Source organism: Desulforegula conservatrix Mb1Pa (genome assembly GCF_000426225.1).
Taxonomy (GTDB): Bacteria; Desulfobacterota; Desulfobacteria; order Desulfobacterales; family Desulforegulaceae; genus Desulforegula; species Desulforegula conservatrix.
Genome location: NZ_AUEY01000004.1, coordinates 1 through 57,671, shown reverse-complemented (window position 1 = coordinate 57,671; position 57,671 = coordinate 1). Strand labels below are relative to the sequence as shown.

Sequence of the window (57,671 nt, the reverse complement as noted above, 5' to 3'; positions counted from 1 at the left end):
CGTTGGCGGCCAGACCAGATTCGCATGCGTGGACGGGCCAGAATTCGACGGCCATCTTGTGGATTTTGATGAAATCATGATGCGCCTGAAATCATATGACACAGAAGAGCGTAAAGCCATGGAAGATCATAAGTGCAGGCTGACCGGCAAACCTTAATTTACCGTAAATTTTGAAATCCCTTTCAGAGAGATCTTAAAATGACTGATAACAAGATTAAAGCGTCGAAACTTCCAAGAAATAAAATGCCTGAACAGAAACCAGAGGAAAGAAACAAAAATTTTCTTGAGGTTCCGCTTGGATATTCGCCTGAAACAGCCATTTCCGAGGCAAAGAGATGCCTCCAGTGCAAGAAACCGGGCTGTGTTGCGGGTTGTCCTGTAAATGTAGACATCCCCGCTTTCATAAATCTCATAGCTGAAGGTAATTTCAAGGCTTCCATAAGAAAGATTTGGGAAAGAAATGCCCTGCCAGCGGTCTGCGGAAGGGTCTGTCCCCAGGAAATCCAGTGCGAGGGTTCATGTATTCTTGCAAAAAAAGGTGAATCCGTCGCTATTGGCGCACTCGAGAGATTTGCAGCTGATACTGAAAGACTTACAGGTGTCCATGAAATGCCGCCTAAAGTAGCTTCCATAGGTAAAAAAGTCGCTGTTGTGGGTTCAGGGCCATCCGGACTTACTGTTGCTGGCGACCTTGTAATAAAAGGTTATGAGGTTACTGTTTTCGAAGCCTTTCACAAGGCTGGCGGAGTGCTTGTCTACGGTATTCCTGAATTCAGGCTGCCAAAGGATATAGTCGCGGATGAGATTAACTTCCTTGAAAGACTTGGAGTGAAAATCGAGACCAATATGGTCATAGGAAAGGTTGTATCTGTTGACGAGCTTTTTGCTTCTGGATTCGAGGCCGTCTATGTCGGGGTTGGGGCAGGTCTTCCAAGCTTTCTGAATATCCCTGGTGAAAACTATATCGGTGTATATTCAGCAAACGAATATCTGACCCGCGCCAATCTTATGAAGGCCTATCTTTATCCTGAATATGACACTCCCATCGCAAGGGGAAGGCATGTGGCTGTTTTTGGAGCAGGCAACGTTGCCATGGATTCCGCAAGAACTGCTTTAAGACTTGGAGCCGAAAAGGTTGAGATCATATACAGGCGCACAAGGGCTGAGATGCCGGCAAGGGCGGAAGAAATTCACCATGCCGAGGAAGAAGGCGTTGAGTACAGATTCCTGACCGCTCCTTTAAGATTTATTGGAAATGAGAATGGCCGTCTTGTTGGAGTTGAGTGTCTCAAAATGGAGCTTGGCGAGCCTGATTCATCCGGCAGGCCAAGACCTGTAGAAGTCAAGGGTTCGGAATACATAGTCCCATGCGATATGGCCATAATTGCAGTTGGCTCAGGAGCAAATCCCATCCTCACTTCTTCGGCCCCGGATATGAAGCTGACAAAAAGAAACTATATCATCGCAGATCCCGAAACCGGCAGGACAACCAAAAAAGGAGTCTGGGCCGGAGGAGATATTGTGACTGGTCAGGCTACAGTAATTCTTGCCATGGGCGCAGGCAGAAAGGCAGCCGATTCGATTGATGCTTATCTTTCAGGAAAGGATGATAGCTGGCCTGAAGAAAAATAAAAAATTTAGATCCGATTGAGGCTATCCAAAATCCGACATCATGAATTGTTGTTTTATGAGTTTAGATTTTTGATTTAAAGACGCCGGGCAATACTTTAAAAAACTTCAATCAAAAATAGAGAATTTTTGCCTCGACGGGGCGCTTTTTGAAAAAAGCTCAGCAAAAACTTATGGACAAATATTCAGGTTTGAGAAATCTCAAATTAAGAGTAGAGTCATAAGGGGATTGCGGTTTATTCTTTCAATGCATTGTCGAGATGTCCATAGGAGGCGCTGTATGAAACGAGAGTTCAATGTTATCATTGAGCGCGATGAAGATGGCTTTTTTGTCGCCTCAGTACCTGAATTAAAAGGTTGCCACACCCAGGCAAAAAACCTTGATACACTTATGAAGAGAGTTCGCGAAGCCATTGAACTATGTATTGAGGTTGAAGGCGATAATGTCAGATATACAGAGTTTGTTGGAGTTCAGAGGATATCAGTCGAGGCATGAGCAGGCTTCCAAGGATAACAGGCAAAAAGGTTATTTCTGCTTTGCGGAAAGCTGGATTTGAAGTTATTCGCATAAAAGGCAGTCATCATTTTCTTCAACATGAAGATGGTCGTTGTACAGTTGTCGCTGTTCATTCTGGTGAAACAATCGGAAGCGGGCTAATGATCAAAATACTAAACGATTGTGAAATGACCGTTGATGACTTTTTAACCTTCGTGTAATCTGGGGATATATAGGTTTTAAATCATCGGAGGATATTATGGATACCACAAGATTTGTTTGCTGGCAGGAAGCAGATTTCTGGCTGGGTTATTCTGAAGAATGTCCTGATTATATGACCCAGGGGGAATCACTGGAAGAATTAAAGGCAAATCTTGCAGATATTTACAAGACCCTGACATCAGTTATATATAGAGTTTCATAATCATTTCTTTTTTCCGTGCTTTCTTCCAATTCAATGGTTATTCTGTCTTTATTCAGGTTTATCAGCATCCTCTTGATTCAATTAATCTTATGACAGGCGGAGGTGTCTTATGATCATGCAGAAGCTTCCCCTTGAAATTCTACCCCAGCCAGATGATGAAACATGCGGCCCCACCTGCCTTCATGCAATATATAATTACTATGGCGACCAGATTTCAATAGATCAGGTCATTGACGAGGTTCGTTGCGTTGATACAGGCGGAACTCTGGCTGTACATCTTGGAAATCATGCTTTAAAACGTGGCTATAAGGCTGATATTTTTACAAATAATCTTCATATGTTTGATCCGACATGGTTTAAGGGAAAAGGCGTATCCCTGAAACAAAAGCTATTAGCACAGGCCAAGCACAAGAGGTCGGACAGATTCAAAAATGCGACGTCCGGGTATTTGTCGTTTCTTGAAAATGGCGGAGAAATACATTTTGCGCCAATTACCCGCAAGCTTATAAGGATGTATCTTCAGCATGAAAAACCGATTCTTGCTGGTCTCAGTGCGACATACCTCTATGACACGGCGCGTGAGGTTCCCGAAACTAATGAATACCATGATGTGAAAGGCGTTCCCAGCGGACATTTTGTGGTTTTGAGGGGGTATGACCTGCTCAGAAAAAAAGTTATGATTGCAGACCCCTATCACTCAAATCCTTTATTCAAAAAACATTATTATTCGGTTAATATAAACAGACTGATTCATGCAATTTTGCTCGGTATAGTAACTTTTGATTCCAATCTTCTGGTTATTGAACCGGCTGAAAGCAGTGTTTTGCAGGAGAACTGATGAACGTACTTCTGGTGGTTGATAATCCCAAAAACTGGCCACTCAATATACCCAATGTCGGCGTTGTTTCAGCGCGTGATTATCTTGAAAGCCGTCTTGGTGATCTTCCAAGAAGAACCAGGGTTTTTAATCTGTGCAAGTCATACAGATATCAGACAATGGGATATTATGTCTCGCTCATTGCAGCGGCAAGGGGGCATAAGGCTTTCCCGTCCATAACATCCATACTTGATCTGAAATCAAGATCAGTAATGCGCCTTGTAAGTGAGGAGATGGATGAAATAATTCAGAAAAGTTTCAAACAGATACAGTCGGAAACCTTTGAGCTGAGCATCTATTTCGGCAAAAATCTTGCCATGAAGTACGACAGGCTAAGCATGGAGCTTTTCAACCTGTTCAGATGTCCGTTTCTAAGGGCTTTTTTCTTTAAGAAAGATGGTAAATGGCATCTTAGAAATGTCAGCATGATTGCGGTCAGTGATATCCCTGAAAATCACTTTCCATATGTGATAGATTTTGCCGGAGCTTATCTCGAAGGGCATGAACAAAAGCAGAGGCGCAGGAAGAGCAGGGTGTATGATCTTGCAATTCTGATAGACCCAGATGAAAAAATGCCTCCGTCAGATGCAAAGGCTATTTCAAAATTTGAAAAAGCTGCCGAGTCATGCGGATTCAATACAGAAATCATCACAAAGAATGACTATCACAGGCTTCCAGTATTTGATGCCCTTTTTATCCGTGAAACGACCGCAGTTAATCATCATACCTTCAAATTTGCCCAGAGGGCAGAGGCAGAAGGGCTTTTTGTTATTGATGATCCCCAGTCCATCATAAGGTGCACGAACAAGGTCTATCTTGCAGAGCTTCTTGGTCAGCACAGAATCCCATCGCCTGATACAGTCATTATAAACAGGAAGAGCCTTGATAAGGTTGTTTCGAGGCTCAGCTTTCCATGCATAATCAAGCAGCCTGACAGTTCATTCTCCCAGGGCGTTGTAAAGGCAGAGGATTATGATGATTTCATGATTAAAGCCGGTCAGATGCTCCAGAAATCAGAACTCATAATAGCCCAGGCATTCATGCCTACAGCCTTTGACTGGCGCATTGGAACACTTGCCGGAGAGGTCATCTACGCCTGTAAGTATTATATGGCAGGCTCCCACTGGCAGATAGTCGAGTGGAAAAAAACATCGGTCGAAATGGGTAATACCGAAGCCCTGAAAATTGAAGATGTGCCTGACGCTGTAATAAAAATGGCTCTACGCGCTTCAAGGCTGATCGGCGAAGGTCTTTATGGAATCGACATCAAGACATTCGAGAGTAAAAATTATGTGATCGAGGTAAATGATAACCCAAGCATAGACAGCGGCATTGAAGATGATGTGATGAAGGAAGGACTTTATCTTAAAATAATGAACCATTTTATGGAGAGCGTGAGAAGGAAAAAGGCTGTGTAGTTTCGATTAGAAATTTTGCCTGCATTTGAAAACCTAAAGCCGCTTGGAAGACTCTTCCTTAGCGGCTTTAAATTTAGAATTACATATCAAATACATCCATTATCGTCAGCGTCGCCTCCATCAGCCTGACTATTTTTCCGCCAATCATTACATGAATGACCCCAGGCGGCTGGGGAGGCATTTTGACCATGATATATTGGGGAACAGGTTCTCTGTATACATATATATCAGGCGGCATAACATATCCGGGCCTTACCCTTGTATACCAGCCAGGAGGCGGGCCATGCTTTTTATGGTGTTTGTAATGATATTTTTTGTGATGATTGTGATCAGAATACATATATCCATCGTCATCATAATTATTATAATGACGTTCATAAGTCCTGTATTCCTGAACCCTTGAAGGCACCGGGCTGAAAATGTTCACATCGAGCCAAGGTTCTTTGTAGGAATGATATCCTGCGGGGGTATGGTTTATTCCTCCATGCTTGGAAACATAATATCCTGCTTGAACCCAGCTTGGGGCAATGAATAAAAAAATAAACATGCCCGATAAAAGTACGATTGCGTTTAAAATGCGATCCGTTTTCATTTCGGCCTCCGATAAGAGCCATGATGATAATGATTTTTTAATAAAATCAAGGAACATCATTGCTCGGTCTGTTCAACATTTCTTTATTTATGGATTCTAAAAGAAGTATAAATCTATAACAACGCAAGTCAATATTGATAAATAAGGAATAGACTTAATGCTTGGCCAGCTTTTGGGGCTAACTAAAGATGGTGCTGATCCACTGGATTAACCAGGTAAATAATTCAGAAATACTTGATCTGCCATCCATGAAGCTATAGTCTGTGGAAATTTTGCACTCAAAGGTCTTTGATGAAAGGCTACGCATCAACCTGATCTGAAAACGGAGAAAAAATGACTTATTCCATTTTTGAAGCTGTTGGTATTGAAATCGAATATATGATCGTTGACAAGGATTCCCTTTCTGTAAGGCCGCTTGCGGAAAAGCTTCTGACCCTGCCGGACGGAACAATTGAAAATGAGATTGAAATGGGCGTCATCAACTGGTCTAATGAACTTGTCTCACATGTGATAGAGTTCAAGCTCGCCTCTCCTGTTTCATCCTTTGACGGCCTTTCAGGTGAATTCCAAAAACAGGCTGATATAGTTAATAAAAAGCTTGAAAAATATTATGCCATGCTTCTTCCGGGCGGCATGCATCCTTTTATGAAGCCTGATACTGACACTGTTTTATGGCCCTATGGCGACAAAACCATTTATAACGCATACGACCGGATATTCGGATGCAAGGGGCATGGATGGTCGAATCTCCAGAGCGTGCATATTAACATGCCTTTTCAGGGCGATGAGGAATTTGCAAGGCTCCATTCCTCAATAAGGCTTGTGCTTCCGCTTATTCCCGCAATCAGCTCAAGTTCGCCGGTTATGGAAGGACGGCTGACCGGCTTTTCTGATACAAGGCTCAATGTTTACAGACACAACCAGGCAAAGATTCCTTCCATAGCAGGCATGATAATACCAGAACCTGTTTTTTCAGAATCAGAGTACAGGGATAAAATCCTATCCAGCATGTATAAAGATATTGCTCCTTATGATCCTGAGGAAATACTCCAGGATGAGTGGCTAAATTCCAGGGGGGCGATTGCCCGTTTTGAACGAAATGCCATAGAAATAAGACTCATAGACACCCAGGAATGTCCGAAAGCCGATATATCGATTTGCGCTTTTGTTTTTTACCTTGTGAAGGCAATTGCTGAAGAAAGGTACGCGCCTTTTTCCAAATATAAGAATTTTGCCACTGAAAGGCTGGCGGATATTCTTTTTAAATGCTTTGAAAAGGGCGGAGATGCTGAGATTAAAGATTCTGAATTCCTTGCTTTTTTTGGCATTGGCGGAGAAAAGGCAAGGGCAGGGGATGCCGTAAAAAGTATTTACGAAAAACTGTCATCTGACTGCTCCGAACTATCGCCTTTTAATGACAGTCTTGAAATTATTCTTGAAAGAAATTTGTCTTCAAGAATAGTTTCTTCCCTTGGTAAAGATTTCGGAGAAAAGGCTGTTCTTGATACCTGGTTCAGACTTTCCGAATCTCTTCGAAAAGGAGTTCTTTTTTCCTGATGCGGAATATGTATGCATATAAAAGTACGCCAACTGTACATCCGAGTATGTTGGCGATAAGGTCGTAACGATCTGCGCATCTTGATGGAACAAAGCACTGATGCAGTTCGTCTGACACTCCGTATAAAGAAACAGTCACGATGCTGATTGCGGCTGAAATAGCTGGAGATTTTAATTTGGGGATAGTTCGAACAGCTCTGAGTACAAGTATGCCGGCAACAAGGTAAGCGAAAAAATGGCATAACTTGTCGAAATTCCATTTGGTGGGGAATCCTTTGGGCAGAGGATGGGATGACTCGTAAAAAATCAATCCAAAATATAAAAGAACCGGAAGCCAGGCAAAGAGTTTTTGTTTTGTGTTGGATGTCATTATAGCTTTTTGTTTAGCCCTCAACTATCGTGATTTTCTGGTCCAGTATAGAAAGTTTTTTGCGGAGCTTTTTTACAAAAAAGCGACCCGCCGGAGGCATAGTAAAGGGTGCGCAAGCCTTGCGGCTTGAGCACCCCACATTTTTTATTCAGCAAAAATATCAAGATTCATTTTTCTGGACTTGATATGAGCCTTAACTTTTTCAAGGAAAGCATCAATCGGCATTCCCTGTTTAACTGTTCCGTCGAGGGTTCTGACGGCAACTGTTTTTTCGTCCTTTTCCTTGTTTCCGACAGTGAGAATCAGAGGAATCTGTGAAAGCTGTGCATCACGCACCTTTTTCTTGAGACTCTCATTTCTCTGGTCAATTTCTGTCTTGAGACTTTCCTTTTCAAGGATGTTTTTCAGCTCTGCCGCATAATCAGCAAGCTCTTCATTCATGGGAAGAAGAACAATCTGGACAGGAGCCAGCCATAGCGGGAATTTTCCTGCAAAATGTTCTGTCAGAATTCCAATGAATCTTTCGATTGATCCGAAAACAACCCTGTGTATCATGATTGGTCTGTGTTTTTCATTGTCAGAGCCTATGTAAGAAAGATCGAATCTTTCAGGCAGGGACATGTCGAGCTGAATTGTTCCGCACTGCCAGGTTCTGCCGATTGCATCCTTTATGTGGATGTCAATTTTAGGGCCGTAGAACGCACCGTCGCCTTCGTTGATCTTGTATGGCTGGCCATATTGATCAAGGGCGGACTGAAGGCCGTTTGTCGCAATTTCCCACTGCTCGTCGCTTCCAATGGACTTTTCTGGTCTTGTGGAAAGCTCAAGATGGAAGCTAAGGCCGAAAGTCGAATAAACTCTGTCTACAAGCCTGAGAACTCCAAGGATTTCATCCTGGATCTGATCAGGAGTCATGAAAATATGTGCGTCATCCTGATGGAAAGCCCTTACCCTGAAAAGCCCTGAAAGAACTCCGCTCAGCTCGTGCCTGTGAACAAGACCGATTTCTGCTGCTCTGTGGGGCAGATCTTTATAGGAATGATTTTTCATTCCGAAAAGAATCATCCCGCCAGGGCAGTTCATTGGCTTTATTGCGTATTCACGCTCATCCACGACAGATGTATACATGTTCTCGCGGTAATTTGCCCAGTGGCCGCTCTTTTCCCACAGGGTTTTCATGAGCATTACAGGAGTTTTTGTTTCAACATAACCTGCTGCCCTGTGTTCTTCTCTCCAGTATTCGAGAAGTGAATTCCAAAGAGCCATTCCTTTCGCGTGGAAAAAAGGCATGCCCGGAGCTTCATCATGGAAGCTGAAGAGATCAAGCGCAGGCCCGACTTTTCTGTGGTCACGCTTCTTTGCTTCCTCGATCATGGTCAGATATTCGTTCAGATCTTTTTTGTCGAAAAAAGCTGTGCCGTATATTCTCTGGAGCTGGGCATTATTCTGGTCAGCCCTCCAGTAAGCGCCTGAAACCCTCATAAGTTTTACCGCCTTGATGAATCCTGTGTGCGGAATATGGGGGCCACGGCAAAGGTCAGTAAAATCTCCCTGACTGTAAAACGATATTTTACCGTCTTCCAGACCTTCAAGGATTTCCACCTTGTATTTTTCGTTTTTATAATGCTCGAGTGCTTCTGCCTTGGCTATTTCAGCTCTTGTGAATGGAAGTTTGGCCTTTACAATTTTCTGGATCTCTTCCTCTATTTTAGGAAAAGCCTCTTCTGAAACAGGCGGCATGTCGATATCATAGTAGAATCCTTCTTCAACAACCGGCCCAATGGTCAGTTTTGCTTCCGGATAAACTTTAAGAACAGCCTGGGCCATTACATGGGCCGCACTGTGACGCATTATTTCGAGTGATTCAGGATCCTTGGTCGTCAGGAGCTTGACTTTTGAATCTTTTTCTATGATTTTTGAAAGGTCAACGAGCTCTTCATCGAGCACCATTGCCACGCAATCCCTTGCTAGGCCTTCAGATATGCTTTTTGCAACATCAAGGCCGGACGGAGGATTGTCATAAGTTCTAATACTGTTGTCAGGAAGTGTGATGCGAATCATTTTCAAACCCTTATTAATGAGTGGTAATTTTTTGCTTGAGCAAAAAAATTAGGGCATTATATGAAAAAAAACGAACGAATTACAGATTTTTCTTTATAAATACCCGGATATGTAAGAGAACCGATCTTGTGGGTCAAGTAAAAATGTGAAATTATAGCAAGTTTGAATTAACAGGGTATAAAAAGGACTTTTTCCGCAGGCTTTACGGATTTAAAAATATGAAACAGTTCAAAAGCAATTTCTTCTTCATAGAATCAGATCAGGGGGTTATAGAGCTCGCATCTCTGCTGTTAGGTAAAAAAAAGGTGGCGGTTGATCTTGAGGCTGATTCGATGTTCCACTTCAGGGAAAAAGTCTGTCTTATCCAGATAGGCGCTGATTCAGCTGTATACATAATAGATCCTCTTGTCACTTCTGATTTATCCGCTCTCAAGCCTGTTTTTGCAAATCCTGAAATCCAGAAAGTGTTCCACGGAGCAGATTATGATGTAAGATCTCTTTTCAGGGATTTCGGGATAACAATATCCAATCTGTTTGATACTGAAATAGCCAGCAGATTCCTTGGTTTCAGAGAAACAGGGCTTGATTCGGTAATACAAAAGCGTTTCGGTATAGATCTTGACAAGAGATTTCAGAAAAAGGACTGGTCCCAACGTCCTTTGTCGGATGAAATGGTTGAATATGCTGCATTTGATGTTGTTTTTCTTATCCAGCTCGCAGAAGAATTCCAGCAGAAACTTGCATCCCTTGGAAGGCTTTCCTGGGTGATGGAAGAGTGCAACAACCTCAGTATGGTCAGGCCCCAGGATAATGGAGACGAGCCTTTTTTCAAGAGATTTAAAGGCGCCGGAAGGCTTGATCGCAGAAGCCTTGCAATTCTTGAAGGACTCCTGAAATTCAGATTTGAAATGGCTGAAAAAAGGGACAGGCCACTTTTTAAAGTTCTTGGCAACGAGAGCCTGATGAGAATAGCCATAACCCGTCCTGACAACACAGACAAACTTTTCGAATCAAGGCTTCTTTCCATAAAACAGCTTCATATGTATGGCGATGATCTTATCAGGATTGTAAAGGAGGCAATGACCTTGCCAGACGAAATGCTTCCGAGGTATCCGAGATCAAGACCTGAACCATCTGTGCCAGGACTTCCCCAGAGAATAAGAAAGCTGAAGATCTGGAGGGATGAGGTTGCCGCAAATATTTCCATAGATCCTCCACTTTTAATGAAAAATGCTGTTATTTCGACAATAGCGGTCAAAATGCCGAGAAGCAGTGACGATCTTTGCTGTATTCCGGAGATGAAGGCCTGGCAGATAAAAACCATCGGGGCTGATCTTATTAAATTTTTGAACACCATAGATTAGGGCATAAGAAAAAGGCAGAAAATGGAAGAGAAAATATCCATAAAATCAGGAGAGCTTCTGCTTGAAGGGCTTTTTGATCCGTCAGGCATAAATGGGAAAGGCGTGATAATAACTCACCCTCATCCGCTGTATGGCGGGAATATGTATAATAATGTAGTTGAGACTCTGGTTTCGGTATTCAAGGACAGAGGATATTCAACCCTTAGATTTAATTTTAGGGGTGCAGGCTCGAGCCAGGGCCATCATACAGAAAGCGGAGACGGCGAGATGCAGGATGTTGCGGCGGCGGCAGCATTTATAGTTGAAAAAGGACTTAGCCCGGTATTTCTTGCAGGATACTCATACGGCAGCTGGGTAAGCCATTCAGCTGCTTGCAGAGGTTTTCTTGCTTCATTTCCTCTGGAAGGCATGCTTCTGGTGTCACCTCCTGTGGATTTCATAGGTTTTGATAAAAAATCGGTTAATCTGGAATTGAAAATAATTTCTGGTGGTTACGATAATCTTGGTAGGCCGTTTTCAGTTAAAAAAGTCATGAATGATTGGGCAAGAGCTGTTTATTTTGAGTCTATTGAAGAAGCGGATCATTTCTGGGTCGGCCACGAAGATGATCTGTATGAGAAGGCTCTGACCGCAATAAGCTGACCACATTATTCCCCAGTCAAATTTTAAACTATGGCAAACACCTTTGAAAAAGGCATTTGCCATTTTTTTTAGTCGGCTTTTTACCATTGTCATTATGGAGATACTATAATCCTCATGGCAAGATAAGGCACAAGATTGAAAATAAGAATGCATATCTTGTAAAAAGCCATCCCTGAATAATGAATCGAATCAAATCTGTCTTCAGGAATCCTGAACCATCTGCCGTGGATTTTCAGCATCCAGTTTCTCGCAAACACAAAAAACAGAAACCACCATGTCAAAAGACCTAAATTGATTAATGAACACCATGCTAAGATTGAGCGTGTAGTTTCAAAAGTCATTGGCATCTCCTTCTGTTTTTAAGAGTAAATGGCCAAGAGGTTTTGCATGAAATAGATAATTCTTTAAAGACTAATGGATATAGGTGGAGCTGGGGTGTTGATTTCGATGCTTGAAAGCTTTGGTTGTGTGGGGGGCTTTTAAAAAACCTCCCACATTTTCAATTCATCAGATTTTTATGATACGGAGTTTCAGAAACTGGCTAAATTAAATTTCTATTTCGTCGAATGGGCCATACCATGCATCTGTGAGTCTGCCCGTAACAATTTTTTCAACTTCTGATCTGCTTTTGATCCAGTTGACAACTTTTTCAAGTTTTTCCTCTGGTTTGTCTTTTGCGTTCCCAAGTTCGATGAAACCTTCAAAAACCTCATCGTCGCCACCGCCTCCGAGACAGCATTCGTTTGCTTCAATAGCTTCTGTAAGAAGAGCATTAAGGAATTCTTCCATATCAGTTCCAGCAGTTATCTTGAGTGCTATTGGAGCGCAAAATTCCTTGAATTCTCCCAGGCATTTTTTTCTTCTTATTCTCTTATTCATGGGTATGATCTCCTTATTTTTTTAATATTATTATGTCGTGATTTGATTACTGCTTAAGCTATCCATAAAAAAACATAGGCCTTTAAATTAACTTTATTCGATTACATCCTTTTAAGATTAAATAGTACCTTTTTATTTGAAATCATTCAGTTGGCTTTTAGGTTTTTTCTCCTAAAGAGATTAGCACGTAGCGGACAACAGATTATACATGATCTTTTGAAGCCGATAAAAATCAATATGTTTCAATTGCCAGTATCGAGTATATTGCCGGAAAGAACAGCTTTCATTGCGGCATCATCCGAGTCTTTATTTATTTCTTCAAGTACCTCCCACAGTTTTTCGAATTCAGGCAGGAGCTTCCATTCTGAATGTTTTGTGGAATGCTTTTCTCCGTTTTCCAGAAGCTTGTAGAAATATACGCTGCAACCCCTGTATTCCCTGTTTGCGCCACACCACAGGGTGAAATGGCCCGGAAGAATGCCGCCAACCTTCCATCCCCATTGCTTGAGGCAAAGATACTGGGTTATATTATGCCATGTTTCGCAGTATGCAGAAAAGTATTCTGCCCCTGACTTTTCTTCCATGATCTTAAGCGCCTCGGCATTTGCAAATATGATCATATGAGCGTCCAGGGTTTTCCTGTAATCAGGGTGAAGCGCCCCAAAACTGAACTCTATACTCAGGTTTTTGTCGTCTTTTGCATATATGTTGCCACCAATGACTCTGTCTTTTTCCTTGTCTTCTATTATGAGTATGCACTGGCTTTTTTCATGGCTGTCTTTTTCCCAGTTTTCTGCTACGGCAATCCTGTTTTCGTATTCCTCAGGAAAAAGCATCCATTCATAGCTTGAACCATAGATTTCAGGGTAGGCGAGTCTCCATAATTCAGCTGTTTTTTCAAAATTGGAAATACTTATGGCCCTTGCTCTGTATCTGCCTCCGCAATACTCCCTTATTCCTATGTCAGGCCATCGAACTTTTTTTTCAATTATCTCTCTTGTCTGGCATGTCTTACCCATTTCTGCAAAAGGAGTGCATTGTTCCATATTTAGTTTTCTCATGGGCGCATTTCCTTAAAGAACATCCCTAAAGAAAGATGTGGAGGTATATTTTGAAATGATGAGCCCTGAAAATAAATGGTTTTCAGAGCTTTTGGGAGTTTTAATTAATCAACTTTTATTCATCGTTGTCTTCATTTCCACCATCTGCATAAGCCTGATTTATTTCCACGAATTCATTCAGGTTTTTTGCAAATAGATCGGCAAGGACAGGATCAAAATGTTTGCCTTCCTGCGTTTTTATATATGATGCTGCTTCTTCATGGCTCCAAGCTGGCTTGTATATTCTTTTATGAGTCAGGGCATCAAAAACATCGGCAATGGCCGTAATTCTGCCATATATATGGGTTTCTTCGCCTTTGAGGCCTCTTGGATAACCTTTTCCGTCCCATCTTTCATGATGTTCGTGAGCTATTATTGCTGCTGCCTGCATGATTTCCCTGTCTGATTTTTTTAGAATTTCATAACCGATTACAGGGTGGGTTTTGATGATTTCAAATTCTTCAAAGGTCAGGGATTCGGCCTTTGACATGATTGAGTCTGGCATTCCTATTTTGCCTATATCGTGCATCGGTGCCGCCATTTTGACTATATCGGCTATTTTTTCTCCAAGTCCTGATTTGAGCGCAAGCAGTTTGGACATCTGGGCCACCCTCTGGACATGGTTGGCTGTCTCTTTTGATCTTGTTTCAACCACTTCTCCGAGGGTGTAGATGACTTCTTTCTGGGTTTTGACCACATCTCTTGCAAGATATATGTTGTCGAATGCTATTGACACATTGGACGCGAATATTCTGACCAGATTTTTTTCCATCTCTGTCAGATTCTCGCAGCCCGTAAGGTAAAGAAGATTGTGTGTGCCGCTTTGGCTTATCGAGTAGCCGATGTAGCAGTCATCTATGAAAAGATCCGATTTTTCCTTCATTACTATTTCAATGTATTTGTGGGCGTTTGGTGGGAGAACCGTATGTATGGGTTTCTGGATGAAATCCTCGTACTGGCCGGTGGCTGCCAGTATGCTAAGTTCTTCCTTGCCGCACGCGGCCGCAAAAACCGAACCCCTCATATACATTGCGTCGTCATTAAGCCTGAGTATGGCAAGCAACTGAGTCAGAACTCCGGCTGCAAATGTTTTCAAGGACTGATATCTGAAAAGCTGGGCAGAAGAGTTTAGTATGAGCTCAAGCCCTCTCCTGTTTTTTTCAATGGTCTGAAGATCGTTATATGATCTGAGGGCTGTTGTCACCGTCGTGAAAAGCTTTTGTGACGTGAGCTCTGTCTTGGCTTTATAATCATTAATGTCATAATTTGTTATGATGTCGTTTTCAGGAGCCTTGCCTGGTTGTCCTGTTCTCATTATTATGCGTATGATTCTGTTTTTCAGGTCTTCGCGAATATATTTGACTAATTTTAACCCTGCATCATCTGTTTCCATGACAACATCAAGGATGATTATTGCCGCATCTGGCTCATCCTTAAGGAGTATTTTTGCCCCTTCCGCAGAAAAGGCGCTTAAGAAGTCTATTCCCCTGTTAAGAAATGAATAGTCCCTGAGAACCATTTTTGTTATACTGTGAACCTCTGGCTCATCATCAACTATTAATATCTTCCAGTTGGCTCTGGAATAGACCTGAGCGGAGAGCCGTTCAGACTCGTCTGCAAAAATCAACTGGTCGTCCATTTTATCCGGAATGGTTTCAGATTTATCTGACGTGACGCTGTCAGTGGGTTGGTTGTTCATTTATGCTCCGCTTAATTATTTACAAGTCTGCAAAAAGTCCGGTTACCGTCATTCCGGCGAAGGCCGGAATCCAGAAGTATCTGAAAATACACAGATGCAGAGTCAATCCTGGCATGACGCTAAAAGCCCTTTTCTGACTTTTTTGCGAAGCCATCATTATTTGTGAATGTCATCATCCGTCTTTTATTGTCGGCTTCCGGCTTTTATGACAATTCAGGGCTTTTTGTGATTCTTTTGGGTTATTCGTCTTTGGTGGTTAGCTTTGGCTTATGTGCAGCAAATCTTAGCACAGGCCTTTTTAAAAACCAATCAGGCTTTTTATATCTCAGGTTTTGAAAAAAGGGAAAATATTATGAGAAATTCAGAAGGCAGACAGATAAAAAATACAGCCGGTTTCATCAGACTCATGTGTTTATTGTTGTTTTTGACTTTTTTTTGCGCTCCTGCACTCTGCATGGAAACAAAGCCAGCTGTCATCCAGGTTTATCTGAGGGATGGGCTTGTAATAGAATCAAGTGGCAGGCCTGCCGGGCCACCATCTGCCGCCGGTTTATCCTCGACTGTTTCAGAAAATATCAAGCTGAAGAGCATCAATATAGGGATGATCGGAGCAATCATGAACGGACGGTTCGTCCAGATAAACTGGGATGATGTACTGAAAGAAGCCGTGGAAATTGAGCTCATGAGTCCGGGGCTAAGTCCATATAAGAAGGGGCAGCTCAGGATTAAAAAAATTAGCGGTGAAACAAGCATTTTAACAGACGCCACTTTATTTAAATATGTGGGACACGATACTCCGGTTAAGGAATTTGTGGTCTACAGTTATGACGGCTTCAATAAATCCTGGCGTGAGGAGAATCTTGATGTCGCCAAGGTTAAAAAAATCTCCATTGTATCCAATATAATAACTCCTTCGGCACCGGTCGCTCATAAATCTCAGCCGAAGAAAGTGGCGTCTAATTCTAAAAGTTCCGTTGTCACGATTAAATTTGAACCTGAAATTGACGAAGTTGCTCCTGAATACCATAAAAAGCTTAAGGCTCTTGCTGATACTTTTAAGAAGGATAAGGGAAAAAGCCGCAAGATATATGTCACAGGTCACACTGATTTTGACAAGGACAAGGAACGGAGCATGGAGATCAGCAAAATCAGGGCCGAGGCTGTTAAGGATTATCTTGTAAAAAAAGCGGGCGTGCCTGAGTCAAAGATCAAGGTTTCTTACCTTGGTGACAAGAAACCTGTAGCCACAAACAAAACTCCGGATGGCAGAGCTAAAAATAGAAGGGTCGAAGTATTTATAAAATGATCTTCGGATTTTGCTTAATAATGACAAGATCGCAAAAAGTCCTATTACAGTCATTCCGGCGCAGGCCGGAATCCAGAAGAGGCTGAAATTAATGGATGCCGGATCAAGTCAGGCATGACGCTGACATCTTTTTTTTGACTTTTTGCAAAGCCAACAATTATTTACTGGGCCTAGGGTGAGCTTCGTGTTTAAAAAACTATCAATTCTGGCATTATGCTCCATGCTGTTCTCCTGCGGGAATCTGATCGCACTGAAGCCAGGAAACATGCTTTCTAATCAGGAAACAAAAGAATATAAAAACATCCCTTATATTGTTTCAAAAAATAGAGACAGCATTGCCATAGCAGGCTCTGTTAATTCACCTTGTTCGTCACTCATGCGCCTGAGGGTGGAGCTTCTTGTGGAAAATTTTAAGGATGCTCCATCTGATTTTCTTTTTCATGAGATTTCCGCAAGCTATAATGGCAGGCCATTAAAAGTGTACTCGTTTTCAGAACTGATTCAGGAGATTCAGATTTACAGGAATAATCAGGGCATAATTTTAGGGGGCAAACGCTTTGGTGGTGATGATGGCAGCGGAATACATAAGATGATGTATGATGACAGGAATTATCCTCCTGGCAATCTCAACTCGGAGTCAGGCAGATATTTTGAGGAGCCTTCTTCTGAATCAAAAGGGACAGATGAAAAGACCGAAAGCGGCTTTAAGCAATCTTCCATGTATTCTGATGATTTCGATTTCAGCAAGATTTACAGGGAATCTCTTCAGAACAGGATCCTTAAAAAAGGTCAGCCTTATACCGGTATTCTTGTGATTGAGCATCCTTCCATTGCTGATAATAATTCAGGGCCTGATGAAGGTCTTGGTAAAGGTTCTGATACAGTTTCTGGTACAGGTTCGGGTTCAGCAGCAGGGGATCTTATTCTTTCTGTTGCAGTAGGAAGAGAGATTCATAAATTCAATTTTAGTATTTCTAAACTGGAAAGGAAATAGAGCTGTAAATGTCTGCAAGCATATATCACAAACTGGCAAAGCATCTTGATAATCAGCCAGGAGGATATCCTTCAACTCCTGATGGTGTTGAAATACGAATTCTGAAGCTTCTTTTTACTCCTGACGAGGCAGAATTTGCGCTGCATTTGAATATGATTGCTGAAGAACCAACCACTCTCGCTGTCAGAGCAGGAATCAGTGCAGAAAAAGCTCAAAATCTGATTGAAAATATGACCACCAAGGGGCTTGTTTTTAAGATTAGAAAAGATGGAAAGCCAGACAGCTACATGGCTGGTCAGTTTATTGTTGGCATATGGGAATTGCAGGTCGGCAGACTGACTCCTGAGCTTGCAAGGGAGATGGAGGCATATATGCCCGTGGTTCTAAGTGCGGATGTCTGGCAAAAAACTCCCCAGATGAGGGTTATTCCGATAAATAAAAGCATTGATCCGGTGCTAAGAGTAATGACTTATGAAAATGCTGAGGCACTTGTTAAAACAAAGACCAGTTTTGTAATAACGCCTTGTATTTGCAGAAAAGAAAAAGCCCTGAAAGGTCATATTTGTGAGAAGCCCGTTGAAACCTGCATTACTTTCGGAAGTGACGAAGATTTTTTTCTGAAAACAGGGGCAGGCAGAAAGGCATCTCTTGATGAGGTTCTTGAGCTTCTGGCATTGGCTGATAAGGCTGGGCTTGTTCTTCAGCCCACAAACGGAAAAGACATCAGCTGGATTTGCTGCTGCTGCGGGTGTTGTTGCGCTCTTCTTCGCAATATTAAAAAAAGTCCTAATCCGGGTGAAATTATTGCGTCTCCTTTTTATGCAGTAGTTGATGCAGATCGTTGTACAGGCTGCGGAATATGTCTTAAACGTTGTCAGGTTGATGCCATATCTTTCAGCGGTGATCTTGCGGAAATTATGAAAAAAAGATGCATAGGCTGCGGTCTGTGTGTCACAACATGTCCATGGAAAGCGATTGTACTTAAGAGAAAAACCAAAATTGACCAGCCTGTTCTTCCGGACAGTTTTACAATGACTTATCTAAGGCTTGCAAAGAAACGAGGGAAAATAGATCCTCTTTCCCTGTCTTTAATGGCCGGTAAATCCATGAAAGACAGGTTCAAGGCCAGGAATAAGAACGATTAGTTCATTTCATAAGATAGTGGGATTTTACAGAACAACCCATACAGCCCTGTTTCTGATATTGTCCAGAACATTTAGGGAAACGCTGGAAGAAAACACTGCTGGCCCTGATTTTCTTCTGCCCAGTACGATTGTCCCATAGTGTCCCTTTTCAGCTTCGCATATGATAGCCTTGGCTACGTTTGCTGTACACCTCAAAGCTTTTATTTCAATCTGTTTTTCCGTTAATCCGGCCTCTTTGAACCTTTTTTTTGCAAGCCCATAGAAATTATCTAATTTCTTATTGTCTGCGGCGATGTCGATATTGCATGAATCGCATTCCTTGTCGTTGAAGTTTATTCCTGAAAAAGATCCGAAGGCAGGCATCACATGCATAAGTGTGATTTTTGCATCAGGGTTTCCGCTTAGAATAAAGCAGAGATGGTCTACGGCACGAAAAGAGTTGGTTGTGCCGTCAACCGCGAGGAGAAATTTTTCTGAATTTATTTCACCATCAACAACCCAGAGAGGTATGAGTTCCGAACTTTCAAGCAGGGACTTGGACAGGCTTCCCATTAAGGTCTCCTGTATTTTTGTCAGGCCTCTTCTTCCAATAATTATGGCATCATAGAGTTTCATATTTGCGTGGGCAATTATATCCTTGGCCACGCTGTGGGCTTTCATTGGCGAAAAGCACTCAATTTTGTCTCTGCTGACTCCGAATCTTGTGAATCTGTCCGTGCAATACTCAAATACGGTTATAGCATCCTCGCTGTGCTTTTCAGATTGTTTCTGTAATCTTTTTATGGCTTCAGGGTCTTTTTTTGCTTCTTCCATAAGAAAACTGGAAATGGTTGGCTGAATATGAATGAGGGAAAAAGACACGTCAATTTTTTTAGCTATCATTGCTGCGTATCTTAGGGCATTCACAGTATATACTGAAGGATCAACGGCTATCAGAATTTTCTTTTCCATAAGATATCCTTTGTCTGATGGCACTGGTTGAAAAATCCGGAGCTTGATTTCGTCTTTTTTATTATTATACAAACAAGTTGAAAAAAAGTCGAAGCTGTTTTTGGGCTTTAATGTCTTTTCTATTTCAGTATGGCCATCAGAAACACCATTACAAAAAGTCCTGCTGTTTCAAGTATTCCCATCACCATTATATAAAACCCGAAACCTTTTCCTGTCTCGCCCATAGCGTCTGCTGCAAGCGCTCCTGCCTTTCCTGTGTATACAGCGGATATGCCTATGGCGATTCCTCCAAGAAGTCCTGCCAGGAATCCTGTTATTGGAAGAATTTTATCAGCGGCTTTTATTATGGAATTCATCAGAATCATTCCGTAAATAATCTGTGAAAGCGGGATGCCCACAAAGGCAATCAGGATGAAGGGCGCGGGTTCACCCCTTAAAAAGCACTTCTTCATAGCGGCTATTGATGCCATGCCAGCAGCGCTTGCTCCCAAAACAGAGCCGACTGCCGGAAAGAAAAGCGCACAGACAAAGCCTATGCTTGGGAGAATTTCCATGTGTTCCTCCTTGGAAAATTATCTGAAAGGAGCATATTTTATGCCCGTCCATTCCATGTTTAGGTGGGTAGAATATTCCAGAAAATTAAGTCTGATACCGTGAACCAGAACAGCCATTACAGCCAGCGCAATATTGATGGCATGGCCTGAAATTAATATAAGTACAGCCGCAGTCGCTGGAATAAATGATTCGAAACCAACACTCAACGCAATGTTGTTGAATGCGACAGCCATTTCCTTTGAAGCAAGTCCGACTGCAAAGAGACGGATATATGAGACAGTGTCAGAAAAGCAGCCAATACCACTCAGAAGGGTCATCGGCATATTTTTCAGACCTCTTATCATTCCGCTTTTGAATCCGTCGCTGTTCTGCCCGGCAAATATCAAGACGCAGATTGATCCGAAAATAACCAGCGGTTTTATAAGTGGAGATACGGGACTGTTCAGAATCAGGAAGTCTATTATGAAAAAAACTCCGCCAAGCACGGCTATCCAGCCTGCTTCCGCAAAAATCAGAAGTGAAGGATAAGCCCTTGCCGCCCTCCATACATGGGCTGAAGCAAGTTGCAGAAAAGCTATGACCATGCAGATCCTTGGGATTGATATATCACTCTCGGGCGAAAAACCAAAAATTGAAGGAATGATGAAAGCTCTGAAAAAAGGAATTTCAGCTATCCTTTCAGACGCGAACCATATGCCTGAAATTGCCCCCCAGATGATTGCCGCAGTTGAAAGCAAATAAAGAAGGAGTATCGCATTTTGGGGCAATCGGTTCGTGAATCTGCTGAATAAAAATGTGGCTATGAGAATAATCACACCATAGCCAGCATCACCAACGAGTATCGCAAAAAAAATGGTGAAAAAAACAAGGAAAGACATGCTTGCGTCGTATTCGTGGTAAGCAGGGACTATCCCCACAAAATCCATTACAGGACTGAAAAGTCCGGATATTTTAGAATGTCTTACAAGTGTGGGCGCAGGATCTTTTTCATCAGGCGCTTCAGACATTATTGCCCATGCATGCTTTTCAGCCAGTTTTTTTAGTCTGTCTGCTTCTGATTCAGGACAAAAACCAGTAAGTATGGAGATTCTATCTTTTTCAATTATTCCTGCTTTTACAGTTTCAAACTCAAGTCTCTTCTGAAGGCTTAAAAGTTCGTCCTCCAGCGCCTTTTTTAATTTACCATATGATTCAAGCTTTATTTCAAGTTCAAGAAGCTTTTTTTCTTTCTCTTTAATAATACCGGCCACGGTTTCTACATTTCTCAGCGGCGGGAAAACTTCCTGGAAACCAAGATCTGAATCTATTGCCTGATTATAAAGAACAACCCCTGCAACTGTCATTCCTCCGTCATCAAAAGCATAAAAACTGAAAACATTGTCAGGGAATTGCGCCATATCTTTCTTGGGGCATCTGAAAAATCTGATATTTATTCCTTTATTTATAAGGTCATCAATCAGAGTCTTGTCAGACTTTCCCCATTTTTTTATGGAGTCCAGTTCCTTTTCAAGCGGTTTAAGATCTTCATGAATGATTTTGATATTGGAGGCTGTTGCAATAATGTTATTGGCAAGCCCAATTAAATCACCATTTTGAGTTGTTTGGTCATCGTTATCTTTGGTTTCAGGAAGCAGGCTTAAAGCTTTATCCAGAATTCCAGTGTTTTTTTTGAGCATTTCAATTTCAGGGGACTCTGGCTTTTTACCCGGAGATGGGTGAAATGATCCATATTCACGAAGTGCGCAAAGAGTCTCCTCCGTTTTTACGGAATCAAAAATCACGGTGATTTTTTTCATGGATACGATCATGTACGCCCCGCAACAAAGAATAGCGATTATTGCGCTGTTTTCGGGTTGTGTTTGTCTATCAAAAACCGAGTCTTATGAGGATCGCTTTTTGAAAAAAGCTCCGCAAAAACTTTTTAGGATTTTCGATTTTTGAAGCCTGATTTCATGAAATCTTTTTCTTTGCCATCCTTGCCCAGCCAGCTGCAACGGTCTGAAGATCACCGAGATAAATATTTATTTTGCTTATTGAATCAACTGTTTCAGGTATTTTTACTTTTTCAAACAGATTGACCCTCTGGCTTGTTATCCTTAGTTCCTCGGAAAGTAGTTTTTTCTGAGTTTCCAAAACTGAAATTCTGATTTTTAATTCCAGCAGTTCTTTAATGACAAGAACCGCGCTATCTACCCAGAGCGGAGTCTCAAAAAAATCATAGGATTCTGTTTCAATTTTCACATATTCCAGCACTGGAATATCTATGCCTGCAATATTGTCCAAGCCTGTTATGATTTCTTTCACGCTTACAAGTTTGCCAAGATCAGTTTGTTCACAGAATACTCCCTGCCACTGACTAACAGACTCATATATTGATTTTTCAGTTTTTCTGTTAAGTTCTATCTGTTCGTTGATGCGCGCCACTTCTTTCTGGAGAAGCTGCTTTTTTATGTAAAGGGTCGGCAGATACCTCCTGAATCTCTTCAGGCTGTCTTTCTGTTTTTTAAGCTCTATCTTTGTCAGCTTAATTCCGGCCATTTTATTTCCACAATCCATAAGTTTTTTGCGGAGCTTTTTTTCAAAAAAGCGACCCGCCGGAGGCTCTCATTACCCATGCATAGCTACGTCCGATGAATCAGGCCAGAATTTTGAGATAAGATCCGACCTCATCCCTGATTCGTCAGGAGAAAAGCATTCGCTAAGAATTTCCCATCCCCTGTCCAGGGCCTCGAAAAGAGAAATATTGACATCAAGATCCATGAGGCCTTCTTCAAAATCTCTGCCGTATTTCAGAAGTTTTTCGTCCCAGGATGACATTCTGAAGCCCATGGCTTTTTTTTCGAGGGTTGCCTGAAAATATGCGTAAAGCCTGATCATTGCGTCCATAAGGCTTCTGTGATCTTCCCTCGTGTCCTTGTTCACAAGCTGCCTGAGTCTGCTGAGTGAACCGAATGGCTCAATCTTGCCATTATTCAGATAATACTGACCTTCGGTTATATAACCTGTGTTGTCAGGAACAGGATGGGTGACGTCGTTGCCAGGCATTGTTGTTACAGAAAGTATTGTGATTGATCCTGCTTCTGTGAAATCCACGGCCTTTTCATATCTTTCCGCAAGCCTTGAGTAGAGATCTCCGGGATAGCCCCTGTTTGAAGGAACCTGATCCATGCTCACGGATATTTCCTTCAAAGCATCGCAGTAACTGGTCATGTCAGTCAGAAGCACAAGAACTCTTTTGTTGTCAAGTGCGAATTTTTCAGCAACAGCCAGACAAAGATCCGGAATATTCAGGCATTCGACAACAGGGTCCTGGGCTGTGTGCACGAACATTACGCTTCTGAATGCGGCGCCTCCTTTTTCAAGCCTGTTCCTGAAAAAAAGATAGTCATCGTACCTTAAACCCATGCCTCCGAGAATGATTATATCCACCTCGGCCTGGAGCGCGATTCTTGCGGTAAGCTCATTGTAAGGCTCGCCAGCGCTGGTGAAAATTGAGATCTTCTGGGATTCCACCAGGGAATTGAAAACATCTATCATCGGAATCCCTGTGTGGATCATCCTTGAAGGCACGACACGTTTTGCCGGATTTACGGACGGCCCCCTTGTTTCAACCTGATGATCCGAAAGAACCGGGCCTTTGTCCCTTGGCTCACCTTTGCCGTCGAATACTCTCCCGAGGAGATTTTCAGAAGCCGAAACCTTCAGAAAATGTCCGAGAAATCTGATTTCATCTCCTGTTGATACACCTCTGTTGCCTGCCGAAACCTGAAGATGGACAAGATCTCCGTCAATCTTGATGACTTCAGCAAGAGAGCTTCCTGATGGGGACGATATCAGCGCAAGCTCTCCGTAGCTGATTCCTGATGCCTGAACAGCTATGACGCTTCCTGTTATCTGAAGAATCTTATTATATACTTTCCTCATCGCTTTCTCTTTCAGCCCCGACATTTTCAAGCGCAGCACTTTCAGAACGGTAGCCTGCAAGTCCTGACGGTTTCCTGAAGCTCGCTTCCATATTGGTTTCTATTAATGCCTGTCTGAGATGTGGAGAGCTTTCTTTTAAAGAAGTGTCCGCAAATTCTGATAAAAGGGATTCTATGGCGTCTTTCTGTTTGTTAATATTTTTTGAATCCCAGTGCGAGCAGTTGTAGTCTATGAAAAGTTGTCTGAATCTGTAAAAAATGCTCCTTGCTTCTTCTTTGTCTTGGAATATGAATTCAGTATTCATGATCCTTGAAATAATCGAGAAGAATTCAATCTGGCGTTTTTCAGGAGTTGAGGCGTCAACCTCATCAAAGGCATTTTGCTGAAGATAAACAGCATCAAAAAGCTCTGCCTTCAGATAAATTATAAAATCATGGATAGACGTTCCTTCCTCTCCGATTACCTTCATCATCTGGTCTATCTCAGAAGCCCTTGCGAGAAAGGCTATTGTCTGTTTTCTTGCTTTTTCAGGAATTATTCCCTTGTATCTTGACCAGCTTTCAAGCGGAGAGATTGCAGGAAAGCGCCTCGCGTCGGCCCTTTCGCCTGAAAGGGCATGGAAGGCTCCCACAACCTTAAGGGTGGATCTTGTTACTGGTTCATCAAAATTGCCTCCTGCAGGGCTTATGGTTCCGCCAATTGTCACTGAACCTTTGCTTCCGTTACTTAGTTTTACTGCTCCGGCCCTTTCGTAAAATTCAGCAATGAGAGACTCAAGATAAGCTGGGAATGCCTCTTCTCCGGGGATTTCCTCAAGCCTGCCTGATCTCTCCCTGACTGCCTGTGCCCATCTTGAAGTGGAATCGGCAAGCATAAGTACATCAAGCCCCATCTGTCTGTAATACTCAGCTATTGTGACTGCCGTATAGACAGAGGATTCCCTTGCAGCAACAGGCATGGAGCTGGTGTTGCAGATTATGACTGTTCTTTCCATAAGGGATTTGCCAGTGTGGGGATCTATAAGTTCAGGGAATTCCTTTATGGTTTCCACAACTTCGTTGGCTCTTTCACCGCATGCGGCAATTATAACAATATCGATTTTGGCGTGCCTGCTTGTAAGCTGCTGGAGAACTGTCTTGCCTGCTCCGAAAGGCCCTGGAATGCAGTATGTCCCGCCTTTTGCCACAGGAAAAAGAGTGTCTATTATCCTGTTTCTCGTGATGAGCTGCTCGTCCGGGAAAAGTCTTTCTGCGTATGATCTGACAGCCTGCTTCACCGGCCATCTGAAACTCATTGTAAGAGGCCTTTCCTTTCCTTTTTCGTCTTTCAGCGTGGCGATAGTCGAATCAATGCTGATTTCAGAATTTTTGGATATTTCGGTGATTTCATGAATTCCGTTAAAGAAAAAAGGAACCATTATCTTATGCTCAAATATCCCTTCATGAACGAATCCGATATGATCGCCTGCACTGACTTTGTCGCCTTTTTTGCATAAAGGCGTGAAATCCCATTTTTTTGCATTATCCAGAGCCCTTAGCTCTATTCCTTTTTCAAGAAAAAAGCCTGTCAGCTCCGCGACAGCATTAAGAGGATTTTGAAGGCCGTCAAAAAGCGATCCAAGAAGTCCTGGCCCTAATTCGACTGACAGCAGCTCACCAGAAAATTCAACGGCATCTCCATTTTTAAGGCTTTTTGTGCTTTCAAACACCTGGAGTTCGGCAATATTGTTTTTTATTCTTATGACTTCTGATTTTAGGCGCAGGTTTTGTGTGATGGCATAGGCCACTTCGTTCTGGCGCACATCATGGTCAAACCGGACCTTTATGATATTGCCGTTTATGCCTGTTATCTCGCCTATGCTTTTTCCCATGGGCTAAATGCCGTGCCTCCGGCGGGTCGCTTTTTTGTAAAAAAGCTCCGCAAAAAACTTTATGTGTTTTTGATTGTTATTCTATGTTGAAAAAGCTTTGCTGTCTGGCTTAAATGACTCGAGCAGACTCTTGAATACTTGCCCGCCTTTTGCCTGATCAAAGGATTCGAGCCTTTCCATTATTTTTAGTTTCAAGGCATAAGAGATGATTTTTTCAAAGTCGAAATAATGCCCGAATTCCATTTTATCAAGATGGTTCCATCTCGCTTTTGCCAGAACCCTTTCAGCATCGAGCGGATTTTTTGCCTCCATGATCCGGTTTATAAGCCCCTGATGTTTATTGTCAATTTGGGGCAGGGGAGGTATAAGCCCCTTATCCCTTTTCGAAATTTGACTGGCACGCATGATGGCCAGCTCCTTTTTCAATCCCCTGTCCCAAATATTCCATTCATCGTAAAAACTGTGAAGCGGTTTGTCTTGGGATTCTCCAGTGATTATGCCCTGAAGAGCTTCAAGGTCTTTACGATTAAGATGATCAGAGCAGAGCTGTCTGAACTGTTTTGAATCAACAGGCGTCTTTTTTTCAAATAAAAGTGAAGGAAGAATAGAGATCAGATAATAGTATTGTCTGTTCATCATGCCTTCCTTAATGCGGGGTTTCGTAGGGTGCTCAAGCCGCAAGGCTTGCGCACCGAAATGGTTCGCAAACCCATCTGGTTTTAGTACCTTACATTTTTTCTTTTTAAACAGGATCAAGCAGTTCTTTTATTTCAGATGAAAGAAAGAACATCAGGATTTCAGCAATACTTTCATCACTGAAATCATGGTAAAAGTTCTCTCCTTTTTTTGATATGCGGAAGCCAGCCTTTAGGTCAGGAATCGGTATTATTTCAAGGCCAGACACCACTTTACCTGATTTTATTTCTTCTGAAATTGCCGAATAAAGAACCTCTTTTATTCTGTTGCTGTCTTCATCTGATATCTGGATTTTTATGTCTTCCCATGTGGCCGATTCTGACCATTTATCCGTAACTTTGAGGATCATGTCTTTCAGGAGGTTTTCGCATAGAACTTCTGCGCATTTTTTTCTGACAAGATTCTTAAACAGATTTTCAAGATATGACCGGATCATCAGGATGGAATCCCTGACTGCAAATTCAAGGGCTTTTCTGCTTATATTTTCTTTGTGGGCTATTTCTTTTTCAGCATCAGCCTTGAGTATTTCAGCCGCTATTTTTGCCCTTTTAATAATATTGTCGGCATCGGCACGCGCCTCGTCTTTTATGCGCAGGCCTTCTTTTTCCGCTGCTTCGATGCCGTCAGAGCGGATTTTTTCTATGATTATGTCGAGATTTGTTGTTTCAATTTCAGGTTTGCCCATTTTTCCTCGTTTATTGAGTCTGGAAATGGTCAATTGTAATTTGAAAGCTGAAAAAAAGTCAGAATGCGGAAGGACTTGCAGCGGTTTTTTTATTTAGCTGCTGAAAAAATAATAATGTATTTCTTTGTTAAAAACCAATGAAATATCAATTCTTGAATATTGCTTTGATTGTCTCAAAAGTTTTATTTGCCAAATCCTATTTGCCTATTAGTGCCACTATTTCTGCAACGCTTTTCAGGAACTGGCCGCTTCCTTGATTAATATAGATCCCAAATTGGGCAATAAGTGAATAGGCCAAGGCAAACTGTGCAACAGCAAATGCGGCAATCGAGAACTGGCAAATGCTGAAAACTCCTATTCCGAACTGGGCAAGAGTTATGACTCCGCATCCGAACTGGCCTATGGCTATTATGCCTTTTGCAACAACTGGAGTGCGATTTGGTCTGTATTTGAATGACACATGCAAAAGCGGAAGACCGAAAAATTTCAGCTTGGATTTGTATTCGTAACCCCAACCATCCCATTTGCTCTTTGAAGGGTAGGGGGCTCCGCATTTCGGACACGAAACAGCCTGTTCAGATATTTCATTGCCGCATTCCCTGCACGGTTTCATAGGCTCTTTTCCTCCATATTATTAGTTATTTGCAAAAAATCACAAAGCTCAAATGTATCAATTCATGATGTAAGGCAAATTCTCCTCTGCCTAATGTTGACAAGGTTGCAAAAAGTCCGATTACCGTCATTCCGGCTCAGACCGGAATCCAGAAATATTTGAAAATACTGGATGCCGGATCAACTCCGGCATGACGATAAAGCCATTTTTTGACTTTTTTCGAGTCGATCAATGCTTTTTATAATATGGAATTATTATCTGTTTTAAATTGAGCCACCAGATTCTTAAGCTCTTCAGCGAGTTTGCTGAGGTCACTTGCGCTTGTCTGCACCTGAATTCCCCCGCCTGCTATTTCGCCTATGCTGACGTTTACATGGGCAATATCTTCGGCAATGGAACGTGACACTATTGCGGTCTGGCCTACTCTGTCATTCGAATCTTTGACTCCTGCTGAAACGGTTGCGATATTTGCCGCGAGATCCCTTGTTACAGAAGATTGTTCTTCTATTGCCGCGGCAATTCCGGCAACAATATCTCCCACCTGGGTAATAACAGAAGAGATTTGTCCAATATTTCCTATGGCTGCTGAGGATGATGTCTGAATTCCTGTTATTCTGTCTTTTATATCAGATGTGGCAGTCGCAGTTTGTCTTGCCAGTTCTTTTATTTCGTTTGCCACAACCGCAAAACCCTTGCCTGCTTCTCCGGCTCTTGCCGCTTCAATTGTGGCATTAAGGGCAAGCAGATTGGTTTGTTCTGAAATATCGGATATCGCTTCCGTAACTTTGCCTATTTCCTGGGCAGCAAGTCCAAGTACTTTCATTGTATCAGATGCTGTTTTTGCCTGAACTGAAGCTTCTCCGCTGATGCTTCTCGCTTTTTCAGTGTTTGCGGCAATTTCTCCAATTGTGGCGCTCATTTCTTCTGTGGCACAAGCTACTGAGTTCAGGTTTGCCGTGGAGCGATCCATTATTCCTGCGACGGTGTCTGTGCTTGAGCTTGCTTCTTCTGCCGCAGCCGCAACTGATGTGGTCTTCTCTGATATTCCCCTGGTGTTTGATGTCATCTGGGTCGAAACAGCGGAAAGCTCTGTAGATGACGAAACCATGGTCTGAACGCCGCCGGTAATTTCACGTATTATTTTTTTCATGCTTTCATTAAGAAACTTGCTGGAGCCTGCTACATCACCTATTTCATCACCGCGTTGTAAATCAGATTCATCCGAAGGTTTTGAAAAATCACCCTTTGCCATTTCCTGAAGATGAACAGAAACCCTTTTTAAAGGAATGGCAATACTCCTGCTGATGGATATACTAAGAAAAATGGAAATGATTAGGCCAAGCATCATGGCCATAGCAATCTCGCTTCTAACCGATTTTTCTGAAGAATGTGCTGTCAAAGTACTCTCATTTGCAACTTGGTTATTTATTTCAAATATCTTGTCCAGAAGATTTTCAGATAACCTGAAGTCGGCATCCAGTTCCTTTAATGAAGAGGCCAACATTTTGTCGTAAATGGCCTGGTCTTTAGACTCCTGATATTTTTTGCTCATCTCAATAAAATCTTCTGAAGCCTTTTTCCATTTGGTCCATACAGGTACAAACTCTTTCCACAGTGTTGCCTCTTCTTCGGTCTGGGGCAATGGCTCATATATTTTCCAGCCTTTGTCCGCACTTTCAAAAGCCTTTTTGATATGGTCATACTGCCTTTCCGCGTGAGTCTTGGAATCGGCCTGGATCAGCAGAGTACGCTGGGCCGTCTTTATAGTAATCTGTGCATCATTCATAAGTGCCAGGCCATAAAGGCTGGGTATTCTTACATCGCCAATTTCATTGATGTTTTTATTCAGATTAAGAACTCCCATAAATCCAACAATACCTATAATCATAGCTATGGCGGTAACCAGCATAAATCCGACTGCTAATTTTTTGGCTATTTTCATGTTATTCAGTAAGTTCATGAGGTTATTCCTTCTGGGTAGAAAATTAAAAATCAGAACACTTTAAAAGCTTCAAAAAAGATGTTTTCGGCGGTTTTTTAGTACGCAGTGTTTTTATTTACCATTAATTAAGGATAATTGGTACTTTTCTTCTCCGGGTTATCAATAAAATCAAGGTTATGATAAATCAAATCCCAATAGCCAGACTTTCAAGAACCTTTGTCAGTTCACTTACCCTGAATGGTTTTATCAGGCACGCTGAAAATCCGAATGCCGACGGATTCGACATTATTGAATCACCAGAATATCCGCTTGCTGCCACAAGTTTTATTGATGGATCAATATCAAGAATTTCATCCACTGAGTCTTTGCCGCCTCTTCCTCCCGGAATGGTCAGGTCAAGTATTGCCGCTACAAAGGATTGATTCTCATTATGAGCCTGTCTTACAAGTTCAACCGCTTCGTCTCCGTTCGAGGCGCTCACTACGCTATAGCCAAGTCTGGACAGCATGGAGGATGTGACTTTGATTATGGATTCCTGATCGTCCATGACAAGAATTCTGCCACTACCTTTGTAAGCTGTTTTTGTCCCTGTTTCAGCAATTTCGGCCTGCCCCGAAGCTTCTGGCAGATATATATGGAAATTAGTGCCTTTGCTTTCTTCTGTTTCGACCTCTATTATTCCATCATGTCTTTTGATTATTGAATAGCAAGTGGCTAGTCCGAGTCCTGTGCCCTGTTTTTTTGTGGTGAAAAAAGGATCAAAAATATGCTGAAGGTTTTCCCTCGAAATTCCGGGGCCATTGTCAGTTATGGAGATTCTGACATAATTTACTCTGGGTAGTAATGCAGGAGCTTTATGAGGAGGGACTTTGGACAATACAACCTCAAGTTTGCCGCCAAGTGGCATTGCCTGTCTGGCATTTATGGCCATGTTATCTATTACCTGCCCCATCTGATTCTTATCGAAATCGCAGATGAATGGGCAATCAGGAATATCAAATGAAATGGATACATTGGAGCCTGTTAATGCGAACTGGAATGAATCCCTTACAAGCTTGCCTATATCACCGATTTTTCGTACAGGATCTCCTCCCTTGGCAAATGTCAACAGTTGTTGGGTCAGATCCTTTGCCCGTTCAAAAACTGTCATGGAATCTGTAATGCTTGTTTTGATATTTTCCAGGTCACCGTCATTTGCATATTCCAGAGCCATGTCTATGAATCCGAAAATTCCGCCGAGCAGATTATTGAAATCGTGGGCAATGCCACCTGCCAAAATATTCAGTGATTCAAGCTTTAAGGCGTTTTGAAGAGCATCTTCAATTTTTTGTTTCTCCGTCATATCCCTGAAAACAAGAACAACCCCGATTATTTTGCTGTTTTTATCAAGGATAGGCGCACCGCTGTCAGCAATAATCCTCTCGTCTCCATAGCGGCTTACAAGGACTGTGTGATTCTCAAGCTCTATGCTATTTCCGGTCGTGATAACTTTGTGCGCCGGGTTCTCGCATGCAATACGAGTTTTTTTATTTATGATTCTGAATACCTCGTCAAGCGGTTTGCCAACAGCGTCTTTAAGCATCCAGCCTGTTAACTCTTCAGCGACTTTATTCATAAGGGTTATTCTTCCATCAGTATCGGTTGTTATTACTCCATCACCGATGCTGCGGAGAGTAACCGCAAGTCTTTCCTTTTCTGCCAGAAGAGCTGCTTCGGCCTGCTTGAGTTCTGAGATGTCTATAAAAGTTACAACTACTTGCTGAAGTTCATTGTTTTCAAAAAAAGACGGATATGCGCTTACAAGTACCCATGCGATTTGTTGTGTTTGATTCTTTCTGATCCCGACAATATATCTTGTGAGAGGCTGCCCTGTCCTTATAACCATATTAACAGGGTATTCCTCCACAGGCATTATTGATCCATCGTCACGGAGAAACTTCCATTCAGGGTCAATGGCTTCCTTTCCAAGTATCTGATTTTCCGAGAGGCCAAGAATCTGGCTTGCAGCTGCATTACTGATGAGGATTCTGGTATCAGGAGCATGAACTACAATGCCGACCTGGAGATTCATAAGAAGGCCCCTGTACTGTTTTTCGCTTTCTTTGCGGGCGTTTTCTGCAATTTTTCTTGAGGATATATCGTCAATTACAGCTATGAAGAAGATTGGAGATTTTTTTTCATCTCTGACCAAAGAAACTGTCAGGTTAATCCATACATTTCCCCCTGTTTTTTTAATATATCTTTTTTCGAGTGTATAGGTGGATATGATTCCTTCCAAAGCTTTTTTGTAAAATTCAAGATCCGAATCAAGATCTTCCGGGTGAGTGATATCCTGGAAAGTCAGGTTTAAAAGCTCTTCCTTTGGATAGGAAACTATTTCGCACAGCTTGTTGTTCACTCTCAGCCATTTGCCATCGATGCCAACTATCGCCACCCCCACCGCCGCTTGTTCGAATATTCCCCTGAAACGATTCTCGCTTTGGTGCAGTTCAATATTCTGTTCTACAAGAGCCTTTGTTTTAGCTTTAACCCGAAGTCTTAGAATTATAACAAAAGCAAATAAAAAAATGATACCGCCAAAGAGAACAATAATGCCCATTATCACTTTGCGAGGAATATGAGATTGGCCGCCCTCTATCCATTCTCTGATTTTCAGGTTTAAAAATGAATGATCATCTACCTTCATCTCTTGAATATGGCGGTCAAGGGCTTCAAGTAAGACGGCATTTTTACCTTTAAGAACTGCATAGGATATACGCACTGGAGAAAACATGATTGAGGTGCGCTCGACCGGGTAGTTTACTTCAAGTGACATTCCAGCAATATTTGCGCAAATTCCAGCATCTGCCTCATGATTTTCAATGGCCTTAAAGACTTCCTTGTAATCAGATTTTTCTATCAGCTTTGCCTTGATACTGAACTGATCGAGCAGGCTTTTGAATCCTATCGTATAAATACTGCTTTTAAGCACAGCTATTGTTTGGTTTTTAAGATCAAAAATACTGTCTATTTTTATGTCTTTGGACTGGTAGATAAGACCCCAGTCGAGTATTAGAAAACCCTTGGGGTAGTCATAGATCTTTGCCCGTTCTTCGGAGTAACCTATACAGACCACAATATCTATTTCGCCGCTCTCAAGCCGCTTCAGGCAATCATTCCAGCTTCCGGGGATGTATATGATCTGCCAGCCTTCCTTTTCTGCAATATGATTCAGCACATCGACATATAATCCACTGGGTTCATGCCCTTCTTCAAAAAAAACCATGGGTTTGAAATTATAAACACCGGCCTTGACCAATGTTGAAGCTGGAAAGGCAGGCATGGCACAAATCAAAATCAGGGCTAAAAAGAGAATTGGGATAAGAAAAGATCGTTTGATGGAAAATCGAAGATGCATTTTATTTTCCCCTGTTATTAGCTCAGTGCTTTACGCGGATATGGTTTATGCCAGTTGAAACGGGGCTTTTTTTATATCTGGCCGGGAAAGTTGCATGGTTTAAGTGATCTTGGGTCTTTTCTGCTGAGGCTTTAAGTGTAGATTGAGGGAGAAAAGACTTTTTGTTTCGGCCTGTAACAGTAAAAAAAGAACGATGGTGCAATGCCTTTAGAAAAGATGAAGAAGAATGTTTTTAATATTTGCAGATTACCACAAATCCGATTGGAACCTCTAATCATTTTTGACGGTTTTTATTAAAAAAGGTTGATTTGGAGTTGGGGAACATCTGTAAAAACAAATTTTAGAATTTGAAAAGTTGAAAAGAATTTTTGAAATAATTGCTTGTTTAAACCGCTCTAATTTTAGGCATATCCCGTCTTTGCACGTACTATTGGGCTTACAAAAAGGTGCGTGGTAAAGCTCCACGCACCCTGCAAAAATATTAATATGGCAAAATCATACTGACTTGCCTTTGGCTCTCTGTCTGTTATCAACCTCGCATGAAACGCCTTCACCGCGCATCATGGGCAAAAAGCATTTATTGCAGGAAAGGCAGGTTGCTTTTTCTGTGTTTCCAGCCTGCCAGCGGCTCACAAGTTTTGGCTCGCGTATAAGCGGCCTTGAAAGGGCGATGTAGTCTGCCATCCCTGAATTCACGATTTTTTCGGCAACGTTGAAAGACCTTATTCCTCCGACCAGCATCAGCGGAATACCAAGCTGCTTTTTGAATTTAACGGCAGAGTCGCGATAATAAACTTCATCTTCCTCGGTCTTCAGAAGTCCTTTTCTGACCGGAGATTTCTCCTCAGCTCCAAGAATTCCTCCGCTCATTTCTATTGCATCTGCACCACCTGCTTCCAGCATTTTTGAAACGGCCAGCATATCATCGACGTTAAGTCCGTTTTCCGTGAAATCCTCTGAATTCAGCTTAACAGTTACAGGAAAATCACGTCCGGTTTTTGATCTGATGTTTTCAAGTACCTCGACAAGGAATCTCGCCCTGTTTTTGACGCTTCCGCCGTAAGAGTCAGTCCTTTTGTTTGATCTTGGCGATAGAAACTGGCTGAGCATGTATCCGTGGGCAGAATGAATCTGAACTCCGTCAAATCCTGCTGTCTTTGCCCTTAGAGCCGCATCTCCGAATGCTGAAATCAGACTTTTGATGCCATCCACGGTTATTTCACGGCATATTGTCTTTTCATCTTTTTTGATTTCTGATGGCCCCAAAGCATCAAGTCCGGATGATTTAACGTCCGCATGTGCCCCTGCGTGGGCAAGCTGGCATATGATTCTGCCGTTTTTTGCATGAACAGCGTCGGCCATTTTTTTGAGTCCAGGAATCATTTCATCAGAATGAATTCCTGCCTGAAGTGCTCCTGCCCGCCCTTCAGGGCTTACGAAGGTGTGGCCTGAAATAATCAACCCCACATTGCCTTCTGCAAGATCCTCCATCATTTTTATAAGAGCATCAGTACATGTGCCGTCAGTATTGGCAAGAGCCTCGTGAGTCGCTGATCTTACGAACCTGTTTGAAAGATTCATTCCATTAATGCTGGTTTTATCAAAAAGCTTTGACATGAAATTTCCTTTATAAATCTTGGTGTGGCTAAGCTTATTGCTCAGAATTGCTGACCTTTTCTTCTAAAAAAATTCAAAGCCCATGTTGCATAATTATTAGTGTATCAGGCATAACCTTTAAGTTTTTGCGGAGCTTTTTCCAAAAAGCGACCCGTCGGAGACATCTCTTAAATAGCAAATTGTAATTAAGCCCTTCGTCGTCTGAATTGGTCAATTCCGCTTCTTGTAATGATCTTGCCCATGGATACCCATACGTTTTCATGCGGCTTGGGTTCCTTGCCTTTTCCAATTCTGCCTATCTGGTTTTCGTACCAGGTGATCTCGAGCATAGCCATTCTGTCTAATGCCTTGACTCCTGTGGTTAGCGGTTTAACCGTGCTTCTGTAAGGCTGGCCGGAAAGAATCTCGTTGGGAAGATTAGGATCAACGACAATTGGTCTTCCAAGTCCGACCATGTCTATTTCTCCTCCTTCCATTGCTGCGGCCATTGCATCTGAAGTTCTGAAACCGCCTGTTACCACAAGTGGCACATTTACGGTTTTTCTTATCTTTCTGGCAAATCCCAGAAAATATGCCTCTTCTCCGCTCTTTGCCATTCTGCTTCCTGTCATGGCTGGAGCCTCATAGGTTCCGCCTGAAATTTCCACAAGGTCAATGCCTTCGCTCGCAAGGGCTGTGACAACTTCGGCCGCGTCGTCTTCTGAAAAGCCGCCTTTAAGGAAATCAGCGGAATTGAGCTTTATTCCCACAGGAAATTCCGGGCCCACCTCATTTCTTATGGCCCTGTAAATTTCCATTACAAAGCGCATCCTGTTTTCAATTGAACCTCCCCATCTGTCATTTCTCTGGTTGTGAAGAGGTGACAGAAACTGGCTGACAAGATATCCATGAGCTCCGTGGATCTGAACTCCAGTGAATCCGGCTTTTTTGACTATGCCAGCAGATCTTGCGAATCTCAGAATAAGCTGCTGGATTTCTTCTTCGCTGAGCTCCTTTGGAGTCGCAAAGAATTTACTGAGCGCGGACTCGAACGGAATGGCAGAAGGAGCAACCGGCTTCGGAGACAGATTCTTAGGACTCTGCTTTCCAGGATGATTGAGCTGAACCCAGATGTGCGCGCCATTTTTTTTTCCAGCGTTTGCCCATTTAGTAAGGGCTGCGAGATGTCGCTCATCCTCGATCACCACGTTCATAGGCTCGCCAAGAGCTGTCTGATCTATCATCACGTTTCCTGTGACAAGAAGACCTGTGCCTCCGTCCGCCCATTTTGCGTAAAGAATCGGAAGCGCATTGCTGGGAGCGAATTCAGGAGTGCCAAGTATCTCGCTCATGGCTGATTTCAGAAATCTGTTTTTTATAACCGCCCCGCAAGGCAGGGTGAGAGGTTTACCCAGTTTTTCATATGGTTTTGTCATGGTGGCCTCCGTATATTTATCATTAAGGATATGGTGTGTTTTGTATGGTCAATTTGCCATCAAAAATCTAACATCATGAGCCTCCGGCTGGTCGCTTTTTGTAAAAAGCTCTGCAAAAACTTTATGTTTATGATTTTTATTTTCAAAAAATCCCCCATAAGTTTTTCAGCCCCGATTATGTATATGGGTCATTCTATTTTATGAAATCCAGATAATACCCTGCGGTTTCCTCTGGTCTTTCAATCATTGGCGTATGACCGCAATCTTTCATTATGATTTTTTTTGAATTCTTTATGCCTTTGGTCAGAACATCAGCTCCTGAAACATCAAGAATTTTGTCCTTGTCACCCCATAGAACCAGAGTTTTTGCGGAAATATCCTTCATTCTTTCCTCAAGAACAAAGCTTTGTGCAAATTCTTTGAAAACCTTTTCGTTGAAATCCCTGTGTTTAATGGCAATGCCTGCAAGATGGTTTTTGACAGAGCAGGGAATATAAGGCTGCTTTTCGAAGCAGAGATCAAGGAGATGGTCGTATTCCTCATTGGTGCTTACAATAAGAGGATTCTTCCCTTTTTTAAGCTCTTTAACCAGATCGTTTTCAACAACCGGCTTTATCCCTGCTGGAGCAAAAAGTCCGACGGAAAGTACTTCTGAAGGATATTCAGCTCCGTACACTCCAGCAATGTAACCGCCCATGGAATTACCGACTATATGATATTTTTTCATTCCAAGTTTTTCAGCAAACTGATGCACTCTTTTGGCCTGGGCTTCTACGCTGTATGATTCTTCAGGAATTCGGGAACTTTCTCCAAAACCAGGCAGATCCAGGGCAACCACATGGTATTTGTCAGTCAGATATCTTGAAAAACGGGTCCAGTTATCCTTGTCTGCACCAAAACCATGTATGAGAATAATATTATCCCCAGTTCCTCCTTCAAGATAATGGATCGTGTGAGTGCCCACAGTTACAGTCTTGTTTTCAAGATCAGCCCTTGAATGTTCTATGTATTTCGAAACTGAAAGAAGGGTGGATGCACATCCCATAAAGCTCAAAAGAAGCATCGTAACTAATGTTCTCAAAACTAATTTCATTTAAAGATTCCTTTTTTTAGAAACATTTTTATTGTCTAAACTTGGATTATGTTTTGATTTCATTATAAGTATACTCGCCCACCTCATCATGCTTCCCAGAATCGTTATCCGAAACGATATCTGGATTCTGTTCTCTTTTCTTGCCAAGAAAAAGCATCCCTAAAAGTGATACAGAAATGACTACGGCAATCGCTACAGTGAGCATGAAACCATCATGGCCAAACCTTGGATAGATTATAAAAGGAACAAACCATAAATATAAAAATGAATGTAGCGCTCCAATCATTACGAATCTAATCAATATTTTCTTTTTCATCATGTTATTGCTTTTTAGAAAACCTGTTAATATTTCCCATCAGACACTGCTATTTTCCCAGCTGTCTTGTTTACCTGATTACAGATTTAGGCGTAGCAGCCATTCTCACAACCCTGATGTTTGCCCGGTCTATTAGTTCGCCATTTTTAGGGCCAATCTGTTCTTTCCAGACATCGCTTTCGTAAATAGTCTTATAAAGCCTTTCCTTTTCCTCTTCACTTTCAAAGCGTCTGATCCAGATGTATTCGTCCGGGTTGTCGAGGGAAACAAAGCTCGCCACAAAGGTTATGCCCCTTGAAACCTGAAAAGGAATTACCACCTCTTCCATCTGATTGACCCATTCTTCCATCTTGCCCGGCTTTACCGGATAGAATCTTAATTCAAAAAACATTTCTGTTACCCCTGCTGATCAAAAAGTTTGCGAATTTCCTCGACCCTTGCCCTGTTGACGCCAAAGTCAGAATAGCCGAGCCTTGAGGCAGACCTGATATTTATGATGCTTTTATCTTTATCAAGAAGGCATTCCACATCATCCTTGAATCTGAAAACTGCGGATGAGAATACAGCCTTGATATATCCTTGTTCCTTGATTTCTATTTCAGCCCGTTTCATGGAAAGAATAACTTTTTCAAGCTTTTCCATAGCCTTTTGCGGGTCCCCCTTGAAGCTTATGGGGGCAATTAAATGCGATTCCATTTTTGACAAAGAAGACACACAGTTTGGTGAATCAGGACATTCAGACATACGTTCCATTGTATTGCCTCCTTTTGCCGAGCATCCTGTAAGGGAGAAGGCAATTAAAAATGCCATCAAAATTTTCATCATGCATTTCCTTCCTGGTGGAAAAAATCATTGAATAGAGCGGCGTGTTTCTGTTCATCTGGCAGAATTGCCATGATTACATCAAAATACCCGCCTTCTTCTCCGCTGGCCAGAGCTTTTTCTATCTGCCTCACAGCCATCTTTTCAATTGAACCCAGGCGCTTCAGTTTTAGTTTGAGCGGAAGTGGCCATAAAATCACTCCCATTGTCTTTCCCGCAAGCTGCCATGGCCATTCATAGCCAGGCTGCTTTCCGTAGCGGTCAGAATAAAGTTTGGCAAAAAGCTTGCTGTGTTTATGTTCATGTCTTGAAAAAAGGCTCAACTTTTCAGCAAGTTCAGGATTCTTTTTTGCGTTCTGATCCGCTAATTTGCTGTAATAACCTTTGCCGATGAGTTCCATCCTGAAAGACAATCTAATTTTTGATTTCATGGCCTTTTCCTGACTATTTTTTGAGCATGTTTATGAATTTTTCTGCAAGTTCTTCGTCTGACGCCGGGTTTTGGCCTGTAACAAGTTCTCTGCAAACCACTACGTTATTTTCGAACATATTCTGGCCAGGCTTCATATTCCCGCCTGCAAGCTTAAGTGTGGTCTGCGGGTCAAACTGAACAAACCCGCCTATGCCCCTTTCGCCAGCAACCGCGTTTTCTTCGTCAGTGCTGAAAACTGTCATGTCATAGCCAGAATAAGGCCAGTCTTTCATGGCTGATTTTGCCGCTTCAAAGTCGCCAGTCTTAACTTTTTGCATGAATCCGGCTGCGTTGCATATTGCTGAAAGAAGAGCTACAGGCCCATGGCAGACAAGCGCTGTGGGTTTTGACTTTTCATGAAAATGTCTGAAGATTAAGCCTAAATCATGGTTGTCGGTAAGGTCTTCCATCGGAGCATGGCCGCCTGGAACAAAGATCCCGTCAAATCTGTCAAGACCTTCTTCCATGATTTTTTTGAAGCTTTTTACCGGGCTATCCTTTTCAGAAAGAATTTTCAGCTTTTCAAGAAGTTCTTTGTGGATTCTGTGCTGATCTTCATTATTCCCGAAATATGCGGCACTGTCAGATCCTTTATCAAGAAATGGTTTTGTACCTTCAGGATTGGCAAATTCAAGCTCGAATCCGGCATCCAGCATTTTCTTCACAGGAACCATGAATTCGTTTAGGTAGAAACCAGTATTATATATTTTGCCGTCTTTCAGATTGAGACGGTCAGACCCTGATAAAATTACGAGTATTTTTTTTTTCATAGTGATGGCCTCCAGCGGGTCGCTTTTTTGCAAAAAAGCTCCGCAAAAAACTTTATATTGTTTTTGTGTTTGAAATTTCTTTAGAAAAAATCATCAACTATTAAAGTGCTGATTTTAGAATTTCAATCACTTCGTTTTTCCCGATTTTGCCTCTTTCACCAAGCTTCCAGCCCCTTGCTTCAAAGTCATCAGCTATGACAAGGGCTTTTTCTATTTCGATTCCATATTCAGAAAGCTTGGATTTAAGCCCCATTTCCCTGAAAAATTTTTCAGTAAGATAAATGGCCTGCTCAATGATTGAATCCTGACTGCCCTCAGTGATTCCCCATATTCTTGAAGCATATTTTAGAAGTTTGTCTTTCTTGTTTTCCTTCTGGTTTCTCATCACTGCCGGAGCAATAACGGCAAGTGATTCTCCGTGGGCAAGGCCGAATCTTGCCGTAAGTTCGTGGCCTATGGAATGAGATGCCCAGTCCTGGGGAACTCCTGCCGAGATATTCCCGTTCAAAGCCTGGGTGGCGCACCACATTATGTTTGCCCTGACATTGTAATCATTTGGCGTTTCTAAAACTTTTTTTCCTTCTTCCATTAGTGTCAGAAGAATCGCTTCTGCCTGTCTGTCCTGGAGAGGCGCGTTTACGTCATAGGTCATATATTGTTCAAGAACATGGACAAACGCATCAACCACGCCGTTTGAAGTCTGGTTCGCTGGCAAAGAAAATGTCGTTTCAGGATCAAGAATCGAGAATTTCGGGAAAACTTCCGGGCTTCCGAAAGCAAGTTTTTCTCCGGTTTCTCTTTTTGAAATAACTGCAAAGGAGTTCATTTCAGAACCAGTTCCTGAAAGAGTCAGTATCGCGCCGATTGGCACAGCTTTTTTTATGGCAGCGCCTTTAGACAGAATATCCCAGGGATCAGCGCCTTCAAAACATGCAGCAGCGGCTATGAATTTTGATCCGTCAATTACTGATCCGCCGCCTGCGGCCAGTATAAAATCGATTTTTTCTTCCCTGATTATTTTAACTGCCTTCATGCATGTCGCATAATCAGGATTTGGTTCAATTCCGCCAAAGTCAGTTACTTTTCGATTTTTAAGGGCTGCTTTAACCTGATCATACACCCCGTTCTTTTTTATGGAGCTTCCGCCGAATGTGAGAAGAATATTGGCCTGTTCAGGAATGAGTTCTGCTATTTTGGAGATCTCTCCCTTGCCGAAAACAACTTTTACCGGATTGTGAAAAATGAAATTCTGCATTCTAATGTCCTTTCTTGGTTTTTTGAATGACAGTAATACCAGAATCGTGCCAGCGGTGTCCGTGTGCTGATTGTTTAATAATTAAATATAAAATTAATATGTTAAGATTTATGAAGAGGTTTTTGTCTGTAAATTGTATTGTTCGATTTAGGGACATGTTTTGCCATACATGTCCTGTTGTCAATCATTAATGATTTAAGACCAGATCCGCCTGCTTGAGAATCTGATGTTTCTTGTTTCAAACGAGGCTATTCTTTTTGTAGGGTTGAAATACTTGAATCAATTCTATAATTTACATTGAATAAAAAGTCCCGTGGTTTTTGTTCCAATGAGGGCTTGGGATGTTCAGAGAACGAAAGCTGGGAATCGTTTCGAAGACTTTTGGAGGGACATCTAAAGAATCAGAGATTTTGATAAGGTGCCAAGGAAAAGGTTTATTAAAGAACTATGATTTATCGGATATAAGTGCGGATTCGAGTATTGCGCCGATTCAACTATCGTGCAAATAGTCTATTTTAGGAGGCATCCTTTTAATCAGGTCTATAATTGTCTGCCATAGGCCTGCAAGCTGAACACAGGGGAATGCAAAGTCTCAAAAAATCACATATATAGAGAAAATATGAACGATCCAGCTATTCATGAAATGTTACAGGGCCATATAACCGCTCTGCTCTTTGAACGGGACGAACTTAAAGGAATAATAGAAACCCTTGAGGACGGATTCATAGAGACTGATCTTAAAGGAAATACCACACGTTTCAACAAAGCCTTCTGCGAGCTTTGCGGATATCCTCCTAAAGAGACTCCGGGCCTTTCCTACAGGACGTATATGGATAAAGAAAATGCCGAAAACGTATACTCCACTTTCAACAAGGTTTATAAGAGCGGCATTCCAAATAAGGCTTTCGATTATGAGATAATTAGAAAAGACGGGACAAAGAGGAATGTTGAAATTTCCATAGCGGTTTTAAAAGATAGTTCCGGGATTGTTAACGGCTTCAGATGCATCATGCGTGACGTAACCAAAAGAAAAAAAGCAGAAGCAGAGATAATAAGACAGAGAAACAGTCTTGCCGCGATATTCAGAAGCGTTGATGATGCAATAATAACTGTGGATCTTAATCTTGACATAACAGAGATCAATGAGGCGGCTGGTAAAATCTGCGGTATTCCATCAGATTCGAAGGGTAAGGGCTTTCTATGCCTTGACAACTCAGTATGCGGTCAAACATGCAGAAACGTCATAGAAGAGACCCTTAAAATTAAAAAGCCGATACGAAACCATCTCGTTACATGCGGAAGATTTACAAACCCCATGCAGAGGGTCAGCATGTCCTGCACACCGCTTGAGGATCATAACGGATGTTTTATCGGTGCCGTTCTTGTCATAAGAGACATAACTAGACTCATGGATCTTGAACAGGAACTAAAAAAACGCGACGGATTCCATCAGATGATCGGAAAAAGTCGTGAGATGCAAAATATTTACAGACTTATCGAGGATATTTCAGATTATGAGGCTACTGTTCTCATCACAGGAGAAAGCGGAACCGGAAAGGAGCTAGTGGCGAGGGCTATACATAACAGCGGAAACAGAAGCTTCAAGCCTTTTGTGACTGTAAACTGCTCAGCTCTTGCAGAAAATCTTCTTGAGAGCGAGCTTTTCGGACATGTCAAAGGAGCTTTTACAGGGGCTGTCAGGGATCATGTCGGTAGATTCCAGGCTGCTGACGGAGGGACAATATTACTTGATGAGATTGGCGATATTTCACCTGTTATTCAGTTGAAACTCCTCAGGGTGCTCCAGGAGAAGGAATTTGAAAAAGTTGGCGATTCCAGATCTGTAAAAGTTGATGTCAGGGTTATAGCCTGCACCCACAAGGATCTGAAAGAGAAAGTAAGGCGAGGAGAATTCAGAGAGGATCTTTATTACAGACTGAAGGTACTTGAAATAAAGCTTCCACCTTTAAGGGACAGACTAGATGATCTGCCTCTTTTGATAGATCATTTCATATCAGTCTATGAAAACAGATTCAGGATAACAGCAGAAGGCGTTAATGATGATGTTATTTGTGCATTCATGAACTATAAATGGCCCGGCAACATAAGGGAACTTGAGCATGCAATAGAAAGAGCCATAATTCTTGGCAAGGGAAGCCTTATAAGTCTGAGTCATATCCCCGCAGAGATAAAGACAGGAACCCGATTATCACAGAAACCTGAAAGTGTATCAATGGAGCACGAAGTTAAGGATATACTCGAGGCTCTTGAGAAAACAGGATGGAACAAGGCAAAGGCTGCAAGAATCCTCGGTATAAGCAGAAAAACACTCTATAAAAAAATCATTAAACACAACCTCTCTTTTACTGCCTGAAAACCAAGATATTAATATATGTATACATATACACTTGTGTTTACACACATAAGTGTAACCGGTTACACTTATTCTATTCCACTATCCACTTCAGTATTGCTGCCTTTCAATTAAAAATCATTAAAATACAAATGGTTACCTTGAAATAACCTGGATAATTTCTTCTGGCACGGATCTTGAGAATATACAGGATTGTTCGGCCGGACATATTTAGGAATCTCAAACTCAACTCACAGGAAAAACAAAAATGAACAGAGTTGTAATCGTTGCGGCAGCACGTACAGCCATAGGCAGGTTCGGAGGCGTTTTCAGAGAAAAATCTGCTGTTGATCTTACTATTCCGGTAATGCAGGCACTTATAAAACGCTCATGCATAAAACCTGAGATATTGAATGATGTTTTCTGGGGTTGCAATTATCAGAAGACATACAGGGAAAATAATCTTGCAAGGGTTGCTGCTGTAAAGGCCGGCTTGCCTGTATCTGTACCAGGCGTAACAATCCACAGAAACTGCACTTCTTCAATGTCTGCAATCCAGTTTGCATTTTACCAGATAAAATGTGGTGAAGCAGATGCCATAATGGTTGGCGGAACAGACAGCATGAGTTCGGCTCAATATACCATTGAAAAAATAAGATACGGCACAAGAGTAGGTCACACGGAAATCAGGGATTCAATGTGGGATTCCCTGACAGAACTTGGCATCGGCCCTCCAATGGGCATAACAGCCGAAAACCTTGCTGAAAAGTATGGAATTTCAAGAAAAGATCAGGACGAACTGGCGCTTGCGAGCAACCAGAAGGCGATTGCAGCAATCGATGAAGGCCGGTTTGAAGAAGAAATCGTGCCTGTTGAAGTTACAGAAAACAGACTCAAAAGAATCATATCAACAGATGAGCATCCAAGAAGGGATATTACCCTGGATTCCCTATCCAAACTAAAACCAAGTTTCAAGGAAAACGGGTCAGTTACGGCAGGCAATGCCTCTGGAATAAATGACGGGTCGGCAGGCTTGATACTCATGTCATCTGAAAAAGCAAACGAGTTAGGAATCAACATTCTTGCCGAGATCACGGGAACAGCGACAACTGGAATCGAGCCGGAAATAATGGGTATTGGCCCTGTTTCAGCAATAAACAGGACTCTTGAAAAAATCTCATTGAGACTGAGCGACATTGAACTTTTTGAAATAAACGAAGCTTTCGCAGCCCAGTACTTGGCATGTGAAAAGCTGCTTGGCTTAGACAGAAGCAAAACAAATGTAAATGGAAGCGGGATAGGCCTCGGCCATCCTGTAGGAGCGACAGGTGCAAGGATAGTAACAACTCTCATTTTTGAGATGAAGCGCAGAAACTCAAAAACCGGCATTGCTTCATTATGCGCAGGTGGGGGAATGGGAACAGCGGTTGCTGTCCTAAGGTAGATTCCAGCTGATAGAGCTTACGCCAAGACAAACTCAGGCGGTCTGAATTCAATTACAAGTCCTGAGATGGGCTTCAGCCACGTTTCGTAAAAATGCTTTCAGGGCACTTTGGATATTAGTTCAAAGAGCTCAACCGTAGATAAAAGGATTAACCATGTCACAGATACTTGCAGATAGAAGAGATGTCGATTTCGTTTTATATGAGCAGCTTAGGATAGAAGAATTTGTAAAATACGAAAAATTCAGCTGGCTTAAAAGAAAATTCATGGACAGCATTATTTCCGAGGCACGCAAGCTGTCCATAAACGAGATACTTCCGACAAATTCTGAGGGAGACAGGGCTGGAGTACGCTTTGAAAAAGGCTCCGTTTACGTTCCGGAATGCTATCACAGGCCATACAGGCTTTTTCTCGATGGCGAGTGGACATCAATAAACGAAGACCAGGAGCTTGGAGGTCAGGGACTTCCAACCGTTATAAATACTGCCTGCTTTGAGTATATCTGGGGTGCAAATTACTGTCTTGCAAACTACGGCACAATGGGACACGGAACTGGCAAGATGGTGGAGCTTTTCGGAACTGACGAGCAGAAAGCCCTTTTTCTAAGGAAGCTTTACAAGGCTGAATGGACAGGCACTATGCTTCTGACCGAGTCTCAGGCCGGGTCAGATGTCGGGGCGCTTACAACAAAGGCAGTCAGAAATCAGGACGGTACTTATAGCATCACTGGGAGCAAGATCTTCATAACAAATGGAGATCATGACCTTTCCGAAAACATCATACATCCTGTACTGGCAAGGATTGATGGTGCTCCTGAAGGAACAGGCGGCATCTCAATATTCCTGGTGCCTAAAATATGGGTCAATCCTGACGGAACACTCGGAGAACCAAACGACATAATATGCACCGGCATTGAAGAAAAGCTGGGTATCCATGGAAGCGCAACATGCAGCATGTCCATGGGTGAAAAAGGAAAATGCAGGGGCCTTCTTCTCGGCAAGGAAAACATGGGCATGTCCATCATGTTTCATATGATGAACGAGGCAAGGTTCAATGTTGGCTTCCAGGCTTTTACCTATGCCTCGTCAGCATATCTTTATGCCGCAAATTACGCAAAAGAACGTATTCAGGGAAAAGACATGGCTGCCGGAAAGGATTCAAATTCTTCAGGAGTAGCCATAATCAACCATCCTGATATCAGAAGAATGCTTATGTGGATGAAATCCCATGTGGATGGTATGAGAAGCTTTCTCTATTACGTATCCATTCTTTTCGATCATATTTCCCCGGAAAATGATTCCCAGACAAATGAAAGACTGAAAAATCTCATCGATTTTTGCATTCCGCTTGTAAAGGCATATTGCAGCCAAAGGAGTTTCAAGGTCTGTTCAGAAGCCATGCAGGTATATGGCGGATATGGCTATATCAGGGAATATCCTGTTGAGCAGCTTTTGAGGGATTCCAGGATAACATCCATATACGAGGGAACCGATGGGATTCAGGCAATGGATCTTATGGGTCGAAAACTGAATATGAAGGGCGGCCAGCTTTTTACATGTTTTACAAACGAGGTCAGAAAAACCATCTCTGATTGCAGCGACATCACGCAGCTTCCCAAATTCTGTGCGATCCTTGAAAAAAGTCTTTCAGTTCTTGAAGAAACAGCCGCTTTTCTAAAAAACAGATCTGTGCCGGATACCATGAAAAATGCCTTTTTGTATGCATTTCCATTCCTCGAATCAACAGGTGACATTATCATGGCATGGATGCTTCTGTGGCGTGCATCAGTCGCTCTCAGGAAAAATAACAAGGATTTGGGCAAAAAGGACAAAGATTACTATATGGGGCAGGTTATGACTGCGGAGTTCTTCTTTCATAACTGTCTTCCTGAAGCTGTAGCAAGGCTTGAAGCAATACTGAATTTCGACGATTCGGCCCTCCGGATACCAGACGCATGCTTTGGTGGTTAGCCATAGTTACAGATAACATTGATTAAAATCAATTAAAATAGATTGTTATGCATTCCTTAATGATTTCATATCAAAAAAAATGAGGTGTTCAATGATGATGACAGCCACTGAATATGAAGCAAGTTTAAGAAAACTGAGTCTTAAGGTCTATATGTTCGGAAAGAGGGTCAAAAATGTCGTGGATGATCCGATAATAAGGCCGTCCATGAATGCTGTCGCAAAGACCTATGAAATGGCTCAGCTTCCTGAATATGAAGATATAATGACCGCGACCTCCCATATTTCGGGCAAAAAGATCAACCGTTTCACTCATATTCATCAGAGCACAGAGGATCTGATTAAAAAAGCCAAGATGGGCAGACTGCTGGGTTCTCTCACAGGTTGCTGTTTTCAAAGATGCGTTGGCGTTGACTCGCTTAACGCTCTTTCCATAGTCACCTGGAACATAGACCAGAAATACGGAACAGAATACTACAAAAGATTCATCAAATACCTTGAGTATGTTCAGGAAAATGATCTTACCTGTGATGGAGCCATGACTGATCCCAAAGGCGATCGATCACTTCCTCCGCATAAGCAGGCTGACCCTGACATGTTCATGAGGGTAAAGGAAGTAAAAGATGACGGTATCATTGTTTGCGGTGCCAAGGCGCATCAGACAGGTGCTGTCAACTCCCATGAAATAATAATCATGCCGACAATAGCCATGCAGGAAGCTGACAAGGATTATGCCATTTCATTTGCCCTGCCAAGTGACGCAGAAGGCATAACTTACATCATGGGCAGACAGTCATGCGACACGAGAAAGCTTGAGGCATCTGAACTTGATCGCGGAAATCTTTTTTATGGAGGTCACGAGGCATTATGCGTGTTCGATAATGTTTTTGTGCCTTGGGAAAGGGTCTTCATGTTCCGTGAGTATGATTTTGCAGGTCAGCTTGTGGAAAAATTTGCTTCATACCACCGTCAGAGCTATGCGTGCAAGTCAGGCGTGGGCGATGTTCTGATTGGTGCAGCCCAGACTGCCGCCGAATATAACGGCGCTCATAAGGCTTCTCACATCAAGGACAAGATAATCGAGATGAATCACCTGAACGAGACGCTATTCTGCGGAGCCATTGCCTGTGGATGTGAAGGGAAAAAAGAGGCGAGCGGAACTTTCTGCGTGGATACTCTGCTTGCAAATATTTCCAAACAGAATGTGACAAGACTCCCCTATGAAATAGCCAGACTTGCCCAGGATATTGCGGGTGGTTTGATAGTCACACTTCCTTCTGCAGAAGATTTCAAGTCCGAGGAAACAGGAAAGTGGATAGAAAAATATTTCAAGGGAAGATCAGATGTATCTATCGAAGATCGTTTCAGAATTTTGAGGCTGATTGAAAATATCACGCTCGGAACAGCCGCGGTTGGTTATCTGACAGAATCAATGCACGGAGCAGGTTCCCCGCAGGCCCAGAGGGTCATGATTGCAAGACTTGTTGATATGGCTGCCAAGCAGAAGCTTGCCAAAGGGCTTTGCGGTATAGAGAAGGCATGATCCCCTCACCGCATCTGCGATCAAGCAGGGTTTTGGGTCGCTTTTTGAAAAAAGCTCCTCAAAAATTTTCGGATATTTAGGGTGCCTTTTAAAATAAGATTTTTTGATGTGGTAGAACAGGAAATCAGCAGCGTCTGAAGGAACGCTCCTGGCAAGCTATAATCGCGGGATAAGGCTTCTTTATGACAGTGCAGGAGTTTCAACTTCGGTCTGCTGAATCTGGAAACTGCTACTAATCAGTGACCCTGCCTTCACTTATAGTAGCGACATAAAGAGGCGGTACAGGATTTTCTACCCAGAGAGAATGTCTCGAGATCACCACGCACCAATTCAACCAAAGGGTGCGTGCAAGGACGGCACGCACCCTACGGGAAATCTTTAATTCAAAATCATTGGGGCCTTTGGGGCTGGGATATGGTTTTTATGAATCAAAGTTTGTTTTGCAAACCACTGTTAGTTTTGGTAGTGAATTAATTATTTTATTTACGTTAGCGTAAACTTTAATGATTGTCGGATTTTATGGCTTTAGGCTGAGCTAATCAGCTTTAAAACAAATTTAAGCTCTTTATTAAGGATTAAAGATGAAAGTAGATGACATCAGGACAATAGCAGTTTTAGGCGCTGGAGACATGGGTCACGGCATTGCGGAAGTGGCGCTTATCGCAGGATATAAGGTTTTTTTAAGGGACGTAAAAAAAGAATATGTGGATAAGGGCGTTTCAAGAATCCATGAGAGCCTTGAAAAACTTGTCAGCAAGGGGAAGGTTGCTCCGGATCATTATGAGAAGATAAAGAATGAACTTCTTGTTTCCTGTGTTGATCTTGAAGAGGCTGTAAAAGAGGCGGATCTTGTCATTGAAGCGATACCTGAGATCATGGATCTTAAGAAGGAAACTTTCAGAATAGTCGACAACGCCGCTCCTTCCCATGCAATCCTTGCGTCAAACACTTCAACCATGAGTATTTCAGAAATTGCCTCTGCCACCAAAAGGCCGGAGAAATTTGTAGGGCTTCATTATTTCAACCCTGCCATCATAATGAAACTGGTTGAAGTCATAAAAGGTGATAAGACATCTGAGGAAACCATGCAGGTCTGTTACGATTTTGTTTTAAAGAACAAAAAGATACCAGTGAGGGTACATAAGGATGTTCCAGGGTTCATAGTAAACCGTGTACAGGCTCCTGCATCCATTCTTCTTAACAGCATCCTGGACAAAGGCGAGGCTGCTCCGGATGAGGTCGATGCCGTAATGAGAAGGCTCGGAATGCCCATGGGGCCATATGAAGTCATCGACTACACAGGCGTTGACATCAATTACCATGTCAGCGGCTATTTTGCCCAGTCTGTTCATCCTGATTTTGCCATGGGCAAAACACTCACAGCAAAATTTCAGGCTGGAGAGCTTGGGAAAAAGACTGGATCTGGAATTTTCAAATGGGAAAACGGCAGAGCTGTAATAGATCTTTCCAAAAATACAGATAAATTTGATCCCATGGACATTGTTGCCGTAAATTCCAACGAGGCTGCAAAAATAGTCGAACAGGGTGCCTGTTCATTCGATGATGTCGATGTCGCCATAAAAAACGCGACTGGAAATGCACTCGGACTTATTGCCGTCATAAAGGGAATTCAGCCTGAAGATCTATGCAAAAGATTAGAAGGGCTATCTGAAAAATATGGTAAGGAGGTTTTCAAACCAGCCAGACTTATAAGGGAAGGCGCTTACAGATAAGTTAGCTGATGTTTTTTATGTGGCTCTTTCATAATTTCAGTTATGAGAGCCTTCCTGTATCAGTAAGGAAGTCGCTTTTTTGGAAAAAGCTCCGCAAAAACTTTATGGTGATGTCAGATTATTGAAAAACAATACTCTCTTAAATTTCAAGAATTCAAATTTTTCAACTCATGCAACCATACTGAGGAAAGTGCATAGCCATTTTTTTAATATATTGTCATCTATATAAAATTCTGAACACGGAGAACAAGAAAATGGAACTTACGAATGTCCTGCTCGATAAGAAAAACCATGTCGCCATTGTCACGATAAACAGGCCTTCAGCCAATTCCTGGAATCTTGGCGCAATGGAGGATTTTCAAAAGGTACTGGATGATGTTGAGGCTGACAAGAATGTGAGGGTCGTCATTATTACTGGAGCAGGGGATAAGTGCTTCTCAGCCGGTTTTGACGTGAGCGACGCAGGAAATGCCGTAAAGACTGCTGCCATGGGCCGTGACCTTTGGAGGAGGGTGGACAGATTCCCGAAACCTGTCATTGCCGCAATGAATGGTCATGCATTAGGCGGTGGACTTGAGTTAGCCCTTTGCTGCCATTTCAGAATAATGGCCAATGATAACGGAGCAAAAACAGGTCTTACAGAGCTTAATCTCGGCATAATTCCAGGCTGGGGCGGAACCCAGAGGCTAATGATGGCCACCGGAAAGCAGAAGGCGCTCGATATGATTCTATTCGGTCATCGCCTTTCTGCCGAAGAGGCACTTGCCGCTGGAATGCTTAATGACACGGCGCCTGTTGCGGATCTTATGAACAAGGCCATGGATCTTGCCACAAAGCTCGCAGCCCGTCCTCCTCTTGCTGTAACAGGAGTTCTTAAGGCAATGTCTGCAGGAATATACGAAGGAGTTGACGCAGGCCTTAAGGTTGAGGAAGAAATGAGCAATGTTGCCATGAATTCAAAGGATGCGGTCGAAGGTTTCACCGCATTCCTTGAAAAACGGCCGGCGGTCTTCACCGGAGAATAATCGATTTTGATGGCCTGGTAAAAGACTGAAATCAAAGGCCTTTTACCTTGCCATTATTATTGCAAAATCACAGGTTCATATATGGAAGTGATAAGGAAGCACAGAGTCGAATATCACGAAGTGAATACTTCTTATAAAATGAAGCTTTCGGCGATTTTAAGACAGTTTCAGGAGGCTGCGGCAGATCATTCCGAAAAGGCTGGGTTCGGATCAGAGGATCTAACTGCCAGAGGAGTTGGCTGGGTTCTTAACAGGCTCGCCATGGATTTTTACAGATACCCAGCATACGGAGAACGTCTTGAAATAATAACCTGGCACAGAGGGTCGAGGGGTTTCAGATCCTACAGGGATTTCGAGGTTTTTTCAGGAAACGAGAAAATAGCCGCTGCATCGAGTATCTGGCTTTTCGTAAGTCTGAAAGACAAAAAAATCATGAAGATTCCTTCTGACGTGGATTCAGGATATTCATCGATTGAAAGAAAAGCCCTCGAATCGGATATCGATTTTTTCAGGCCTGATTTTATGTCCGAACCTTATCTGTCTGCGGATATAACGGTCAGGAGCACTGATTTTGACCCGCTTGGCCATGTCAATAATACGGTCTATCTCGATTATGTTGAAACTCTTCTTGCCCATGGTGATATGGAAGATGAGGAAATCAGGAGTGTCAGGATAAATTATTCCTCTGAAATAGGAAAGGGCGTCGGGGTTATAAGAGCACAACTCTCAAGGGACGGTTGCGGATACAGATTCGGGATCATGGGGGAGAAAATTTTTGCAGGCGGTATGATCACTTTTCGGGGTAAAATTTGACATGGCTGATATAAAAAACGCAATCGTTGTGGAAGGCGGCGCAATGCGCGGTGTTTTTTCAACCGGGGTGCTTGACGGTTTTCTCTCGAAGGGTTTTGACCCCTTTGATCTTTACATCGGTGTTTCGTCAGGAGCCTGCAATCTTGCGTCATTTCTTGCAGAAATGCCTGGAAGAAACCTGAAGATTTACTCTGATTATGCCCTAAGGCCAGAATTCATGAGTCTTGCACGATTTCTGAAGGGCGGACATCTTATGGATCTTGACTGGCTATGGGATATTACTATTTCTGAGATGCGTATTGATCTTAAAAGGATATACGAAAAGAAACGGCCTTTTATTGTTGCTTTGACAGATGCTTCCACAGGTCGGGCAATATACAGGAACACTGACGCCGGATCGCTCGAGGATGTCTTGAAGGCTTCAAGTGCGCTTCCTGTTGTTTATAGAAAATTTCCTGTTATAGATGGAGCCGAAACCACTGACGGCGGGATCGCAGACTCAATACCAGTCCGGGAGGCCATCAATATGGGCGCGACCCGCATAATGGTGATACGGACACGTCACAAGAATTACAAAAAGCAGAAGAGCTTGGTGCAAAAGTTTGTGATGCCCTACATGCCTATTCCATCTGATCTCGGGGATGCCATGCTCGTCCGTGCAGATAAATATAACGAATCAGTTTCGCTTATACGCACCCCTCCTCAAGGAATAAAAATAATAGAAATAAACCCGCCTGACGAATTCAGAATATCAAGATTGAGCAGAAAAAAGTCCGACCTTTTAAAAGGCTATGAGCATGGTCTTGAAATGGCCTGCGGGGCAATTGATCTTTGGGGCGTGATGGAATGTTAGATAAGCTTATTGTCTAAATGAGTCCTTCTCTATCCCAAATTTTAAAAGCCTTGCATACAGACTGCTCCTTGCTATCCCAAGGGCCTTGGCTGCCTGTCTCATATTTCCGCCCGATTTCTTTAGTGTTTCAATTATGTGCTGCTTTTCCCTGTCTTTTAAGCCGTCTGTTTTCAAGGAAGGCTCGTTTGAAACATGCCAGGTCAGGATTGATTTGTTTTTCAAGGCTGCCGGTAGCTCATCCGCCGTTATGAATCCTGTTCTGCTTACATTGACGGCCCTTTCCATGATGTTTTCAAGCTCTCTTATATTGCCGGGAAAAGGATGGGCAGCGAGTATCTTCAGAACTTCATGATCTATCCCGCTGAATGCTCTGCCAAGGCTTAGCGCTGCCTTTTTTGCGAAAAATGGAGCAAGCACCGGAATGTCTTCCGCCCTTTCCCTTAAAGAAGGAACGCTTATGGTCAGAACATTCAGTCTGAAGAAAAGATCCTCCCTGAAAGTATTGTCTGAAATTGCGGTCACGAGATTCCTGTTTGTGGCGGCTATAATTCTGACATCCACCTTTTTAGGGTATTTGCCGCCAACTCTTACAACCTCTCCGGTCTGGAGAACCCTTAAAAGGCTGACCTGGGCTTCGAGGGGCATGTCTCCTATTTCATCCAGAAAGATTGTCCCTCCGTCTGCGAGCTCAAATTTACCCGGATTCCCATCTTTTTTAGATCCTGTGAACGCGCCGCCTTCGTAGCCGAAAAGTTCGCTCTGTATGAGATTTCTTGGAAGCGCTCCGCAGTTTACTGCTATGAATGGCCCGTTTTTTCTTTTGCCTCCTGTGTGAATCGACTGTGCAATCATTTCCTTGCCTGTGCCGTTTTCACCAAGAATAAGTGTGTTTGATGTGCTTCCGGCAGCGATTCTTGCAAGATCAAGGGCTTCTTTAAGAGCATCTGACGAGCCTATTATATTGTCAAACGTGAAAACAGCCCTTGCGCCGGTCAGCCTGTTTACAAATGTCCTGATAGAGCCGCTTTCCTTTAGAGTCACGACAAGGCCGCCGCTGTCTTTTATTACAGATACAGACATGAGGCACTGGATTCTGCCGCTTTCAAGCTCAAGAACAGCCTCCCTGTCATGTATGTCAATACCTGCTTTGGCGAGCTGCTTGAAATCAACCCCTGATTTAATGATATCGGTTATTATTTTACCTGAATCAGGTTTGACCCCAAGCAGAGTGGATGCATGATGATTGATATGGCATATGCAGAGATTGCTTCCCAGCACCATTATTCCGTCGTTCATCAGCTCTATCACTGCGTTGCGCTCATTCAGAATTTTCGTTTTTGCTGCAAGTACGTTTTTGATTTTTAACTGTTCTTCAATGGCCTGGGCCGCTGCAATCACCATTCCGAGCGTGTGCTGGTGAACTTTGTCCCAGTGGCAGGCAAGATTAAGGCAACCTAAGATTTTTTCAGATTCGTCATGTATTGTTGCTGCGGAACAGTTCCAGTCCTGAAAGCCCATATAATAATGCTCTTCGGCCCATATCTGGACAGGCCGATCTTCAAATATGCATGTTCCCATTCCGTTTGTTCCTATGGCAGATTCTGAATAGTCCCTGCCCGGAGCAAGAATATCAGGACTTATGAGGTATTCCTCGTCTCCCATGGAGTGAAGAATTATGCCGTTTTCGTCAGTAAGTACAATCAGGCTGCCTGAGCCTTTTATGAAGGCATATATTTTTTCCATGACCGGTCTGGCTGTTTCAATTAACAGGGATTTTGATGCAAGGATTGCAGGCAGAAGCTCTTGCTGGATCATGTTTTTTGGAGGCTTTACAGGGCTGACATTCATCTTTCTGCTTCTTTTCCATGACAGCAGAATGAAATCCCTTATAACCGAAGGATCGGCATTGCCTGTCTCGCAGAATCTTTTCCATTCCGGGGCTATTTTTTCTCTTATTTCAGGGTTGTACACTGCACTAGTTCCTTTTTGAAGTCCTTAAAGATAAAAAATTTATAACCCAGGCCAAGCCGAAACCCCATATCATGCTGTTTATGAAAAAGAGCAGCCAGACAAAAATACCACCAGTTGCGGTTCCTTCAAATATAAAGAGCATGGGCTGAAGCAGAACCTGTAAAATATAGGCTCCGGTCTTATTGCCTTCGAGTCCGATACCGAAAAATATGAATGTAAGCACGCAAATGCATATGTGAAAAAATGTGAGGACCCAGCCTGTTTTCATTCATGCTGCCCTTTATTTTTAATGGATTATGCCATAAAGAAAACTATTCAAGGCTTAGCATTATAATCTTTAATGCTTTTTTAAACATCTGAATAATTACGGCTGATCATTTATCCATGAATAATAAAATTGATTCACTCATAAAGATTGAAAATCTGGTTTTCACCAGAAACGGGAAAAATATTCTTGAAAATATATACTGGGAAATACAGAAAGACCAGAACTGGGCCGTTGTAGGTCCAAACGGATGCGGTAAAACCCTTTTAATGCAGGTGATTCAGGGCAGGCTGCCGTATTCCCGGGGGACTGTCACATATATGGACAAAGATCTCCGTTCCAGCATTTCAAGCGTATCTTTTGAAATGCATCAGCAGCTGATGGCAAACGAACACAGGCAGTCATATTCGAGGGACTTTGCAGGAAGCGTAGACGAGGGCGCAACTGTCCGTCAGATGCTTGGTGAAGCGGCGAATCATCCTGAGCCAGGCAATAACCTTGATGAACTCATCGAATCTTCTGGCATAGCGCCGATTCTCGATTCCCCCATTGTCCATCTTTCAAATGGAGAGATGCGCAAATTTCTGATTACACGCGCTCTTCTTAAATCCCACAGGATTCTTATTCTTGACGAGCCTTATGATGGACTTGATTCAGAAATAAGGCCGAAGATGACCGATTTTTTCAGGAAACTGTCAGATCTTGATACTTCCATCATCCTTGTTACTCATCATGTTGACGAGATTTCAGACAATATCAGCCATGTTCTTTATATGGAAAACGGCAAGGTGACTGCTTCAGGGGAAAGAGAGGCTGTTCTGAACACTCTGGAGTCCAAAAGGATTGAAGCAAAGCGTTCTGAACAATCAATGAATCAGAAAACCCTTATGAAATATGAAGTGTCAGATGAGCCTGTGATTGTAATGAAAAATGTAAATGTGGCTTATGGTTCAAAAAAGATTCTGGATAACCTCAACTGGACAGTCAGGAGAAATGAAAACTGGGCTATGGTCGGGCCAAACGGAGCTGGCAAATCGACTCTTCTGAAACTTATTTCAGGCGATCATCTCCAGGCATATTCCAATGACATCAAACTTTTTGGGAAGAAGAGAGGCCCTGGCGAGAGCATCTGGGACATAAAGGCAAGGCAGGGATTTCTTTCTCCTGAATTTCAGAATGCTTACAGAAACAATATCAGCGTTCATGAAGTTGTCATGTCCGGTTTTTTTGATTCAATCGGGCTTTACAAAAGAGTTACGGCCAATCAGAAAAATACGGCCATGGAATGGCTTTCAAACCTCGGCATTTCGGATCTTGGAAACAAAAGCTTCAACCTTCTCTCATACGGAGAAAAAAGAATGGTTCTTCTTGCCAGGGCCATTGTCAAATTTCCGCAGATGCTCATTCTCGACGAGCCTTGTCAGGGACTGGACAATGAAAACAGGATGAAATTGATTGCGACTGTTTCCGAAGTTTCAAGATCAACAGGAATTCAGGTTCTTTACGTATCCCACAGAAGGGACGAGTTCCCTGACTGCATGACCCATATGATCGAATTCAGGAAAAAGGACGGGCAGGGGCATTATGATTATTGGGTGGGTGAAATTGGTGATTTAGAATAGATTGAATTCGGAAGCCTATGAAAGTGATGAAGTGCCTAAGGGATTGCTGTGTTTTTTATGAATGGACTTGAAACGATTTGAGAACAGGGAAAAGGATGCTTTTGTGACATCAGATGAAATATATGATCAAGATAAGGTAGCGGTTTTCAGAATTGCCATTGGGTGGAAAAAATTTAATTCGATTGGTGTCGCTATAATCGTAATTGTTTTGGGATTTGCTTTGTTTGAAATATTAACAGGGAAATGGCCGTCAAATAATATGCCGTCAAGTAATATCTGGCTTGCAGTGATGGTATTACCTGTCGGTCTATTCTTGATTATCTATGGATTGTTTGCCGCTTTTAAAGAAGAGAAGCTTGAAATTTATCCTGACAGGATAAAATATTTTGGAGTTTTTAGAATAAAAGAGCTTATTTGGGATGACATTAATGGCTATAGAATCAGTGAAACGGGACTTGTCTTAGAACTCAGAGATCCCCCAAAAAAGAAAGTTTTTGCTGGTAATAGATTTGAGAGAAGGGCAGAACTGATTGAATTGCTGGATAAGAAAATAGTCAACCTGACTGCTCTGGAATATCAGAATGAGTTGGATCAGGCGATAAATTCCATGCGCTTCGGGAAAACCGAAGAAGAGAAAAAACAGATTATTGGAAGACTGAGTATTTTTTCATGGGCAGCCAATTTTTTTTGCATAGCCTTGATGTTTTTAGCCTTATTTCGCCCAAAACCTTATGATCTACTCATTTTTTCAATGGTTACTCTGCCTGTTGTTGCTTTGATCCTTTTGTTTATTTTCAGGGGCGCACTTGGGCTTGATGATAACAATAGAAAACCCATTCCGACAGTAGACTCGCTTTTCTTAATCTGATTACCACTCTGCTTCAGCCATAGAAAGCATGGTTGATGGCATGGGTGGAGTCCTAAGAGCAACATAAATCAGTCTGTGAATCATGGACGGCAGATCATATCGGCGATTGAATCTGTACTGAAATTCTGCCAGGTACCGCGGAACATGCTTGCGATTAATTGCATGATAAGTACCTTTGAGCGCATTTTTTAAGTTACCAAGTATTATATTGACCCATTTGAAGGATGGATGCTCTACAGCTGCTTTACCACCTCCAGTAACATGGGGTT

53 protein-coding genes (1 of these 53 running past the window's edge) are annotated in these 57,671 nt (G+C 42.5%); 23 read left to right on the top strand and 30 right to left on the bottom strand.

Features of this window, described 5'->3' with window-relative positions:
• The 7 genes from K245_RS0102980 to K245_RS0102950 all read left to right on the top strand — a co-directional run.
• Positions 1 to 157 carry the final stretch of a sulfide/dihydroorotate dehydrogenase-like FAD/NAD-binding protein gene (locus K245_RS0102980; protein WP_027358113.1) on the top strand. It extends 683 nt beyond the left edge of the window, so 157 of the gene's 840 nt are visible here — the last part of the coding sequence; its start codon lies beyond the left edge, outside the window; it ends in the stop codon at positions 155 to 157.
• Positions 158 to 198: 41 nt separating this feature from the next.
• Entirely contained in the window at positions 199 to 1,632 is a 1,434-nt protein-coding gene (gltA, locus tag K245_RS0102975; protein ID WP_027358112.1) for an NADPH-dependent glutamate synthase, read from the top strand.
• Positions 1,633 to 1,909: 277 nt separating this feature from the next.
• On the top strand, positions 1,910 to 2,125 hold the full coding sequence (locus K245_RS0102970; RefSeq protein WP_027358111.1) for a type II toxin-antitoxin system HicB family antitoxin: 216 nt from the start codon (positions 1,910 to 1,912) through the stop codon (positions 2,123 to 2,125).
• Positions 2,122 to 2,346 (top strand): type II toxin-antitoxin system HicA family toxin, encoded by a 225-nt coding sequence (locus K245_RS0102965; RefSeq protein ID WP_027358110.1) that lies wholly within the window; start codon positions 2,122 to 2,124, stop codon positions 2,344 to 2,346. Before K245_RS0102970 ends, K245_RS0102965 begins: the two co-directional genes overlap by 4 nt.
• 38 nt (positions 2,347 to 2,384) lie before the next feature.
• Entirely contained in the window at positions 2,385 to 2,549 is a 165-nt protein-coding gene (locus tag K245_RS27995) for a type II toxin-antitoxin system HicB family antitoxin (RefSeq protein WP_198013814.1), read from the top strand.
• Between the two features lie 109 nt (positions 2,550 to 2,658).
• A complete protein-coding gene (locus tag K245_RS0102955) occupies positions 2,659 to 3,387 on the top strand; it encodes a cysteine peptidase family C39 domain-containing protein (protein WP_035276380.1) in 729 nt (242 codons plus the stop codon).
• Positions 3,387 to 4,844, top strand: a complete 1,458-nt coding sequence (locus K245_RS0102950; RefSeq protein ID WP_027358108.1) for a RimK family protein — start codon at positions 3,387 to 3,389, stop codon at positions 4,842 to 4,844. The genes K245_RS0102955 and K245_RS0102950 overlap by 1 nt, the downstream gene beginning before the upstream one ends.
• 79 nt (positions 4,845 to 4,923) lie before the next feature.
• On the opposite strand, the gene K245_RS0102945 is transcribed toward K245_RS0102950, so the two are convergent.
• Entirely contained in the window at positions 4,924 to 5,436 is a 513-nt protein-coding gene (locus tag K245_RS0102945) for a hypothetical protein (protein WP_156906681.1), read from the bottom strand.
• A 333-nt stretch (positions 5,437 to 5,769) separates the two neighbouring features.
• Here K245_RS0102945 and K245_RS0102940 point away from each other — a divergent pair, with 333 nt between their 5' ends.
• Complete coding sequence (locus K245_RS0102940) at positions 5,770 to 6,993, top strand: carboxylate-amine ligase (protein WP_027358106.1); 1,224 nt, start codon at positions 5,770 to 5,772, stop codon at positions 6,991 to 6,993.
• Here the strand turns inward: K245_RS0102940 and K245_RS27145 are convergent.
• Both K245_RS27145 and thrS read right to left on the bottom strand, forming a co-directional pair.
• Entirely contained in the window at positions 6,950 to 7,363 is a 414-nt protein-coding gene (locus K245_RS27145) for a VanZ family protein (protein ID WP_027358105.1), read from the bottom strand. The two genes, K245_RS0102940 and K245_RS27145, sit on opposite strands and share 44 nt — an antisense overlap.
• A 144-nt stretch (positions 7,364 to 7,507) precedes the next feature.
• Positions 7,508 to 9,424 carry a threonine--tRNA ligase gene (gene thrS, locus K245_RS0102930; RefSeq protein WP_027358104.1) on the bottom strand — a complete coding sequence of 639 codons (1,917 nt, stop codon included), beginning with the start codon at positions 9,422 to 9,424 and terminating at the stop codon, positions 7,508 to 7,510.
• 218 nt (positions 9,425 to 9,642) lie between these two features.
• On the opposite strand from thrS, the gene K245_RS0102925 reads away from it, so the two are divergent.
• Positions 9,643 to 10,788 carry a ribonuclease D gene (locus K245_RS0102925; protein WP_027358103.1) on the top strand — a complete coding sequence of 382 codons (1,146 nt, stop codon included), beginning with the start codon at positions 9,643 to 9,645 and terminating at the stop codon, positions 10,786 to 10,788.
• A gap of 21 nt (positions 10,789 to 10,809) precedes the next feature.
• The gene (locus K245_RS0102920) at positions 10,810 to 11,430 is read left to right on the top strand and encodes an alpha/beta hydrolase (protein WP_027358102.1); all 621 of its coding nucleotides are present in this window, start codon (positions 10,810 to 10,812) and stop codon (positions 11,428 to 11,430) included.
• A 92-nt stretch (positions 11,431 to 11,522) separates the two neighbouring features.
• On the opposite strand, the gene K245_RS0102915 is transcribed toward K245_RS0102920, so the two are convergent.
• From K245_RS0102915 to K245_RS0102900, 4 genes are all read right to left on the bottom strand, one after another.
• A complete protein-coding gene (locus K245_RS0102915; RefSeq protein ID WP_027358101.1) occupies positions 11,523 to 11,771 on the bottom strand; it encodes a DUF6868 family protein in 249 nt (82 codons plus the stop codon).
• Between the two features lie 205 nt (positions 11,772 to 11,976).
• Complete coding sequence (locus K245_RS0102910) at positions 11,977 to 12,309, bottom strand: 50S ribosome-binding protein YggL (RefSeq protein WP_027358100.1); 333 nt, start codon at positions 12,307 to 12,309, stop codon at positions 11,977 to 11,979.
• A 242-nt stretch (positions 12,310 to 12,551) separates the two neighbouring features.
• Positions 12,552 to 13,370: a hypothetical protein gene (locus tag K245_RS0102905; protein ID WP_027358099.1), complete on the bottom strand. Its 819-nt coding sequence runs from the start codon at positions 13,368 to 13,370 to the stop codon at positions 12,552 to 12,554.
• 115 nt (positions 13,371 to 13,485) lie between these two features.
• The gene (locus K245_RS0102900) at positions 13,486 to 15,108 is read right to left on the bottom strand and encodes a DUF3369 domain-containing protein (protein ID WP_198013812.1); all 1,623 of its coding nucleotides are present in this window, start codon (positions 15,106 to 15,108) and stop codon (positions 13,486 to 13,488) included.
• A gap of 352 nt (positions 15,109 to 15,460) precedes the next feature.
• Here K245_RS0102900 and K245_RS26260 point away from each other — a divergent pair, with 352 nt between their 5' ends.
• The 3 genes from K245_RS26260 (at position 15,461) to K245_RS22825 (ending at position 18,553) form a co-directional block, all read left to right on the top strand.
• Positions 15,461 to 16,414 (top strand): OmpA family protein, encoded by a 954-nt coding sequence (locus K245_RS26260; protein WP_156906680.1) that lies wholly within the window; start codon positions 15,461 to 15,463, stop codon positions 16,412 to 16,414.
• Positions 16,415 to 16,598: 184 nt separating this feature from the next.
• A complete protein-coding gene (locus K245_RS0102875) occupies positions 16,599 to 17,408 on the top strand; it encodes a hypothetical protein (RefSeq protein WP_156906679.1) in 810 nt (269 codons plus the stop codon).
• A gap of 8 nt (positions 17,409 to 17,416) precedes the next feature.
• The gene (locus K245_RS22825; protein WP_051283818.1) at positions 17,417 to 18,553 is read left to right on the top strand and encodes a 4Fe-4S binding protein; all 1,137 of its coding nucleotides are present in this window, start codon (positions 17,417 to 17,419) and stop codon (positions 18,551 to 18,553) included.
• A gap of 24 nt (positions 18,554 to 18,577) precedes the next feature.
• On the opposite strand, the gene K245_RS26255 is transcribed toward K245_RS22825, so the two are convergent.
• The 20 genes from K245_RS26255 to K245_RS0102765 all read right to left on the bottom strand — a co-directional run bounded on the left by K245_RS26255 (position 18,578) and on the right by K245_RS0102765 (position 40,946).
• A complete protein-coding gene (locus K245_RS26255) occupies positions 18,578 to 19,504 on the bottom strand; it encodes a universal stress protein (protein WP_027358096.1) in 927 nt (308 codons plus the stop codon).
• A 119-nt stretch (positions 19,505 to 19,623) separates the two neighbouring features.
• Positions 19,624 to 20,058, bottom strand: coding sequence for an ATP synthase subunit K (locus K245_RS0102860; protein WP_027358095.1), 435 nt, complete (start codon positions 20,056 to 20,058; stop codon positions 19,624 to 19,626).
• An 18-nt stretch (positions 20,059 to 20,076) separates the two neighbouring features.
• Positions 20,077 to 21,855 carry a V-type ATPase 116kDa subunit family protein gene (locus K245_RS0102855; protein ID WP_232223788.1) on the bottom strand — a complete coding sequence of 593 codons (1,779 nt, stop codon included), beginning with the start codon at positions 21,853 to 21,855 and terminating at the stop codon, positions 20,077 to 20,079.
• Between the two features lie 154 nt (positions 21,856 to 22,009).
• On the bottom strand, positions 22,010 to 22,597 hold the full coding sequence (locus K245_RS0102845; protein WP_027358093.1) for a V-type ATP synthase subunit D: 588 nt from the start codon (positions 22,595 to 22,597) through the stop codon (positions 22,010 to 22,012).
• A 69-nt stretch (positions 22,598 to 22,666) separates the two neighbouring features.
• Positions 22,667 to 23,983, bottom strand: a complete 1,317-nt coding sequence (locus K245_RS0102840; RefSeq protein ID WP_027358092.1) for a V-type ATP synthase subunit B — start codon at positions 23,981 to 23,983, stop codon at positions 22,667 to 22,669.
• The gene (locus K245_RS22815; RefSeq protein ID WP_084156104.1) at positions 23,967 to 25,853 is read right to left on the bottom strand and encodes a V-type ATP synthase subunit A; all 1,887 of its coding nucleotides are present in this window, start codon (positions 25,851 to 25,853) and stop codon (positions 23,967 to 23,969) included. Before K245_RS22815 ends, K245_RS0102840 begins: the two co-directional genes overlap by 17 nt.
• An 81-nt stretch (positions 25,854 to 25,934) precedes the next feature.
• Positions 25,935 to 26,492, bottom strand: a complete 558-nt coding sequence (locus K245_RS0102830) for a DUF2764 family protein (protein ID WP_084156103.1) — start codon at positions 26,490 to 26,492, stop codon at positions 25,935 to 25,937.
• 103 nt (positions 26,493 to 26,595) lie between these two features.
• Positions 26,596 to 27,234 carry a hypothetical protein gene (locus K245_RS0102825; protein WP_027358090.1) on the bottom strand — a complete coding sequence of 213 codons (639 nt, stop codon included), beginning with the start codon at positions 27,232 to 27,234 and terminating at the stop codon, positions 26,596 to 26,598.
• Between the two features lie 196 nt (positions 27,235 to 27,430).
• Positions 27,431 to 27,847 carry a zinc-ribbon domain-containing protein gene (locus tag K245_RS0102820; RefSeq protein ID WP_027358089.1) on the bottom strand — a complete coding sequence of 139 codons (417 nt, stop codon included), beginning with the start codon at positions 27,845 to 27,847 and terminating at the stop codon, positions 27,431 to 27,433.
• A gap of 238 nt (positions 27,848 to 28,085) precedes the next feature.
• Positions 28,086 to 29,807 (bottom strand): methyl-accepting chemotaxis protein, encoded by a 1,722-nt coding sequence (locus K245_RS22810; protein ID WP_051283817.1) that lies wholly within the window; start codon positions 29,805 to 29,807, stop codon positions 28,086 to 28,088.
• A 166-nt stretch (positions 29,808 to 29,973) separates the two neighbouring features.
• The gene (locus K245_RS26250) at positions 29,974 to 33,186 is read right to left on the bottom strand and encodes a PAS domain S-box protein (protein ID WP_051283816.1); all 3,213 of its coding nucleotides are present in this window, start codon (positions 33,184 to 33,186) and stop codon (positions 29,974 to 29,976) included.
• Positions 33,187 to 33,681: 495 nt separating this feature from the next.
• Positions 33,682 to 34,803 (bottom strand): NADH:flavin oxidoreductase, encoded by a 1,122-nt coding sequence (locus tag K245_RS0102805; RefSeq protein WP_027358088.1) that lies wholly within the window; start codon positions 34,801 to 34,803, stop codon positions 33,682 to 33,684.
• Between the two features lie 185 nt (positions 34,804 to 34,988).
• Positions 34,989 to 36,218, bottom strand: coding sequence for an NADH:flavin oxidoreductase/NADH oxidase family protein (locus tag K245_RS0102800; RefSeq protein ID WP_027358087.1), 1,230 nt, complete (start codon positions 36,216 to 36,218; stop codon positions 34,989 to 34,991).
• A 193-nt stretch (positions 36,219 to 36,411) separates the two neighbouring features.
• Positions 36,412 to 37,311 (bottom strand): alpha/beta fold hydrolase, encoded by a 900-nt coding sequence (locus tag K245_RS0102795; protein ID WP_027358086.1) that lies wholly within the window; start codon positions 37,309 to 37,311, stop codon positions 36,412 to 36,414.
• Positions 37,312 to 37,357: 46 nt separating this feature from the next.
• A complete protein-coding gene (locus tag K245_RS27990) occupies positions 37,358 to 37,516 on the bottom strand; it encodes a hypothetical protein (protein WP_198013811.1) in 159 nt (52 codons plus the stop codon).
• Between the two features lie 181 nt (positions 37,517 to 37,697).
• Positions 37,698 to 38,018, bottom strand: coding sequence for an NIPSNAP family protein (locus tag K245_RS0102785; protein WP_027358085.1), 321 nt, complete (start codon positions 38,016 to 38,018; stop codon positions 37,698 to 37,700).
• 5 nt (positions 38,019 to 38,023) lie between these two features.
• Positions 38,024 to 38,452, bottom strand: coding sequence for a DUF1499 domain-containing protein (locus tag K245_RS0102780; protein WP_027358084.1), 429 nt, complete (start codon positions 38,450 to 38,452; stop codon positions 38,024 to 38,026).
• Positions 38,449 to 38,880 carry a ferritin family protein gene (locus tag K245_RS0102775; RefSeq protein ID WP_027358083.1) on the bottom strand — a complete coding sequence of 144 codons (432 nt, stop codon included), beginning with the start codon at positions 38,878 to 38,880 and terminating at the stop codon, positions 38,449 to 38,451. The genes K245_RS0102780 and K245_RS0102775 overlap by 4 nt, the downstream gene beginning before the upstream one ends.
• Before the next feature lie 13 nt (positions 38,881 to 38,893).
• Positions 38,894 to 39,691 carry a type 1 glutamine amidotransferase domain-containing protein gene (locus K245_RS0102770; RefSeq protein ID WP_051283815.1) on the bottom strand — a complete coding sequence of 266 codons (798 nt, stop codon included), beginning with the start codon at positions 39,689 to 39,691 and terminating at the stop codon, positions 38,894 to 38,896.
• Between the two features lie 100 nt (positions 39,692 to 39,791).
• Positions 39,792 to 40,946 carry an iron-containing alcohol dehydrogenase gene (locus tag K245_RS0102765; RefSeq protein WP_027358081.1) on the bottom strand — a complete coding sequence of 385 codons (1,155 nt, stop codon included), beginning with the start codon at positions 40,944 to 40,946 and terminating at the stop codon, positions 39,792 to 39,794.
• A gap of 619 nt (positions 40,947 to 41,565) precedes the next feature.
• Between K245_RS0102765 and K245_RS22795 the strand changes: the two genes are divergently transcribed.
• From K245_RS22795 to K245_RS0102725, 8 genes are all read left to right on the top strand, one after another.
• Positions 41,566 to 43,320 (top strand): sigma-54-dependent Fis family transcriptional regulator, encoded by a 1,755-nt coding sequence (locus K245_RS22795; protein WP_035276379.1) that lies wholly within the window; start codon positions 41,566 to 41,568, stop codon positions 43,318 to 43,320.
• A gap of 247 nt (positions 43,321 to 43,567) precedes the next feature.
• Entirely contained in the window at positions 43,568 to 44,743 is a 1,176-nt protein-coding gene (locus K245_RS0102755) for a thiolase family protein (RefSeq protein WP_027358080.1), read from the top strand.
• A 154-nt stretch (positions 44,744 to 44,897) separates the two neighbouring features.
• The gene (locus tag K245_RS0102750) at positions 44,898 to 46,712 is read left to right on the top strand and encodes an acyl-CoA dehydrogenase (protein ID WP_027358079.1); all 1,815 of its coding nucleotides are present in this window, start codon (positions 44,898 to 44,900) and stop codon (positions 46,710 to 46,712) included.
• 91 nt (positions 46,713 to 46,803) lie between these two features.
• The gene (locus tag K245_RS0102745) at positions 46,804 to 48,252 is read left to right on the top strand and encodes a 4-hydroxyphenylacetate 3-hydroxylase family protein (RefSeq protein WP_027358078.1); all 1,449 of its coding nucleotides are present in this window, start codon (positions 46,804 to 46,806) and stop codon (positions 48,250 to 48,252) included.
• Positions 48,253 to 48,833: 581 nt separating this feature from the next.
• Positions 48,834 to 49,985, top strand: a complete 1,152-nt coding sequence (locus tag K245_RS0102740; protein WP_027358077.1) for a 3-hydroxyacyl-CoA dehydrogenase family protein — start codon at positions 48,834 to 48,836, stop codon at positions 49,983 to 49,985.
• Positions 49,986 to 50,239: 254 nt separating this feature from the next.
• Complete coding sequence (locus K245_RS0102735; protein ID WP_027358076.1) at positions 50,240 to 51,010, top strand: enoyl-CoA hydratase/isomerase family protein; 771 nt, start codon at positions 50,240 to 50,242, stop codon at positions 51,008 to 51,010.
• An 81-nt stretch (positions 51,011 to 51,091) separates the two neighbouring features.
• Complete coding sequence (locus tag K245_RS0102730) at positions 51,092 to 51,823, top strand: acyl-[acyl-carrier-protein] thioesterase (protein ID WP_027358075.1); 732 nt, start codon at positions 51,092 to 51,094, stop codon at positions 51,821 to 51,823.
• A gap of 1 nt (position 51,824) precedes the next feature.
• Positions 51,825 to 52,676 (top strand): patatin-like phospholipase family protein, encoded by an 852-nt coding sequence (locus K245_RS0102725; RefSeq protein ID WP_027358074.1) that lies wholly within the window; start codon positions 51,825 to 51,827, stop codon positions 52,674 to 52,676.
• A 6-nt stretch (positions 52,677 to 52,682) separates the two neighbouring features.
• On the opposite strand, the gene K245_RS0102720 is transcribed toward K245_RS0102725, so the two are convergent.
• Positions 52,683 to 54,647 carry a sigma-54-dependent Fis family transcriptional regulator gene (locus K245_RS0102720; RefSeq protein ID WP_035276378.1) on the bottom strand — a complete coding sequence of 655 codons (1,965 nt, stop codon included), beginning with the start codon at positions 54,645 to 54,647 and terminating at the stop codon, positions 52,683 to 52,685.
• A gap of 4 nt (positions 54,648 to 54,651) precedes the next feature.
• The gene (locus K245_RS0102715; protein WP_027358072.1) at positions 54,652 to 54,915 is read right to left on the bottom strand and encodes a hypothetical protein; all 264 of its coding nucleotides are present in this window, start codon (positions 54,913 to 54,915) and stop codon (positions 54,652 to 54,654) included.
• Between the two features lie 116 nt (positions 54,916 to 55,031).
• Here K245_RS0102715 and K245_RS22790 point away from each other — a divergent pair, with 116 nt between their 5' ends.
• Together K245_RS22790 and K245_RS0102705 are read left to right on the top strand one after the other, a co-directional pair.
• On the top strand, positions 55,032 to 56,534 hold the full coding sequence (locus tag K245_RS22790) for an ATP-binding cassette domain-containing protein (RefSeq protein WP_051283814.1): 1,503 nt from the start codon (positions 55,032 to 55,034) through the stop codon (positions 56,532 to 56,534).
• A gap of 103 nt (positions 56,535 to 56,637) precedes the next feature.
• A complete protein-coding gene (locus K245_RS0102705; protein ID WP_156906677.1) occupies positions 56,638 to 57,402 on the top strand; it encodes a hypothetical protein in 765 nt (254 codons plus the stop codon).
• On the opposite strand, the gene K245_RS22785 is transcribed toward K245_RS0102705, so the two are convergent.
• On the bottom strand, positions 57,403 to 57,671 hold a 269-nt coding region (locus K245_RS22785), incomplete at its 5' end, for a transposase (protein WP_027359489.1). It lies immediately after the preceding gene.

Excerpts from the sequence above, each read along its gene's own strand:
- K245_RS0102825 (WP_027358090.1), bottom strand. The coding sequence starts at position 27,234 with ATGGGCAAACCTGAAATTGAAACAACAAATCTCGACATAATCATAGAA.
- K245_RS0102900 (WP_198013812.1), bottom strand. The coding sequence starts at position 15,108 with ATGAACAACCAACCCACTGACAGCGTCACGTCAGATAAATCTGAAACC.
- K245_RS0102740 (WP_027358077.1), top strand. The coding sequence starts at position 48,834 with ATGAAAGTAGATGACATCAGGACAATAGCAGTTTTAGGCGCTGGAGAC.
- K245_RS22790 (WP_051283814.1), top strand. The coding sequence starts at position 55,032 with ATGAATAATAAAATTGATTCACTCATAAAGATTGAAAATCTGGTTTTC.
- K245_RS26255 (WP_027358096.1), bottom strand. The coding sequence starts at position 19,504 with ATGGAAAAGAAAATTCTGATAGCCGTTGATCCTTCAGTATATACTGTG.
- K245_RS27145 (WP_027358105.1), bottom strand. The coding sequence starts at position 7,363 with ATGACATCCAACACAAAACAAAAACTCTTTGCCTGGCTTCCGGTTCTT.
- K245_RS0102855 (WP_232223788.1), bottom strand. The coding sequence starts at position 21,855 with ATGAAAAAAATCACCGTGATTTTTGATTCCGTAAAAACGGAGGAGACT.
- K245_RS0102925 (WP_027358103.1), top strand. The coding sequence starts at position 9,643 with ATGAAACAGTTCAAAAGCAATTTCTTCTTCATAGAATCAGATCAGGGG.
- K245_RS22810 (WP_051283817.1), bottom strand. The coding sequence starts at position 29,807 with ATGAACTTACTGAATAACATGAAAATAGCCAAAAAATTAGCAGTCGGA.
- K245_RS22795 (WP_035276379.1), top strand. The coding sequence starts at position 41,566 with ATGAACGATCCAGCTATTCATGAAATGTTACAGGGCCATATAACCGCT.
- K245_RS0102955 (WP_035276380.1), top strand. The coding sequence starts at position 2,659 with ATGATCATGCAGAAGCTTCCCCTTGAAATTCTACCCCAGCCAGATGAT.
- K245_RS0102715 (WP_027358072.1), bottom strand. The coding sequence starts at position 54,915 with ATGAAAACAGGCTGGGTCCTCACATTTTTTCACATATGCATTTGCGTG.
- K245_RS0102805 (WP_027358088.1), bottom strand. The coding sequence starts at position 34,803 with ATGTCAAAGCTTTTTGATAAAACCAGCATTAATGGAATGAATCTTTCA.
- K245_RS0102965 (WP_027358110.1), top strand. The coding sequence starts at position 2,122 with ATGAGCAGGCTTCCAAGGATAACAGGCAAAAAGGTTATTTCTGCTTTG.
- K245_RS26250 (WP_051283816.1), bottom strand. The coding sequence starts at position 33,186 with ATGCATCTTCGATTTTCCATCAAACGATCTTTTCTTATCCCAATTCTC.
- K245_RS0102770 (WP_051283815.1), bottom strand. The coding sequence starts at position 39,691 with ATGAAAAAAAAAATACTCGTAATTTTATCAGGGTCTGACCGTCTCAAT.
- K245_RS0102860 (WP_027358095.1), bottom strand. The coding sequence starts at position 20,058 with ATGGAAATTCTCCCAAGCATAGGCTTTGTCTGTGCGCTTTTCTTTCCG.
- K245_RS0102735 (WP_027358076.1), top strand. The coding sequence starts at position 50,240 with ATGGAACTTACGAATGTCCTGCTCGATAAGAAAAACCATGTCGCCATT.
- K245_RS0102950 (WP_027358108.1), top strand. The coding sequence starts at position 3,387 with ATGAACGTACTTCTGGTGGTTGATAATCCCAAAAACTGGCCACTCAAT.
- K245_RS0102780 (WP_027358084.1), bottom strand. The coding sequence starts at position 38,452 with ATGATGAAAATTTTGATGGCATTTTTAATTGCCTTCTCCCTTACAGGA.
- K245_RS26260 (WP_156906680.1), top strand. The coding sequence starts at position 15,461 with ATGAGAAATTCAGAAGGCAGACAGATAAAAAATACAGCCGGTTTCATC.
- K245_RS0102730 (WP_027358075.1), top strand. The coding sequence starts at position 51,092 with ATGGAAGTGATAAGGAAGCACAGAGTCGAATATCACGAAGTGAATACT.
- K245_RS22825 (WP_051283818.1), top strand. The coding sequence starts at position 17,417 with ATGTCTGCAAGCATATATCACAAACTGGCAAAGCATCTTGATAATCAG.
- K245_RS0102830 (WP_084156103.1), bottom strand. The coding sequence starts at position 26,492 with ATGATGAACAGACAATACTATTATCTGATCTCTATTCTTCCTTCACTT.
- K245_RS0102775 (WP_027358083.1), bottom strand. The coding sequence starts at position 38,880 with ATGAAATCAAAAATTAGATTGTCTTTCAGGATGGAACTCATCGGCAAA.
- K245_RS27995 (WP_198013814.1), top strand. The coding sequence starts at position 2,385 with ATGGATACCACAAGATTTGTTTGCTGGCAGGAAGCAGATTTCTGGCTG.
- K245_RS0102800 (WP_027358087.1), bottom strand. The coding sequence starts at position 36,218 with ATGACAAAACCATATGAAAAACTGGGTAAACCTCTCACCCTGCCTTGC.
- K245_RS0102745 (WP_027358078.1), top strand. The coding sequence starts at position 46,804 with ATGATGATGACAGCCACTGAATATGAAGCAAGTTTAAGAAAACTGAGT.
- gltA (WP_027358112.1), top strand. The coding sequence starts at position 199 with ATGACTGATAACAAGATTAAAGCGTCGAAACTTCCAAGAAATAAAATG.
- K245_RS0102820 (WP_027358089.1), bottom strand. The coding sequence starts at position 27,847 with ATGAAACCGTGCAGGGAATGCGGCAATGAAATATCTGAACAGGCTGTT.
- K245_RS0102840 (WP_027358092.1), bottom strand. The coding sequence starts at position 23,983 with ATGAGGAAAGTATATAATAAGATTCTTCAGATAACAGGAAGCGTCATA.
- K245_RS0102910 (WP_027358100.1), bottom strand. The coding sequence starts at position 12,309 with ATGAATAAGAGAATAAGAAGAAAAAAATGCCTGGGAGAATTCAAGGAA.
- K245_RS0102945 (WP_156906681.1), bottom strand. The coding sequence starts at position 5,436 with ATGAAAACGGATCGCATTTTAAACGCAATCGTACTTTTATCGGGCATG.
- K245_RS0102970 (WP_027358111.1), top strand. The coding sequence starts at position 1,910 with ATGAAACGAGAGTTCAATGTTATCATTGAGCGCGATGAAGATGGCTTT.
- K245_RS22815 (WP_084156104.1), bottom strand. The coding sequence starts at position 25,853 with ATGGGAAAAAGCATAGGCGAGATAACAGGCATAAACGGCAATATCATA.
- K245_RS0102795 (WP_027358086.1), bottom strand. The coding sequence starts at position 37,311 with ATGAAATTAGTTTTGAGAACATTAGTTACGATGCTTCTTTTGAGCTTT.
- K245_RS0102765 (WP_027358081.1), bottom strand. The coding sequence starts at position 40,946 with ATGCAGAATTTCATTTTTCACAATCCGGTAAAAGTTGTTTTCGGCAAG.
- K245_RS27990 (WP_198013811.1), bottom strand. The coding sequence starts at position 37,516 with ATGCTCACTGTAGCGATTGCCGTAGTCATTTCTGTATCACTTTTAGGG.
- K245_RS0102940 (WP_027358106.1), top strand. The coding sequence starts at position 5,770 with ATGACTTATTCCATTTTTGAAGCTGTTGGTATTGAAATCGAATATATG.
- K245_RS0102845 (WP_027358093.1), bottom strand. The coding sequence starts at position 22,597 with ATGGCCGGAATTAAGCTGACAAAGATAGAGCTTAAAAAACAGAAAGAC.
- K245_RS0102725 (WP_027358074.1), top strand. The coding sequence starts at position 51,825 with ATGGCTGATATAAAAAACGCAATCGTTGTGGAAGGCGGCGCAATGCGC.
- K245_RS0102750 (WP_027358079.1), top strand. The coding sequence starts at position 44,898 with ATGTCACAGATACTTGCAGATAGAAGAGATGTCGATTTCGTTTTATAT.
- K245_RS0102915 (WP_027358101.1), bottom strand. The coding sequence starts at position 11,771 with ATGACTTTTGAAACTACACGCTCAATCTTAGCATGGTGTTCATTAATC.
- K245_RS0102755 (WP_027358080.1), top strand. The coding sequence starts at position 43,568 with ATGAACAGAGTTGTAATCGTTGCGGCAGCACGTACAGCCATAGGCAGG.
- K245_RS0102785 (WP_027358085.1), bottom strand. The coding sequence starts at position 38,018 with ATGTTTTTTGAATTAAGATTCTATCCGGTAAAGCCGGGCAAGATGGAA.
- K245_RS0102905 (WP_027358099.1), bottom strand. The coding sequence starts at position 13,370 with ATGAGAAAACTAAATATGGAACAATGCACTCCTTTTGCAGAAATGGGT.
- K245_RS0102920 (WP_027358102.1), top strand. The coding sequence starts at position 10,810 with ATGGAAGAGAAAATATCCATAAAATCAGGAGAGCTTCTGCTTGAAGGG.
- thrS (WP_027358104.1), bottom strand. The coding sequence starts at position 9,424 with ATGATTCGCATCACACTTCCTGACAACAGTATTAGAACTTATGACAAT.